Below are 57,671 nucleotides of genomic sequence, written 5' to 3' on the forward strand. Positions count from 1 at the left end.
CCCGATTGGAGGGGTTCACGCCTTCCGGCGCGGCTCCCACGTTAGCGGATTTCCCGTCCCGCTCATAATCGAGCTTCCGGTTCCGAATTCCGGCATGCCGAAATTCTCCCCGAAGGGATCAAGCTTCAGTGGATGCCGCCGAGCGGCGCGAGTGAAGCCACAGAACCGCACCGGCTCCGTGGCAACCCGGAGAACACTACGGATGGGGTTCACCCGTGTCAACCCCCTGTGTCCTGCGGGTGAACCGCGGGTCCATCACTCCAGGTCGGAGAGGCGTCCGTCGGCGTCGGGCTGGGCGTCCTCGACCCGTCGCAGGAGGCGGGTGAGCACGTCTCCGAGCTGTCCTCGCTCCTCGTCCGAGAGGTCCTGGAGGAGGTCCTCCTCGAACACCGAGGCCATCCGCATCGCTTCGAGCCACTTCTCGCGGCCCTCCGCCGTCAGCTCGACGATCACCCGGACGCGGTTGTTCTCGTCGCGCTCCCTCGTCACCAGCCCTTCACCCGCCATGCGGTCGACGCGGTGCGTCATCGCGGCCGGGGTGAGGCCGAGGCGCTTGGCGAGGTCGCCGGGGCCCAGGCGGTACGGGGCGCCGGAGAGGACGAGGGCCTTGAGCACCTCCCACTCGGCGTTGCTGATGCCGAGGGTCGCGGTCTGCCGGCCGTAGGCCACGTTCATCCGGCGGTTGAGGCGCTGGAGAGCCGAGACGATCTTCTCGACCTGGGGGTCGAGGTCGCGGAACTCGCGCTGGTAGGCGGCGATCTGGGCCTCGAGGCTCGGCTCCGTACCGGACTCCGCGTCCGCGGGGGTGTCAGCCATGAACGGGAGTATGGCACGCAACTCATTCGCGTTGAAGTCCTTTGGTGTGTACTCTTTAGCTTCGAACTTTAGAGTTGAAGTCTTCAGGCTTCGACTGTTCGTCCTTTGTCCGACTCCCGACCTAGGAGGTGAGCGTGAACACCGCGATGGGCACCGCGCTGCGCAGGATTCAGCTGGGGACCGCACTGGCAGCGTTCGGCAACGGCTTCACCGTCCCGTTCCTGTTCGTCTACGTGGCGCAGGTGCGTGATCTCGGCGCGAGTACCGCGGGCGTGGTGCTGGCGGCGTTCGCCGTGGCCGCGCTCGTCGTGCTGCCCCTCACCGGCCGGGTCATCGACCGCCGCGGGCCGCTACCCGTGGCCGTCGCGGGGTCGGTGGCCGCGGCGGCGGGTGCGATGGGCCTCGGGCTGGCGAGCAGCGAACCCCTGGTCATCGCCGCGGCGGGCACGCTCGGTGCGGGCATCGCGGTGATCCAGCCCGCGCTGGCGACGATGATCGTCTGGTGCTCGTCGACGGTCACGCGGTCGCGCGCCTTCGCCATGCAGTTCTTCCTCAGCAACCTTGGCCTGGGCGTCGGCGGTCTGCTCGGCGGCCTCATCGTCGACACCTCGCGGGCATCGAGCTTCGTCCTGCTCTTCTCCATCGAGGCCGTGATGTTCCTGGTCCTCGGCGCGACCGCGGCGACCGTACGGCTCCCCCGCGTCCCGCGCATGGAGGACGCGGTGCCGACGGACGAGCGGTCGACGGGCGGGTTCCGGGCACTGCTGGCCGACCGGTCGATGGTGCAGCTCTGCGTGCTGGGCTTCGTGATGTTCTTCGCCTGCTACGGGCAGTTCGAGTCGGGGCTCTCGGCCTTTGCCGTCGAGGTTGCCCACGTCTCGCCGGCGATGCTCGGCGCGGCCCTCGCGGCCAACACCGCGGTGATCGTGCTCGCGCAGTTCGTGGTGCTGAAGATGGTGGAGCGGCGACGGCGCAGCCGGGTCATCGCACTGGTCGGGCTGATCTGGACGGTGGCGTGGATCGCGGCCGGTGCGTCCGGTCTCGTGCACGGCAGCCAGGCGATGGCGACGGCGGCGATCATCTCGACGTACGCGCTCTTCGGTCTCGGCGAGGCGATGCTGTCGCCGACGATGGCTCCGCTGGTGGCCGATCTGGCGCCGACGGCGCGGGTGGGGCAGTACAACTCCGCCTTCGCGCTGGTGAAGCAGCTCGCGCTGGCCGTCGGCCCCGCGGTGGGCGGGCTGATGGCCGGTTCCGGGATGTACGTGGCCTACATCGCGATGCTCATCGGGTGCTCGCTGGGCATCACGGTGCTGGCGCTGCGCCTGGGTCGCCGTCTGACCCCGGTCCAGGACCGGCCGGGGCGCGCTCCGCACCGGGAGCCCGCCGCGGACACTGCGGTGACGGCTTCCGTACCGGCTCCGCGAGCGGAGTCGGATGCGCTCGGCGCGAGCGTCTGATCCACCTGTTCCGCCCGGCACGCCCGGACGGGACCGTTCCGCCTGATCCGTCGCGATGGCAGCCCGCCCCCATGGCGGGCTGCCCGCTACTCCTCGGGCAGGGCGAACTCGCACCAGACCGCTTTGCCGCCGCCCGGCGTGCGGCGGGATCCCCACGCCGAGGCGATGGTGGCGACGATCGAGATGCCGCGGCCGGCCTCGTCCACGGGCTCCGCACGGCGGCGGCGCGGAAGGTGGTCGTCTCCGTCGGTGACCTCGACGATGAGGCGGCGGTCCGTGCGGCGCAGCCGCAGCCTCATGGGCGGGGTGCCGTGCTGGAGGGAGTTGGCGACGAGCTCGCTGGCGGCCAGAACCCCCAGGTCGCGCAGCTCCATCGGGAAGCGCCAGCTCGCCAGGACGCCGGAGGCGAAGGCGCGGGCGCGCGGCGCGGCCTCGACTCCGCCGAGCAGCTCCAGTGCGGCGTTGTGGAACAGCTCGGCGTCATGGCCGGTACGGGCGGGGTGCTGGAGGACGAGGACGGCCACGTCGTCGTCGTGGTCCGCGGTGACGCCCAGGGCGCGGATCATGCGGTCGCAGACCACCTGGGGTGTGCCGGTGGCGCCGGCGAGCGCCTGCTCCAGCGCGGTCACACCCTCGTCGATGTCCTCACCACGACGCTCGACCAGGCCGTCGGTGTAGAGCACGGCGGTCGCGCCGGGGCCGAAGGGTACGGAGCCCGAGGTGTGCAGCCAGCCTCCCGTGCCCAGGGGCGGCCCCGTCGGTTCGGCGGCGCGGCGGACGGTGCCGTCCTCGTCGCGCAGGATGATCGGCAGGTGGCCCGCGGAAGCGTAGACGAGCCGCCCCTCGTTGGGGTCGTGGACGGCGTACGCGCAGGTGGCGATCTGGCTGGGGTCGATCTCCGAGGCGAGCCCGTCGAGGAGTTGGAGCACTTCGTGCGGGGGCAGGTCGAGGCGGGCGTACGCGCGGACGGCCGTACGGAGCTGGCCCATGACGGCGGCGGCTCGCACCCCGCGGCCCATCACGTCGCCGATCACCAGGGCCGTGCGGCCGGCGCCGAGGGTGATGACGTCGTACCAGTCGCCGCCGACGGCCGCCTCCGTGCCGCCCGGCTGGTACGTGGCGGCGATGCGCAGGTCGTCGGGCTCCTCCAACTCCTGGGGGAGCAGGCTGCGCTGGAGGGTGACGGCGGCCTGGCGCTGACGCCGCTCGCTGGTGCGCAGCCGCTCCGCGGCCTCGACCTGGTCGGTGACGTCGGTGGCGAAGACGAGCACTCCGCGGTGCGTGGCGGTGGCGGGTGCGCTCGAAGCAGGGGCTGCGGCGGCGCCGTTGGGAGCATTGGTGTGTGCCCCCGGCGCACACACGGAACGTGCGCCCTGCTCGAGGGGACCGCTCGGGGCCGCGAGATCGATCGGACTGCAGGTGAACGTGTAGTGGCCGGGGCGGGCGCGGCCGGTTCCCGTGGACTGCGGGAGGTCGGTGTCGCCGCTGGCGGGGGCGTCATCGAGGCCGTCCGCGAACGCATCTCCCCTGGCCGCCTCTCCCTTGGCCGTCTCACCTCTGGCCGCGGGCACACGACGGGACTTGACGGTGCGGGAGGTGCCGCTGCGCAGCACCTGGTCCATCAGCGGCAGCAGGCCGAGTTCGGCGAGTTCGGGGAGGGCTTCTCGGGCGGGGCGGCCGGGGGTGCCGGCGCCGAAGACCGCGGCGTACGCGTCGTTGACGTACGCGATGCGGTGCTCGGGGCCGTACACGACGGCGACCAGGCCCGGGACTTGCTCCAGGACGTCCTGAACGGACAGCCCGCCCACGGTGATGCGTGGGTCAGGCGATGCGGAGGCGACCGGAAGCGCGGGCAGCGCGGCGGCCCCGGGACGCTCGACGCGGGCGGCCGGCACGGGACTGCCGCTGCCCGCCGCCCCCGGGGGCTTCCGGGGGCGCGAGCCGCGGTCCGTCCGCGCGGCCGCGCGTCGCTGCGTTCCGGGGAGCCGGGCGCTCCAGCGGGTGAAGTTCACTGAGTTATGCCTCGTGATGTCGCTTCGGGTCAGCCAGGCCGGCCGGGAGTACAGCAGATGCCGTAGTTCGTTCCGCACAACACTCTTCGTAGGGATGAGCCCACCCATGGTCACACGTCCAGTGTGGCCGAGGGGACTGACATTCGTCAGACGCGGTGCGGCGCCGGGCAGTTCCGGGCGTAGCCCGAAAGCGTGATCCGGCGGCGTTCCGTCGTCGTGTTGCGTGCGCGCCTTACGTCGTCTCGTTATGGCGGCCGGTTCCGGCCGCGAGTTCGAACTCGGCGCGTGGGTTCTCCAGCGAACCGAGCGAAACGATTTCGCGCTTGAACAGCCCCGCCAGCGTCCACTCGGCGAGCACCCGGGCCTTGCGGTTCCAGGTGGGCACCCGGCTCAGATGGTAGGCGCGGTGCATGAACCAGGCGGGGTAGCCCTTGAGTTTGCGCCCGTAGACGTGGGCCACTCCCTTGTGGAGCCCCAGGGAGGCCACGGATCCCACGTACGCGTGCTCGTAGTCCTGGACGGGCTCGCCGCGCAGGGACGCGACGATGTTCTCGGCGAGCACCTTCGCCTGGCGGACCGCGTGCTGGGCGTTGGGCGCGCACTCCTGGCCCGGGCTCTTGTCCTTGCCCTTGGCCTTGCCCTTGTCCTGGTCCTCGGGGTGGCTCTTGCCTTTGGCGCCTTTGGCGCCCTTGCCGCCCGCGGTGACGTCCGGGACGGCGGCGGCGTCCCCGGCGGCCCATGCGTGTTCGGTGCCCTGGACGCGCAAGGACGGTGTGCAGATCAGGCGTCCGCGCTCGTTCAGGGGCAGGTCGGTCGCGGCGAGGATCGGGTGCGGCTTGACGCCGGCGGTCCAGACGAGTGTGCGCGTGGGGTAGCGGGAACCGTCGCTGAGCACCGCGACCCGTCCCTCGCAGCTCTCCAGGCGGGTGTCGAGCCGGACGTCGATGTTGCGCCTGCGCAGCTCGCTCACGGCGTACTTGCCCATGTCCTCGCCGACTTCGGGGAGGATCCGGCCCGTCGCCTCGACGAGGATCCACTTCATGTCGTCGGCGGAGACGTTGTGGTAGTAGCGGGAGGCGTAGCGCGCCATGTCCTCGAGCTCGGCCAGGGCCTCCACGCCCGCGTAGCCTCCGCCGACGAAGACGAAGGTCAGCGCCGCGTCGCGGACGTCGGGGTCGCGGGTGGAGGAGGCGATGTCGAGCTGCCCGAGGACGTGGTTGCGCAGGCCGATGGCCTCCTCGACGGTCTTGAAGCCGATGCCGTGCTCGGCCAGGCCCGGGACGGGGAGGGTGCGGGAGACCGAACCGGGGGCCAGAACCAGCTCGTCGTACTCGAGCTCGATGGAGCCGGTGCCCTCCTCCTCGGTCGCGAGGGTGGTGATCGTCGCCGTGCGTTTGGCGTGGTCGATCGCGGTGGCCTCGCCGATGACCACCTGGCACCCGTCGAGGACGCGGCGCAGCGGCACCACCACGTGGCGCGGCGAGATCGAGCCCGCGGCGGCCTCGGGCAGGAAGGGCTGGTACGTCATGTACGGCTCGGGGTCGACCACGACGATCCGGGCCTCGTCCCGTTTCAGCTTCCGCTGAAGGCGCAGGGCGGTGTACATCCCGACGTATCCGCCGCCGACAACGAGAATGCGCGCCGGTTCCTTCACAGAGGGTCTCCTCGCGACGTTGCTCACAGCACACTCCCATGACGCACCGGCCACGCGCGTTTGTCCACAGGCTCGGCGAAATGTGTGACCGGGTGGCGGAGAGCGGCGCTCCGTGCGGGTGCGCTCGTGATCGGTCCAACGGCGCAGGTCAGCCGGTGGCGCGGGGGTCCGGCGGGGGCTGGGCGGACAAGCGGAAGCCGCTCGTGGTCCGAACGGGGCGACGCGCGCAGAAAGGGGAGCCCCTTCTTTCTTGACCTGGGCTCAACTATCTTCGTACCTCGTCGGGGTGCCGGACCGCCCCCGGCAGTCAAGGCGGGGAGTCTCCGGGGGGAGACGTCATGACCGGGGGAAACGGGGATACACGTATGCATATTCAGGGCTCTTCGTCGCTGCGGGTGGATGCGCAGCGCAATCTTGAGCATGTGCTGCGCGCCGCGCGCGAGGTCTTCGGCGAGCTGGGCTACGGCGCGCCGATGGAGGACGTGGCGCGGCGGGCACGGGTCGGCGTCGGCACCGTGTACCGGCGCTTTCCGAGCAAGGACGTGCTCGTCCGTCGGATAGCCGAGGAGGAGACGGCCCGGCTGACCGAGCAGGCGCGCGCCGCTCTGGGGCAGGAGGAGGAGCCGTGGTCGGCGCTGTCGCGCTTCCTGCGGACCTCGGTGGCCTCGGGCGCGGGACGACTGCTGCCTCCGCAGGTGCTGCGGGTGGGCGTGGACGCGGACCAGGAGACGGCGCAGGGATCGGCCGGACCGGGCTCCGGTGCGGGCGTCGCCGGCGGTGCCGCTGCCGGTGCGGCGGCCTCTGCGGGCGCGCCGTCCGCGGTGGGTGCCCGGGTGCCGCACCAGAGGCACGCACAGGCCGGACTGCGACTGGTGGAACAGCCGCCGACGCAGACGGGCGAGACCGCACGGACCGCCGAGAGCGCCGGGGCGGCCGGCTCTCCCGGCGACGACGACACCGGTATAGGTGAGCTGCTCGACGTCGTCGGGCAGTTGGTCGACCGCGCGCGAGCGGCGGGCGAGCTGCGACGGGACGTGACGGTCGCGGACGTACTGCTGGTCATCGCCACCGCCGCGCCGTCCCTGCCGGATGCCGCGCAGCAACAGGCGGCTTCGGCACGGCTGCTGGACATCCTGCTGGAGGGACTGCGGTCACGGCCTGTGGCCTAGGGCGTCACCTAGGCGGCGGTTGACCGTCCGACGGGTTGAGGCGGGTGCGGTTCTCGGGATGACGCCCGGGTACTGGGGCCGTTCCTGGCTCCCGTGGGCAGGGGGCGTCGGGGGTTGTGCCCTGCGCTCGGGTGCGAGGACACGTGCTGCCTGAGGTATCGGCACTCGCGCCATCGGGTTGACCGGCGGTGGGTCGATTGCGCGGCATCGGGCTCGTGGGGTGTTGCCTCCTCGAGCGGCGCCCGGCGGCGCCCGGGTCTGCCGTGCGCTCGTGATGCGGCGGCGTACCGAAGGGTGCCGGCCGCTGCGGGGGCGACGGCGTTACCGGGGGCCGAGGGGCGGATCTCGACATGCGTGCGCCGTCGCGCGGGTGTCGTCGTGCCGGGTGTCGTCGTGCGCGAGTTCCCTGCACCGGTGTTCCGGACCTTCGGACTCCGGCCTTCTCCGGTATCGGCCGCGGGTGCCGCACGGCGGGCCCAATACCTGCGCGCTGTCGCGGTGAGTCGACCCGACCTCCAACTCGTGTGCGACATCCGGCCATCGCGGAAGTATGCCCCGATCGGGGGACGCATGAGGCTCAATCGTGTGAACACACCCCGGAGGGGTGGTTGGCCGCCATGACGGGTGGACGACGGGCGGCTGTGTGTCAGGCTGACACGGTGTTCCGGTGTAACTGTGGGTACGGGGGCCTGGGCTATGGACGCTGACGGGCGGGACGAGCCACGTCGCGGCGGCGAAGTGGCCGCCGGCCCCTTACCGAACGTGCCGTCGCAGCGCGAGGACGGAGCAGGGCAGGACGGTGCGCCCGCCGAAGTGGTCCGGTCGGACGCCGACTTGCTCGTCGTCATGCGCGACGACCTCGACGCCTTCGGTGAGTTGTACCGGCGTCATGCGGACGCGGTCCGGCGGTACACGCGGATGTGCTGTCGCGATGCCCGTGGTGCTGAGGACCTGACCGACGTGGTGTTCCTCCGTACGCTGCAAGCGGTTCGGGGCGGCACAGGGCCCGACGCGGCGGTCCGTACCCATCTGCTCACGACGTTGCGGCGCGTGGCAGCGGCCTGGGCCACGACCTCGAAGCGCGATCTGCTGATCGAGGACTATGCGGTGTTCGCCGGGGCCGCGGAGCGCACACGCGATTCCCATGAGGACGCGTTCATCCCGGACGCGGACGTGCGCGCCATGCGCGGGGCCGAACAGTCCCTGGCGGTACGGGCGTTCCGCAGTCTGCCCGAGCCCTGGCAGACGGTGCTGTGGCACACGACGGTCGAGAAGGAGTCGGCCGACGAGGTCGCTCCCCTCCTCGGCCTGGACTCCAAGGCGACAGGGCTGCTGGCGCAACGCGCGCGAGAGGGACTCAAGCAGGCCTATCTGCAGGCACATGTGAACTCCTCACTCCTGACGGGCGGCGACTGCGCGCGCTACGCCGACCGGCTGGGCGCGTTCGCCCGCGGCGGTCTGCGCGGAGAGGCCGCGCGGGGACTGCGGGAGCACGTGGCGATGTGCCCCAAGTGCCGTACGGCCGCCCTCGGGGCGCGGGATGTGAACGCTCGCCTGCGCGCGCTCCTGCCGGTCGCGGTCCTCGGCTGGTCCGCCACCGGGTACGCGACCGAGGCGACGGACATCGGCGCGGGGGCGGCCACCGCCTCCACCGGCGGCACCGCGCGGCCTGCGAGAACGGCGGTGCCCACGCCGCGGAAGGACGGCGCGGGCAAGACACCGGGCGGCCGAGGCAAGAGCGGGCGTACCCCGAGGACGCGCCCGGGCGAAACGGGCGCGGTGGGAGCCGAGCTGTCGCCGCCCACGGGCTCTCCCGCGCCGAGGGCGCGGCGTAGGGACACGAGCGAAAGTACGGGCGGGCAGGCGGACTCCCGCGCAGGCAGGGGTGCAGCCCGCGCGGGAGCCACGGTCGGGGCCGGAGACGGGGCCGAGGCCGGGGAGGTGGCCGGAGGCGGGGCATCGGACTCGGGCCTGGCCGATGCTGCGGGTACGACGGACCGTCGTCCCGATACGGGAGAGGCGGACGGGACCGCGGTCGGAGCGGACACGGCGGGCGCGAGCGCCGAACCGCACGCCTTCGTCTGGGAGTTCACCGGCGGCCCCGCATATGTTCCCGCAGGGATGGACGCCCGCGCTGACGTCGACGCAGGCTCGGGCGATGCCGGTCCGGAGAGCGCGGACCCCGCCGTTGAGAGCAGGAGTGAACCGCGCGACGACGCGAGTGCGTTGGGCAGCGACAGCGACAGCGACAGCGACAGCGACAGCGACAGCGACAGCGACGAACTTGCCGACCCGTCCGAAGGCGACATCGAGGCCGGGGCCGATGGCTCCGCACCTGCCGGTCGGCTCGGGCTCGCCGCAGGGGCGACGGCGTCCGTCACGGACGGCCCGCTCGCGGAGTCGACGGCCGGGTCCGTGCAACACACCGCCCTGGAAGCCGACTTCGGTACCGGCACCGACGGCGACACCGACGAAGCGGAAGCCGATGACGGCGCGCGTGCGGGCGCGAGGGACGATGCGAACGCCGATGAGGCGGCAACACTCGCCCTGCCCGCCGTCACACCGGACCCCGCCACCGCACCCCCACCCGCCGAAGCACCTCAAGCCGACGCGGGTGCCCTCAGCACGTCTGGGGCCCGGGGCAGCAAGGGCGCCCACGCGGGTCGGCACAAAGGGCTGAGCGTGCCCGCGAAGGTCGCCATAGGGGCGGTGGCGGCCGTCGTGGCGGCGGCCACCGTGCTGTCCGTGACCGTCGGGAGCGGTGAGCCCGAGGAGGAGAACCGGGCCGAGCCCTCGGCATCGGCCCCCGCCGAGCCGGGCGACTCCGGGGACAAGGCGGCCCCCGAACCGCCAGGACGCACGACCGAGCGGCCCGGCCAGGCGGGGCCTGAGCACGGGCAGGACGAGAAGCCGGGGCGCCGAAGCCCTACGCGGTCCGACGAGGGGCACCCTTCCGCCCAGTCCATAGGGCCCGCCCCGGACTCGGCGTCCGGCTCCGGCCCAGGCTCCGGGCAGTGGCCTGGGCCGTCCACGCGGCCTCCGTCCGGGACCGGAGTCCCGGTGCCCGTGCCGCCGGGGTCCGCCACTCCGTACCGGCTCAGTCAGCTCGCGTACGACGTGTCGGGCGACGGATCGCGGCCCGAGGTGCGGAGGGCGGGCAGTTCCTGGCTGTGGCAGCGCGAGGGGCAGCGGATAGACGGCACCCGGTACGCGCACGGGGCGAGCATGCACGCCAACTCGTCCGTGACGATCGATCTGAATCGTTCCTGCGTGGCGTACGACGCGCTCGTGGGTGTGGACGACGGCACGCTGCTCGGGCTCGGATCCGTGCGGTTCTCGGTGTACGCGGACGGGGCGCGCCTGTGGCGTTCCGACGCGATGCGCAGCGGCGACTCGGCCAGGACCGTCCATGTGCCGCTGTCGGGGCGGAAGACGCTACGCCTGGTGGTCGAAGGCCGGTCGCTGCTGGGCACGGTGGCACTCGCCGACTGGGCGCAGTCGAGCATCACCTGTCACTGACTCTCACCGTCACCGGGACCGCGACCCTGGGATGGCACAGTACAGGGTGGCACAGCCTTCGGATCCCGCGCGGCCCGGACCACGACGTCCCCTGACCACGACGTCCCCGGACCGCGGAGTCCTCGGACCACGCGCTCCTCGGACCACGCACCGCCCGCATCCCACCCCGTCCTCACAGCGCAGGGCGCGGGGCCACTCCTCCCGCCACCGCCCGCTGGCGCGGGGCCGCCGAGCCCGTCCAGCACGTGCCGCGCCGCGCGAGGAGGCGGCGGAGCCACAGCTCCGTCGACACCAGCTCCGCCAGCCCGTCCAGCGGAAGCAACTCCCCCTCGGCAGCCGCCCGTACGGCTTTGCGGATGACGCGGGCCTCGACCAGGCCCGCGTCGGCGAGCAGCGGTGCGTCGAAGAGCGCGACGAGGTCCTCGGCCGCGACGCGGAGCCCGGAGCGTACGGCCGCGGCCCCGGCGGCCTGCGAGGTGGCTCCCCACCCCGGGGGGAGGTCGCGGATCCCCGTGCCCGCGAGCACGGTGCGCAACACCATGGCCCGCGCACCGGGTTGGACGCGCAGGGCCTCGGGCAGGGCCCGGCAGGCGCGCACGACCTGGTTGTCGAGGAAGGGCGCGTGAAGTCGCTGGCTGCGGACCTCGGCGGCCTGTTCGAAGACGCGGTGGTCCATGGCGTAGCGGGCGAGGGCGGCGCGGGCGCGGCGTTCGCCGGGGCGTTCCAGGGTCCCCGGCCGGGTGGCGGCGTCCTGCAGGCGGACCGAGACGTCCGCGAGCGCCTCGCCCGTGAGCCAGCGCGCAGCGGGCCCCGACCGGCACCAGGCGAGGGCGGCGATCGAGGCGTCCACGGCTCCGGCCGGTCCGCTGCCGCTGCCGCTGCCGCCGGGTGACGCGGTGCTGCCGCTGTCCGCGCCGTCGTCGAAGCGCCGTTCCAGCAGGCGTGCCGCCGCTTCCCGTACACCGTCCCGGTACGAGGTCCGGGCCAGACGGCGCGCGGCGCGGTAGACGGTGATGGGCACGACCAGTGAATGGGCCGAGGCGCCTTCGGACTTGGCGAGGGCCGCGACGGGGCGGAGCAGGCGGCGGCGCTGACGGTCCATCAACAGGTCGGCCAGGCGGGCAGGGTGGGCGTCGAGCACCTGCCGGGCGCCGTGGCCCACGAGGTGGTCGGCGCTGCCGGCGGCGAGCCGTCTGCGGTGCCGCTCGGCGCTGACCAGGGCCGGACCCGGCTCGTCGGTGAGGAGCATGGTGTCGAGTCCGGCGTACGGCAGGGCGTCCTCGTCGCCGGTGACGACGATGTGGTGGAGGCGTGGGTTCGCGGCGATGCTGCGGGCGCGCTCGAGTTCGGCCTCCCTGACGGTGCGGGCGTGTCCGCCGGAGGCGCCGGAGACCAGGTCGTTGAAGGTGACGGCGAGCAGGCGTTCGCCCGCGCCGGTGCCGTGCCCGAGAGGTGTTCCGGGGACGCCGGGGAGGCCCGCGGCGAGCAGGGCGAGGGTGGAGGAGGCGCTGCCGCCGGAGAGGTCGGCGCCGATGCCGGGCGCGGGTGCGCCGCGTCTGGCGCGTCTGGCCGCGGGGCCCATGCCGGGGACGGGGCCTGGGTCGGGTTCGGGCATCTCGGGTGCGTGACGGGGTGCGGCGAGCCGGGCCCTGACGGCTTCGACGAGCGCGTCCCGTACCCCGTCCACGGCTGTGGCGGCCTCCAGTTGGGGCGCGGCGACGGCCAGCGAAGCGGTGGGTTCGTAGCCGGTGATCTCGCGGGATCCGTCGCGGAGGATGAGGGCGTGTCCGGGCGGTACGCGTCGCACGCCCGCGTAGGGCGTGCCGTCGCCGAGGGCCTCGGGGGCGTCCGGGCAGGCGAGGAGGGCGGCGAGGTGGCCGATGTCGAGCTGGGCCTCGATGAGGTCGGCGAGCGGGAGGGCCGCGGTCGCGTACGCGGTGCCGCCCTCCCAGGCGGTGTGGAAGACGGGCCGTGCTCCCGCCAGATCGCCCGCGATGGTGAGGCGGCGGCCGACCTGGGCCACGGCGGTGTAGCTGCCGGGCCAGGCGGTGAGGTGGCGCAGGGCTCCCCCGCGCGCGGTGAACAGGCCCGCCCGCAACTGCTCGTCGCTCGCGCCGCAGCAGCCGAGGACGGCGAGGCGGGTGTGGGGGCCGGCCTGGACGACGCGCACCTCGTCGGGGCGCCAGTCGCCGACGGCCCACAGCGGATCCGGTCCCTCCCACAGGAGTTGGGCACCGACGGGGTGCACCGTACGGGCCTCGTCGGAGACGGGCGCCGCGGCGGCACTGCTCCATCCCACCAACCACCGCATCGCCGCCTCCACACGCTGTGGGCAACCAGGAAGTAGCAGTCATCATGCACAGTCGGACGGCGGTTCCGGCGCCGAACCCGCCGAGTGGTGTCCCGGCCCGAACGACCGGTCCCCCAGGGAAGGGTGCTCCTGTGTCAGGGACCATGCTGCCACGACACAGGCGCGTGGGAGCGGCAGGGGAGCGCACGGGCAGACGGACGGCGCACGCTCATCTGGCGGACAGGCAGGTAGCATTCAGCACCGAAACAGTGGATTCACGCCCAATTGTCCCGCGCCCTCGGGCGGTTGGCGGGGCGGCCGGGAAACGACGTACTCGTGCGTAACCCGTGCGCGGCGGGGCGGTCGCCAAACCTCGGACCCGGAGGCGCCATTCGGCCAATCTGCCGCGGAGGCGCGAGCGGGGGCGTATCGGCGCCAAACGGCGCAGAGGGGAATCAGAACGCGCGCGATCCGGGAGGCGGCACCCGCCCCCCGGACCGGTCCGCCACCCGCGGGGAATGAGGTGGCGGTGTCCCCCAGCCCACTGGATCCAGTTCAGTGGGCCGACCCACGCACAGCCATGGAAGCGCTCGCCGCGGTGGCCAGGACAGAGCGCACGGCCGGGCGCACGGCCACATGCACCGGGAGCACACGCCCTCGCGTGAAGCGGGCGGCACCGGCCACAATCTCGCCATCCGGCACACCGCCCCTTAACGGTCGGGATGCGGCGAACTACGCTGGGTTTACGAATGCCCCGCGCCTATGCCGGGGCGGCCGTCGGTGTGTCGAGGGGTGGCGCATGTCCAGGGAGCAACGCGGGCCGAACGAGAAGCTCGGCACGGTTCTCGCCCTCGCGGGGATCAGCAATGCCGGGCTCGCACGCAGAGTCAACGATCTCGGAGCCCAGCGCGGGCTCACCCTCCGGTACGACAAGACCTCGGTGGCCCGCTGGGTGTCGAAGGGGATGGTGCCGCAGGGCGCCGCGCCCCACCTGATAGCCGCGGCCATCGCCGGCAAGCTCGGCCGGCCCGTGCCGCTGCACGAGATCGGGCTGGCGGACGCCGATCCGGCGCCGGAGGTCGGTCTGGCCTTCCCGCGCGACGTGGCCGCCGCCGTGCGGTCGGCGACCGAGCTGTACCGGCTCGACCTCGCGGGCCGCCGTGCGGGCGGCGGCGGCATCTGGCAGAGCCTGGCCGGTTCGTTCTCGGTGAGCGCGTACGCGACTCCGGCCTCCCGCTGGCTGATCACACCGGCCGACAGCGCCGCCGCCCGCGAACCCCAGGACGCGGAAGCCGGCGGCGGGGACGGCACACCGCTGCGCGTGGGCCACAGCGACGTTCGGAAGCTGCGCGAGGCGGCCGAGGACGCGCGCCGCTGGGACTCCAAGTACGGGGGCGGGGACTGGCGTTCGTCGATGGTCCCGGAGTGCTTACGGGTCGACGCCGCACCGCTGCTCCTGGGCACCTACAGCGACGACGTCGGCCGCTCGCTCTTCGGCGCGACCGCCGAACTCACCCGCCTCGCCGGGTGGATGGCCTTCGACACCGGCCAGCAGGAGGCCGCCCAGCGCTACTACATCCAGGCGCTGCGCCTCGCCCGCGCGGCCGCGGACGTCCCGCTCGGCGGCTACGTCCTCGCGTCGATGAGCCTCCAGGCCACCTACCGTGGCTTCGCCGACGAGGGTGTGGACCTCGCCCAGGCCGCGGCCGAGCGCAACCGGGGCCTCGCCACCTCCCGCACCATGAGCTTCTTCCGCCTCGTCGAGGCGCGCGCCCATGCCAAGGCGAGCGACTCGCAGGCGGCGGGCGCCGCGCTCAAGGCCGCCGAGGCGTGGCTGGAGCGGTCGCGGGACGGTGACGCCGACCCCTCCTGGCTCGGCTTCTACACCGAGGACCGGTTCGCCGCGGACGCCGCCGAGTGCTACCGCGACCTGAAGGCGCCGCGCCAGGTCCGCCGCTTCACGGAACAGGCGCTCTCCCACCCGACCGAGGAGTTCGTACGGTCCCACGGACTGCGGCTGGTGGTCTCCGCCGTCGCCGAACTGGAGTCGGGCAACCTCGACGCGGCCTGCGCCCAGGGCGCGCGGGCGGTGGAGGTCGCGGGGCGCATCTCGTCGGCGCGCACCACGGAGTACGTCCGCGACCTGCTGCACCGCCTCGAACCGTACGGGGACGAACCGCGCGTCGCCGAGCTGCGCGAGAGGGCCCGTCCGCTGCTGGTCTCCCCCGCGTGACAGCCTGGCGGGGTGGCCGGTGACGGGTGACCACGTGGCAGGTGACCACGGTGACCGGTGACCGCGTGGCAAGGCGGCCGCGTGGCAGGTGACCACGGTGTCCGGTGACCGCGTGGCAAGGCGGCCGCGTGGCAGGTGACCACGGTGTCCGGTGACCGCGTGGCAAGGCGGCCGCGTGGCAGGTGACCACGTGACGCCGGAACGGCGCCGTCGCGTGAGGCAGGACGAGGGGACGGCGGGACCGGGTACCGGCATGACGGCCGCGTGATGTCATCCGGGACATCGCCCCGGCGTCCGGTCGCAGCCCGTCGCCCTGCGGCGCGCCCGGCGGCGAGCCAGGGCATCATCGTGGCAGGAGGTGGCGGCGGTCGGCAGGGGCCAGCGAGCGGAGGTGAACCGGTGACGGTGGCGGACGACGGCGATGTGCTGGTGATCGGCGGCGGGATCGTCGGCCTCTCGGCCGCGTACGCGATCACGCGCGCCGCGCCCGGCACCCGCGTCACCGTCCTGGAGAAGGAGAACGGTCCCGCGCGCCACCAGACCGGCCGCAACAGCGGTGTGATCCACAGCGGGATCTACTACCGGCCGGGGTCCCTGAAGGCGCGCTTCGCGGCACGCGGCGCCGCGGAAATGGTGAAGTTCTGCGCAGAGCACGACATTCCGCATGAGGTGACGGGCAAGCTGATCGTCGCCACCGGCCGTTCCGAACTCCCCCGGCTGCATGCCCTGGTCCAGCGGGGGCGGGAGAACGGGATCCCGGTGCGCGAACTGGGCCCGTCGCAGATCGCCGAGTACGAGCCGCGGGTGCGCGGACTCGCCGCGATCCATGTGGGCACCACCGGCGTCTGCGACTTCGGCGCGGTCGCGGCCCGGCTCGCCTCGCTCGTGCAGGACGCGGGCGGACGGATCCGCTACGGGGCGCAAGTCCGCACCATCGGACGGCGCCCGGGGCGCGTGGCCGTGCGCACGGCGGACGGCGCGGTCCTGCGGGCGGGCGCGCTCGTCAACTGCGCCGGGCTGCACTGCGACGAGATCGCCCGGCTCGCGGGCGACGACCCCGGCATGCGGATCGTGCCCTTCCGCGGCGAGTACTACGAGCTGGTGCCCGAGCGGAACGACCTGGTCCGCGGGCTCGTCTACCCGGTTCCCGACCCGGCCTTCCCTTTCCTCGGCGTCCACCTGACCCGTGGCATCGAAGGAGCCGTCCACATCGGCCCGAACGCGGTGCCCGCGCTCGCCCGCGAGGGATACGGCCGGCTGACCGTACGGCCGCGCGAGCTGGCGGGCACGCTGGCCTACCCCGGGGCGTGGCGTATCGCCCGGCGCCACTGGCGCTACGGCGCGGGAGAGCTGCACCGCTCGCTCTCCAAGCACGCCTTCGCGCAGGCCGTGCGACGCCTCCTCCCGGACGTCGCGGACGAGGACCTGACGCCCGCACCCGCGGGTGTCAGGGCGCAGGCCGTGCTGCCGGACGGGACGCTGGTCGACGACTTCCTGATCACGCAGTCGCCCGGCATGATCCACGTGCTGAACGCCCCCTCACCGGCGGCGACGGCGTCGCTGCCGATCGGCCGCGAGATCGCGCGCCGGGCACTGGCGGTCCTGGCGGACGCGGGCGCGGTACGGGCGTAAGCGACACGAGCCCGGAACGGCACCGGCGTGGAACGGCACGAGCCCGGAACGGCACCGGCGTGGAGCAGCACGAGCCCGGAACGGCACCGGCGTGGAACGGCCAGACCCGGGCTCCGGCTGCCGGACAGCCGCTTGCGCGCGGCGCCTTGCCGGCGACCGGCGCCGGAGGACGCCGGTCGCCGGAGGGCCCGGTTCGGCCGTCGTGGGCCGACCGTAGAATCGGAGGCATTGTGCAGCCCCCTGAGAAGACCGAGATGTCCGAATCCACCGACGACGCGCCGCTCACCGACGCGTCCCCACCGCAGGCCGAGCGCCGCATCCTGTTCCCCGAAGGTCCCGCCGTCGATCCCGCCGGTTCCCACCACGAGCGCCGGATCCGCAGCTTCCGTCCGCGCCGCGGCCGGGTGACCTCCGGGCAGGGCGACGCGCTGCGCAGGCTCTGGCCGACGTGGGGCCTGGACATCGACGGGCGCTCACGGCTCGACCTGGACTCGCTCTTCGGCGGGCTCCCGGTCGTGCTGGAGATCGGCTTCGGCATGGGCGAGGCCACCGCCGCGATGGCGGCCGCCGACCGCGGCACCGGCATCCTCGCGGCGGACGTGCACACCCCTGGTCAGGGCAATCTGCTCGGTCTCGCCGAACGGAACGGGCTGACCAACGTCCGCGTCGCCAACGGCGACGCGATCATCCTGCTCCGCGAGATGATCGAACCCGCCGCACTCGCCGGGCTGCGCGTGTACTTCCCCGACCCCTGGCCGAAGAAGCGCCACCAGAAGCGGCGGCTGATCCAGCCCGAGTTCGTCGAACTGGCCGCCTCCCGCCTGCGGTCCGGAGCGCTGATCCACTGCGCGACCGACTGGGAGCCGTACGCCGAGCAGATGCTCGAGGTGCTGACCGCCTGTCCCGAGCTGGACAACACGCGGCCGGACGGGGGCTTCGCGCCCCGCCCCGACTTCCGGCCGCTCACGAAGTTCGAGAACGCGGGCCTCGGCAAGGGGCACGTGGTGCGCGACCTGCTGTTCGTACGGCGCTGAGAGATACTCGACGGCAGACGCCGCCGGGGCAGTACGAGACCGAACCTCGATACGCCGTCGCACCGCGCTCCGCCCCTCGTTAGGGTCGACTGGTGCATCCGTCCCCGTTCCCGCAGCAGCCGCAGCAGCCGCAGCACCCGCCCGTGCCGGTGTACGAACAGCAGCCGCAGTTCCACGCCGTACCGGACCGGGCCAACTGGCGTTACCGCCCTCGGCGGTCCTTCCGGCACAGCAAGGCGCTGCGCTTCGGCACGCTGATCACTCTGCTCGCGCTCTGCGGCCTGGTGATCCTCGCCCTCGTGCGCGAACAGACCGGCACCGAGGGCTTTCTGGCCGGTCTGGGGCTGGCCGTGCTGCCGGTGCCGCTGATGATCGCCGCGTTCCGCTGGATCGACCGGGTCGAGCCCGAACCGTGGCGGAACCTGGCCTTCGCGTTCGCCTGGGGCGCCTGCGCCGCGACCCTGATGGCCATCATCGCCAACGGTTTCGCGACCGAGTGGATAGCCACCCGCGTCGAACCGTCGTCCCCGACGGAGGCGCAGACCTGGGGCGCCACGGTCATAGCCCCGGTGGTGGAGGAGAGCGCGAAGGGCGCCGCGCTGCTGCTGCTCTTCGTCTTCCGCCGCCGCGACTTCGACGGCATCGTCGACGGTGTCGTGATCGCCGGGATCACCGCGACCGGCTTCGCCTTCACCGAGAACATCCTCTACCTGGGCAACGCCTTCGGGGAGGACCAGGCCCTCGGCTCGTCCGGGATCTCGGTGACCGCGGCGACGTTCTTCATCCGCATCGTCATGTCGCCGTTCGCGCATCCGCTGTTCACGGCGCTGACCGGCATCGGCTTCGGCATCGCCGCGCTCGCCACACCCCGGCAGCGGGCGCGGCGCGTTCTCGTGCCCCTCGCGGGCCTTCTCACGGCGATCGTGCTGCACGCGGTGTGGAACGGTTCGGCCACCGTCGGCGGTCTCGGATTCATCGCCGTCTACGGCATGTTCATGGTCCCGGTGTTCGGGCTGCTGATCTGGCTGGTGGTCTGGTCGCGCGGCAGCGAGCTGAAGACCGTACGGGCCCAGCTCCCCGCCTATGTGGCGGCCGGCTGGCTGATGCCGCCGGAGCCGCAGGCGCTGGCGTCCATGCGGGCGCGCTCGCTCGCGCGCAGCGTGGCGCGGCGCCACCACGGGAAGGACGCGGCGCGGGCCGTCGCCGAGTACGAGTCCTTCGCCACCACGCTCGCCTTCCTGCGGCAGCGGGCGCACCGGGGGACGGCCGGGGCGGACTTCGTCGCCCGGGAGCAGGAGCTGCTGCACCACCTCTGGCAGCGCAAGGAGGTGGCCCAACCCGCCCTGGCTCACGCCGCGTTGGTCACGTCGCCGCCCCGGGTCGCGCCGCAGTGGGGACACGGGCCAGGTCCGCAGGGCCGCTCGCCGTACGGCCCCGGCATGCCGCAGCCGTACGGCCAGGGACCGTACGGTCAGGGCAGGTACGGGCAGGGACCGTACGGGCAGGGGCACGGGGTCCCTCCGCAGCACGGTCCGGGCCCGTACGGCGGTGGCCAGGGACCGGCCGCGCCGACCGATCACCGTCCTCCGTACGGCCGTTGACGCACCGCGCGGAGGCCGCGCCGGGGACGACCGGCTGAGCACAGGGCGGCCGGACGTCGATCAGCACACCGGACGTCGGCCCGTGGGCCGTTGCCGTGGGCCGTGGACGTGGGCCGTGGACGTGGGCCGTGGACTGCATGCGGACAGACCGGCAGCCCCGGTGCCAGGGGGGAGGAAACACCGGGGCTGTCGGCGAACGCGGTGGGGGTGGCCGACCGGTGGACGGACGGCCTCAGGGTGAGCGCGCCGGGGCGGCGCGGGAGGGGAAGGGAGCGGGCTCCGGGTCAGGGAGTCTGGCCCTTGCCGCGCAGCCACGCGGCCGGGTCGATCGGGTCGCCGCCGCCCGGACGGACCTCCAGGTGGAGGTGGGCGCCGGTGACGTTGCCCGTGGCACCGACGCGGCCGATGGTCTCGCCCGTCGTCACCTTCCCGGACGTCTTGGTCATCGAGGACAGGTGGCAGTACCAGACCTCGGTGCCGTCGTCGAGGGTGAGGATGATCCGGTAGCCGTAGGAGCCCGCCCAGCCGGCCTCGGTGATCGTGCCGCCGTGCACCGCCTTGGCCGGGGTGCCGCTCGGGGCTGCGAAGTCGAGCCCGGTGTGGTCGCTGGACCACAGGGAGCCGGCCTGTCCGAAGCCGGCGGTGAGCGTGTACGAGGCGACGGGGAGGGTGAACTGCTTGGCCAGCTTGGCCAGTCGCTCCTCCTCGGCCTTGCGCGCCGCCTCCTCCTTGGCCTTGCGCACGGCGGCCGCCTTGGCCTCCGCGGCCTTCTCCTTGGCCTCGGCCGCCTCTTCGGCGGCCTTCTTCGCCGCGGCCTTCTGGGCCGCGTCGCGCTGCGCGCTCTCGGCCGCGGTCTGCTGCTGCTCGGCCTGGCGCATGATGCGGGCGCGCAACGCCTCGCCCGCGCCGGTGCCGTTGGCGGCCTCGGTGTCGGTGAGTCCCGCGGTGGAGAGCGGGGTCGCGGCTCCGGCGGGGGTGTCTTCGTCGGACACCAGGGAACCGATGCCCGGCAGGGACTTCGCGTCCGGGAGCTGGTCCGAGACGGAGCCGAGGTCGGGCATGGAGATGGAGACCGGGGGCTTGTCCTGCGCGCTGGCCATGCCGCCGGCGCCGACGGCCGCGAACATGCCGACACCGAGGACGGCGCCGCTGCGGGCCATGCCGCCACCGCGCTGCTTGATGACGCGGTGCCTGCCGCGTACCGGCGCAAGGGAGTCCTCGGTCGGGTTCCACTCGCCGTCACCGGCGGCCGGGGGTTCCTCGCCGAACTCGCCGAATCCGCCGGGGCCGTAAGGGGCGGAGGGTTCGTACAAGGGCTCCGGAGCAGGCCTGTTGGACGCCACGCGGGCGCTCTCCTTTCCTTCCTTCACGCCTACCGGGTTAGCTGACGGGTTCGGAGCAGGAAGGTCTCCTACGAGCGCCTTTGGGAAAGGTGCCCGATTCACCCCAAGAGTGTGGTTCCCCGGTTCCCTTGGTGCAGTTGGTGCCAGTGGTGCGGATCACTGCGGTGGTACTGGTGGTGCTGATGGTGCGGGATTCGGCGTAGGCGCACGGTGCCACCTCTTGTGGCGGCTGGGACGACCGCGCTGCGTTATCGAACGTTAATAGACCGCGGGACCTGTTTCCAAGCTGTTCCGTGTGATCGTTAACGAAATCCGTAGGGGCAAATCGGTACATGATCCAGGAAAAACGGGCGAGTTGACCTCTCGACCGGCAAGCGTCTCTAGCTGATGGTTCGTCAGTTGTTATGCGGAGGGGTGCGATCCGGTTACGGTCCGTGGCGCACCGGACGTGTCACCGCGAGCAGCGCCATGTCATCCGGTGCCTCACCCGCCGCGTGCCGCCGGACATCGTCCACGAGGGCGTCGAGGAGCGTGCCGGGATCGGGGAAGTGCATACCGCGCAGCCGCTCCCCCGGGTCGTAGAAGACACCGCGCGCGTTGCGCGCCTCGGTCACCCCGTCGGTGAAGAGCAGCAGCGTGGCGCCGCCGGGGAACGCGAACTCCTGGACCAGGTCCGGCCAGACGCCGAGGTCGTCCATGCCGAGAGGCAGCGCGGCCACCTTCGGATCGGCGGTGCTCAGACGGCCGTCCTCGTAGAGCAGCAGCGGCGACGGGTGGCCGCGGTTGAGCAGACGCAGCGAGCTCGCGTCGGCCGGACCGCCGGCCGGGTGCACCTCGGCCAGGACGACCGTGGTGAAGCCCTCGTACGGCTCCAGCTCCTCCTGCCGAGCGCTCTCGCGGCGCAGCGCCCCCTCCAGTCGCCGGGCGAGCCCGTCCAGCGTCGCCTCCTGCTCGGCCGCCTCCCGGAACGAGCCGATGAGGATCGCCACCGCTTCGACGGCGCCCAGCCCCTTGCCCCGTACGTCCCCGACGATCAGGCGCACCCCGTACGGGGTGTCCTGCACGGCGTAGAGGTCGCCGCCGATGCTGGCCTCGGCGTGGGCGGCCTCGTAGCGCGCGGCGACGTCGAAGCCGCCGATCCGCTCGGCGGGGTCGGGCAGGACGGCACGCTGGGCGGCCTCCGCGATGGTGCGCGCCGAGGCGAGGCGCCGGTCGCCCAGGCGCACGACACGGTTGATGAGCAGGGCGAGCACGGCGACCGTGAAGACCGTGACGAGCTCGGTGACCGACTCGATGTCGGTGAGCCGCGTGTCGTACAGGCGCAGGGCGAGCACGGTGAGCACGCTCGCCCCACCCGTGAGGGCCGTGACCCCGAGCGAGAAGAACGGGGCGGCCACGAGCGGGGCGGCCGAGAAGAAGGGGGAGCCCGTGAAGGGGGGCGGCGTCATGAGGTCGAAGACGGCGCCGCCGATGATCAGCAGAACCGGGACCCAGCGGATGACCCGGGCGCTGGGACGGCGGGCTCCACCGAGGCGGCGAGGTCCCTCGACATGCGTCCCCACCTGCTGACTCCTGCCCATCCGTGCCGGGCGCGGCGACCTGTCCGAGCGCGCGCCACTTCCACCCTCGCCGGGTGGGGCGCCGTACGCGAATCGGGCGGGTCGGCGGGGCGCGACACACCCCGGACCGGACGCGCGACGTGCCCAGGACCGGAGTGCACCGAAAGGCACCGGATGGGCTGGAAGCCCCATCATTGCGGCTTTGGAGTTAACTTCGTAGATATGAACACCGCAGCGAAGCCCTGGGCGGGTCGCATCCTGCTCGTGCCGGTGCTGGCGGTCGTCGCCGTCGCTCTCGTACTGGTGGCCGTCATGGCACCCGGGGCGCGAGCCGCGGACGGGCTCGACAGCGCCGCGAACGCCCTGAGCAAGGGCCCTGTGTACGTCGATCCGCGGGCGAGGGACCAGCTTCCGCCTCCGGCCGCGGACGCTCTGGCGGACAAGATCAAGAAGGCGGACAAGCCGGTGTTCGTCGCCGTGCTGCCGGCCGCCAAGGAATTCAACCCGCCGACCCTGCTCCAGGACCTGCGGAACAAGACCGGGATCACCGGTGTCTACGCGGTCGCGCTGGGCGACCGGTTCGACGCCGGGGCCGACTCCTCCGTGATGTCCCGCAACGCGGTCGACAACCTCAGCGGCTCCGTGGAGCGCTCGTCCCCCGGCGATGTACAGGCCATGGTCGAGTCCTTCGTCGACGACGCCCTGCCGCAGGCGAGCGGCCACGCCCCGGACACCTGGAGCGGCGGCTCCGCCACGGACACCGGGACGGACACCTCCCCCTCCACCCGGGTCGGCCCGCTCGGGCTCCTGGCCACGCTCGGCGTGCTGATCGCGGCCGTCGGCGGTGGCGCGCTGCTGGTCGGCAGCCGGAACCGGCGGCGCCGGGCCGAGCGGGAGCGTGCGCAGCTGGCGACGCTCCGCCCCGTCGTCGACGAGGACATCACCGCCTTCGGCGAGGAGGTCGAGCGGATCGACTTCGACCCTTCGGCCCCGGAGACCACGGACGCGATGCGCGAGGACTACGCCGCGGCACTGGACTCGTACGACAAGGCCAAGGCCGCGATGGACCGCGCGCGGCGCCCCGGTGACGTCCGCGGCGTGACCGAGGCCCTGGAGGACGGCCGGTTCTCGCTGGCCACGCTCGAGGCGCGGCGGGACGGCAGGCCGCTGCCCGACCGCCGGCCGCCGTGCTTCTTCGATCCACGGCACGGCCCGTCCGTCTCGGACGGGCGGTGGGCCCCGCCGGGCGGCGAGGAGCGGACCGTCCCGGTCTGCGCGGCGGACGCGGCGCGGCTGGAGGACGGCGAGGAGCCGATGGGGCGCGAGGTGCAGACGGCACAGGGCCCTAAGCCCTACTGGGACGCAGGACCGGCGTACGGGCCGTGGGCCTACGGCTACTACGGCGGCGGGATCCTGCCCGGCCTCCTGGTCGGCACGCTGCTGGGCAGCCTGATGACGAGTCCGGCGTACGCGTACGACGGCAGCGGGTACGGCGACGGCGGCGGGGACTACGGAGGCGGCGACTACTCCGGTTCCGACTTCGGCGGAGGTGACTTCGGCGGAGGATTCGGAGGCGGCGACTTCGGCGGCGGAGGGTTCTGAGGCCGGGGCGGCGCGGTTCCGACGTGGCGCGCGGCGCCGGGACGGCAGGGGTCAGGGTCCCGGCGCCGTGCCGCCTCAGGACCGTGGCTCCGTGACGCACGGGCGTCACAACGCGTCGACCGCGCTCACCTTCCACCCACCGTCCGCCTGCTGCAGCGTCATCCGCACCCGGTTGAGGTCCAGGCGCGGCCCGGAGACCTGGGTGGAGTTGGTGACCTGGTTCATGAACAGCAGCACCACGACCTTGTCCGGAGACGCGGACACCACCGACGCCGCCGGTGCGTCACCGGACGAGGGCGTCGCCACCGTGGCCTTGACCACCCCGTGGTAGCGCTTCGCGGTGGGCGCGACCACGGACTTCGTGGTCTTGCCGTACTTCTCGCGGAAGGGCCCGGTGAGATGGGACTTCGCCGCGGCGAAGTCCCGCTCGAGGTGCCGGTAGTCGTACGACAGGATCTCGGGCGCCGCCTTGCGCGCGGCGGCCAGCGCCTCCGTACGGGCGCTGTCGGTGCGCCCGGCGTCCCGGTACTCCCAGCCGAGGACGGCCGTGGCGATCAGCGCCGCGACGGCGAACAGGGCCAGGCCGCCGCTCAGCAGGGCGGAACGGCGTTCGCGTCGCGGCCGGGCCGCGACGCCGTCGTCGTCCGGGGCGGACGGGACGGACAGGGCGGAGTCCTCGGTCTCCGCCTCGTGCCCCTCGGCCGCGGGCTCGTCGGCCGCGGGCTCGTCGCCGGTCACGGTGCCGGCGCCGCGCGGCGGCACGGCCCCGGGCTCCCGCTCCGCGGGCCGCTGCGCCTTCTCGGCCCGCCGGGCCGCGGCGCGGGCGGCCGCGGCGACGGTACGCGAACGCTGGGTGCCGCTTCCGGCACCTCGTACGGACAGCTTCGTCACGGTGTCTCCTCCCGGGCCGTCTCTTTCGGGCCGCACGTCACAGGTCACGGATTTCGGGTCACGGTCACGGGTCAGCCGACGAACTCGACGTCGGAGGTCAGCCAGCGCCCGCCCTCGCGCACGAGGTCGAGCTGCAGCCGGTAGTTGCGGGCCTGCCCCTTGGGCGCGGCGGTGTTGCTGACCTTGCTGTCGCCCACGACCAGGACGCGCGCGGAGCTCTCGTCGGCCGTGATGATCCCGGCCTCCAGCACCTGCCCCTGGGACACCGACTTGTTGGCCGCGACCAGCTTGGTCAGCTGCTTGTTCTGCTGGGCGAACTGCTTCTTGAACTCGCCGGTCGCGCCCTGAAGGACATGGCGGCTGTCGCGGGCGTAGTGCCGGTAGTCGAGCGAGGTGAAATTGAGCACCGACTGGCGTGCGGCGGCGAGGACCTGCTGACGGCGCAGCTCGTTCTGGTGGTGCTGGTACTTCTCCACACCGAAGTAGCCGGCGAGGGCGGCCAGCAGGATGCCGGCCGCGGCCAGTGCCGCCGGCAGCGCCCTGCTCCGTCCAGCCGTACGGGCGACCCGGGCCGCCAGGCGGAGCGGTGGCCCGCCGGCGCGGGCCAGAAGCCGGGGCGTCATGTCATCGGTCCCATCGGTCCCACGAGCAGCCATTGCCACGAGTCCCTTCCGAACACGGTCTGTTCTCCGCCGGTCGAGCCGATCGCGACGGTCTGTCCCTGCGGCCCGGTGGCCAGGCCGGATGCGGGGTCGTAGGGCGCCACGTACGACGCCCGGTCCGCCCCGCTCCCCCCGCCCGAACCGGCCTTGGGGGCGTTCTGCGCACCGCGGACGGTGGTCCCGCTGCCGCGCGGGGCGGTGCAGCGGGCCGAGGTGTTGGCCGGCTGCTCGCGGGTGTCCGAGGGGGCGCGGTGGCGGGTGTTGTAGCCCTGCCGGCACGACGGCGGGTCGTCGGCGTTGAGGACCATGCCGAAGTGCGAGGTGCCGTCCCCCGGGAGCACGGTGAAGCTGCCCGCGACGGCGACCGGGAAGGTCACCAGCGTCTGCTCCAGACCGGGGAGGCGGGCGGCGGTGACCTGGCCGCCGCTGATCAGGTTGCCGAGCAGCACCGGCAGGGTCCTGCGGTTGGCCTTCAGCAGCGAGTCCAGCTCGTGCGGGGCGGAGGCACCGCCGTCCACCAGGCCGCGCAGATCGCCGTCGCTGTCCTTCAACTGCCCGCTCAGATCGGCCAGATCGCGGGAGAAGGACTTGATGGCCGAGCCCTTGTCGACCTGCGTCTTGAGGACCTGCTGGGAGTCCTCGATCAGGGAGATCGTCTGCGGGAGCGAGTCGCTCGCCTCCTCGACCAGGGCGTTGCCCGAGTCGACCAGACGGCTCAGATGGGGTCCCGTGCCGGCGAAGGCGTCGCCCAGTTCGTCGACGGTGACGCGCAGTTCCTTCTTGTCGACCGACTCCACCAGCCGGTCGAGACCGAGGATGAGCTCGGTCGTCGGCAGTGGCGTCCGGGTGTCCCGGCGCGCGATGGTGCTGCCGTCCTCCAGGTAGCGGCCGGTCCCGGCGCGCGGCTGGAGGTCGACGTACTGCTCGCCCACTGCGGAGCGGTTCGCCACCACGGCCAGGGTGTCGGAGGGGATGCGGGGGCCGTCCTTGATGCGCAGTTCCACCGAGACGCCGTCCCGCCCGTCCAGGTTCAGGTCGCCGACCCGGCCCACCGGCACGCCGCGGTAGGTAACTTCGGCACCGGAGTAGATGCCGCCGGAGTCGGCGAAGTCGGCGTTCACGGTGTAGTCGCGGTCGAAGAGGCGGTCGGAGAGACCGGCGTACTCCGCGCCGACGTAGGAGACGCCCACGGCGGTGACGGCGGCGAAGGCCAGGAGCTGGGCCTTGACCGTACGGGTGATCACGACAGCATCCCCTTCGTCAGCAGCTCGGCGAGAGCCATGTCGAGACCGCCGGGGTACGCAGGGGCCCCGGCGCCGTAGGAGCGGTACGCGGCCTGGGTGCCGGTGCAGACCGGCGGGCACAGCACGTCGCCGCCGGACGGTTCCGGGGCCGGGTCCTTCTCCCCGCCGCCGTCCTGTTTCCCCGCGCAGCCGGCAGTGGGCAGGCAGGGCAGGGAGGACGGCTCGGCCAGACCGGGAAGGCCGGGCAGGTCGGGCAGTTCCGGTACCTCGGGCGTACCGGGCTTGTTCCTGCCTCCGTCCCCGCCGCCCGGGGCGCCGGGCTTCTTCGGCTCGTCGGTGAGGTTGCCGTAGAGGCTGTTCAGGTCGAGGTCGGCGGTGATGTGGAGGTTGGTGTAGTCGCCCTTGATCGCGTCGGCGGCGTTCCGCGGGAACGGGTACGTCGTCAGCATCTCCAGCGCGTTGGGCAGGTCGTTGCCCGCGGCGTTGAGCCTGCCGAGGACCGGTTGCAGATTCCGCAGGTCGGCGACCACGTCGTCCCGTGACGTGTTGACCACGTGCGTGCCGACCTTCCTGAGCTTCGACAGGCTCCGCAGCATCTTCGTGAGGTTGCGGCGCTGGTCGGCCAGGACCTTCAGGGCGGGCGGCAGGGTGTCGACGGCCTTCCCGATCGTGGCCTTCTCGGTGCGCAGCCGCTTGGCCAGCCGGTCGACGCCCTTGATCGCGCGGACGATCTCCGAGCGCTGGGTGTCCAGGCCGCCGAGGAAGGTGTCCAGCTCGGTGAGCAGGTTCTTCACCCGGTCCTCGCGGCCCTTCAGCGTGTGGTTCAACTCCTTGGTGATGGTGTGGAGTTGGGCTACGCCGCCGCCGTTGAGCAGGGCGGAGAGGGCCGAGAGCACTTCCTCGATCTCGGGCGTCCGGTCGCTGCGGGAGACGGGGATCCGGTCGCCGTCCGCGAGCGTGCCCACGGACCGGACGCCGGTGGGGCGGGACAGCGCGACGTACTTCTCTCCGAGGACGCTGGTCTGGCGCAGTTCGGCCACCGCGTTCTCCGGCAGCTTCACATGGTCGGCGACCCGCAGGCGCACCCGGGCGTGCCAGCCCGTCAGTTCCACCTTCTCGACCGAGCCGACGGTGACGTTGTTGACCTTCACGGCCGACTGCGGCACCAGGTCCAGGACGTCCTTGAACTCGACGGTGACGCGGTACGCGTCGTCGCCCGAGGCCGCGCCGCCCGGGAGGGAGACGTCGTAGAGGCCCTTGAACTCACAGCCGGAGAGCAGCACCGCGCCGAGCGCCGCCCACAGGGCCGCGGTGCGCCGGGCGCCTGCCGCGAGGCGGGCCGTCCGCCGGGCGGGTCCGCGCGTCGCCGCGCGCCGGGCGGTCATGCGCGCGCTCCCAGGATGCCGCCGAGCGTCCTGTCCACCGAGGCGGTCCTGGCGGCCCCGGTCAGGGGGTCGGCGGCCGGCAGCTCCGGCAGGGAGTCGAAGAGCTCCCGCAGTTCCCCGCAGTCCGACTTCTGCCCGGTGGACTTGAGCAGGGCGCAGACCAGACTGCCGGTGTCCTGCGGCTGGTCGGCGTTGTTCCGGGTGTCGAGCGTGCCGGACGCGGGGTTGTAGGCGTTCGCCAGATTGCCGATGCCCGCCGGTGCGACGTCCATCAGCTCCTCCAGCGCACCGCGCTGCTCGACCAGTACGCGCGTCACCTCGCTGAGACCCTTCACGTTCGAGGTCAGGGACTTGTTGTTGCCGCGGACGAAGGCGGCCACGTCCTTGAGGGCGACGGCCAGGTGCTTGAGGGCGGCCGCCAGGTCCTTGCGTTCGCCGGAGAGCTGTTCGGCGACGCCCGCCAGGTTGTCGTTGAACGTCCGCACGCTCCGGTCGTCGGATGCGAGCGCCGCGGTGAAGACCTGGAGGTTCCGCACCGTTCCGAACAGGTCCTTGCGGCCGTCGGACAGGGTGGAGACGGCGAGCGAGAGGTCCTTGACGGTCCGGTGCAGCTTTCCGCCCTGCCCCTCGAGGTTGTCGGCGCTGACGCCCAGGAGCCGGGACAGCGAGCCGTCCTTGTTGGCCCCGCGCGGGCCGAGCGCGTCGGCGGTGGTGTTGAGGCTGTCGAAGACGCGGTCCAGTTCGACAGGGACGGCGGTCCTCCGCAGGGGGATGACGCCGCCGCTCCGCATCTGGGGACCGCTGCGGTAGACGGGCAGGAGCTGGACGTAACGGTCGCTGACCACCGAGGAGTTGACGATCGCGGCCTGCGCGTCGGCGGGCACCTTGCGGCCGGACTCGTACTCCAGCTCCACCCGGACGCGCTCACCCTGCGGGGTGATCTTCTTGACCTCGCCGATCCGGATGCCCAGGACCCGGACGTCGGAGCCGGGGTAGATGCCGACGGTGCGCGGGAAGTACGCGGTCACGCGGACCGGGTCCGGCTTCGGCCAGAGCACCACGACGAGCGAGGCGATCAGGGCCAGGGCCAGGACCAGCGCGAGGCGGCGCACGGTGCTCCGGCGCTTCGCCGCGATCCTCATGGAGGCCCTCATCGTGATCCTCCCAGGGGTGACTGCACGGAGCCGCCGCCGCGGGGCGAGGCGGGGACCGCGACGAGGTTCTGGATGTAGCTGTCGAACCAGCGGCCGTTGCCGAGGGTGTTGGTGAAGACGCGGGCGTAAGGGGCCAGCATCTTGACGCTGCGGTTCAGGCTCTTCTCGTTGCGCCGCAACATCTCGACCACGGTGTTGAGCCGGGTCAGCGCCGGCCCGATCTGCTTCCGGTTGTCCTCGACCAGGCCGGAGAGCTGGACGCCGAGGGTCGTGGCGTTGACCAGCAGGGTGTGAATGACCTTGCGCCGCTTGCTGATCTCCTCGAAGAGCGCGCCACCGTCCTTGATGAGCTTGGTCAGTTCGTCGGAGCGGTTCGAGAGGACTCCGGTGACGCCGTTGGCGCGCTTGAGCAAGTCGCCCAGCTTCTTGTCGCGCGAGGCGACGGTCCGGGACAGCCGGGAGAGTCCGTCGATCGACGCCTTGACCTCGGCGGGCGAGTCCTTGAACGTCTTCGAGACGGTGTCGAGCGCGGTCGCGAGCCGCTTGGTGTCGATCTTCTCGGTCGTGGTGGTGAGGTCGCTGAACGCCTCCACGACGTCGTACGCCGAGACCGTACGGTTCAGCGGGATGCGGCCGCCGGGCTCGAGCTGTCCCGGGCCCTTCGGTTCCAGGGCGAGGTACTTGGCGCCGAGGATCGTCTTGATGCGGATGGCGGCGCCGGTCCTGGTGCCGAACTCCGGGTCGCCCTTGACCCGGAAGCTGACCTTCACGTGGTCGCCTTCCAGCTCGACGTCGTCGACCTTGCCGACCTTCACCCCGGCGATGCGGACCTCGTCGCCGGACTTCAGGCCGCCCGCCTCGGAGAACGCGGCGCTGTAGCTCTCGCCGTCGCCGATCAGCGGAAGGCTGTCGACGTTGAACGCCGCGGTGACCAGCAGGCCGAGCGTGACGAGGCCGGCGGCGCCGATCGTCACGGGGTTGCGTTCGCGGAAGGGGATCACCGGCCGCACCTCGCCTGGTCGACGTGGAGCCGGGGTGTGATCACCTTCGCGGTGTCCGGCAGGACCACCCGTCCGTCGAAGTCGCACAGGTAGAAGTTGAACCAGGAGCCGTAACTGCCGGTGGCGGTCAGCTTGTTGAGCTTGCGCGGCAGCCGTTGCAGGACGCCCTCCACGGTCTTCTCGTTCTTGTTGAGCGTTCCGGTGAGCCGGGACAGCTCGGCGATGTCCGACTTCAGCGCCGGGCGTCCCTCCTCCAGCAGCCCGGACGTCGCGCCGGACAGGTCGCTGATGCCGACGAGGGAGGAGCCGATCGCCTTGCGGTCGGCGGACAGTCCGGAGATGACCCGCTGGAGCTGCTTCAGGAGCCCTGAGAAGCGGGTGCTGCGCTTGTCCAGCGTTCCCAGGACCTCGTTGAGGTTGCCGACGACCGAGCCGATGAGCTTGTCGCGGTCGGCGAGGGTGGTCGTGAGCGACGCGGTGTGCGCGAGCAGGCTGTTGATGGTGCCGCCCTCGCCCTGGAGGGTCTTGATGATCTCCAGCGCGAGCTGGTTGACGTCCTTCGGGCTCAGGGCGGCGAACAGCGGCTTGAAGCCGTTCAGCAGGGCGTTGAGGTCTAGCGCGGGCTGCGTCCTGGACTGCGGGATCGTGGCGCCGGGCTTCATCGTGTCCTTGCCCCCGGCGCCCTCGGTCAGCGCGACGTACCGCTGTCCCACGAGATTGCGGTAGCGGATGACGGCGCCGGTGGAGTCGAGCAGCGACCGTTCCCGGGAGACGCTGAAGGTGACTTCGGCCCGGGTGCGGTCCTTGATGGCGATGGACTCGACCTCGCCGACCCTGACGCCGGCGACGCGGACGTCGTCGCCGTCCTCCAGGCCGGTGACGTCGCTGAACACCGCCTTGTACGTGTCGGACGAGGTGAACTGGATGTTGACGATGGTCGCCGCGAGCAGGGCCGTCGCCACGAGCGTGACCACGGCGAAGAGCGAGAACTTGATGAGCGGCGCGGCCGTCTCCCGTGCCTTCATGCGACGCTCACCGCCGTCCCGCGGGCCATCGGGCCGAAGAGCAGGGTCGCCACGGCGGGGACCCGGTCGGCGGGGACGCCCATGACGGGGGCGACGAGCGAGCCGACGAGCCGCTGCTCGGCCTCCGTGGCGGTCACCCGGACCGGCGGGGCGGGCGTGGACGCCGAACCGGAGCCCTTCGTACCGTCGTTGAGCTTGATCCCGGGGGCGGGCACATGCGGGTTCGGCAGGCCGCGGCAGTTCGGTCCCGAGCGTTCGGCGTAGCGCGGTTCCTCACCGGGGCGGTAGGCGGACCGGGGCAGGGCGACCTCCAGGGTGATGTGCATCTTTCCGCCCTCGAAGACCTGCTCGGCCAGCGGCTCGGACTTGACCAGACCGCGCAGCAGGCACGGGTACTCGGGCGAGTAGCGGGCGAGCAGCGCGAGGGTGGGACGGGAGACACGGGCCAGGCCGATGAGCCGGTCGGCGTTCTCGTCGAGCACGTCCTCGGCGGTGCCGGCGAAGGTGGTGGTGCCGGTGAGGGCCGAGGCCAGGGCGTCCTTCTTCTCGACGACCGTCCGGCTCGTGGTGATCGTGTTCCGGAGGGTCCTCATCAGGTCGGGCGCGGCGTCGGCGTAGATCTCGGCGGTGTCGGCGAAGCGGGAGATGTCCTTCTTGATGGCGGGCATGTGCGGGTTGAGGCGGTGGAGATAGCGCTCCACGCGGACGAGGTTGCGGCCGATCTCGTCACCGCGCCCGTCGAGCGCGGTGGCGAACGCCGACAGCGTGGCGTTGAGCTTGCCGGGCTGGACCGAGCGGAGCAGCGGCAGCAGATCGTCCATCAGCTTCTGCAGTTCGATGCCGGCGCGGGTCCGGTCCTGGGTGATGACGTCCCCGGCCCGGATGGGCCGATCGGAACTGCCCTCGGGGACGACGAGATCGACGAACTTCTCGCCGAACAGCGTCTTGGGCAGCAGCCGGGCGTGGACGTCCGCGGGGATGCGGTCCGCGTGCTCGGGCTTGAGGTCGATGTCGAGCGTCGCCTTCTCGCCGTCGGCCGTGACCTCCCGGACCTCGCCGACGATCAGGCCGCGCAGCTTCACATCGGCCGCGGGCTCCAGCTGGTTGCCGATCGTGCCGGCGCGGAGGGTGATGGGCACTGCGGCGGTGAACGCCTTCTCGTAGACGGCGACGGACAGGGCGAGGAGCAGCCCGATGACGGTGAGGAAGACGAGGCCGTAGAGGCGCAGGCGGGGCGCGGCCGGAACGATGCGCACCGGCGCGGGGGCGGCCTGCGCCGGGGCCTTCGGGGCGGGCTTGCGTGTCAGCGTCGGCATCGGCTACCCCGCGATCCGTACGGTGGTGGTCGCTCCCCAGATCGCCAGGCTGAGGAAGAAGTCGAGGATGTTGATGGCGACGATGGAGGTGCGCACGGCCCGGCCGACGGCGACACCGACGCCCGCGGGACCGCCCTTGGCGTAGTAGCCGTAGTAGCAGTGGACGAGGATGATCACGACGGCGAAGACGATCACCTTGCCGAAGGACCACAGCACGTCGACGGGCGGCAGGTACTGCTGGAAGTAGTGGTCGTAGGTGCCGGCCGACTGTCCGTAGTAGCCGGTCGTGATGGTGCGGGCGGCGAAGTAGGAGGAGAGCAGCCCGATCACGTACAGCGGGATGACGGCGACGAAGCCGGCGATCATCCGCGTGGTGACCAGGAAGGGCAGCGAGGGGACGCCCATCACCTCCAGCGCGTCGACCTCCTCGCTGATCCGCATCGCGCCGAGCTGGGCGGTGAATCCGGCTCCGACCGTGGCGGAGAGGGCCAGGCCGGAGACGAGCGGTGCGATCTCACGGGTGTTGAAGTAGGCGGACAGGAACGCCACGAAGTTGGACGTCCCGAGCTGGTTGAGCGCCGCGTATCCCTGGAGGCCGACTTCTGTGCCGGTGAAGAAGGACAGGAACGCGATGACGCCGACGGTGCCGCCGATGACCGCCAGTGCACCGCGGCCGAAGCTCACTTCGGCCAGCAGGCGCAGGACCTCCTTCTTGTAGCGGCGGAGCGTGCGGCCGGTCCAGGCGAGGGAGCGGCCGTAGAAGGTGAGCTGACCGCCCAGCTCCTCGAGGGAGCGGAGCGGAGGCCCGAGGAAACGTTCCGACAAAGACATCCGCTAACCCCTCTGCGGAACGACTTGGAAGTAGACCGCCGTCAGCACGAAGTTGGCGACGAACAGCAACATGAAGGTGATGACCACCGACTGGTTCACGGCGTCGCCGACCCCTTTGGGCCCTCCCTTGGCGTTGAGGCCCTTGTACGAGGCGACGACGGCGGCGATCGCCCCGAACACCAGCGCTTTCAGCTCCGCCCAGTAGAGATCGGGGAGTTGGGCGAGGGTGGTGAAGGAGGCCAGATAGGCGCCAGGGGTCCCGTTCTGCAGAATGACGTTGAAGAAGTAGCCGCCGGCGACGCCGACCACCGAGACCAGCCCGTTGAGCAGGACGGCGACGCCCATCGAGGCGACCACACGGGGCACGACCAGCCGGTGGATCGGATCGATGCCGAGCACTTCCATGGCGTCGATCTCCTCACGGATCTTCCGCGCCCCGAGGTCCGCGCAGATCGCGGAGCCTCCGGCGCCCGCGATGAGCAGCGCCGTCACGATCGGCGAGGCCTCCCGCAGCACGGCGAGGACCGAAGCAGCGCCGGAGAACGACTGCGCTCCCAACTGCCGTGTCAGGCTGCCGATCTGGAGGGCGATGACCGCGCCGAAGGGGATGGAGACCAACGCCGTCGGCAGGATGGTGACGCTGGCGATGAACCAGGACTGCTGGATGCACTCGCGGATCTCGAACGGCCGGCGCGGCAGGGTGCGCAGCACGTCCAGGGCGAGCGAGAACAAACTCCCGGTGTGCCGGAGGGCGTTCGTGGGCGACAGGCTCATATGCGGTGCACCCCCGAAATGTGCACGGTTTCCTCCTGGCGCAGCTTCCGGATCCGGTCCACCTGCCCTTCGTCCTCGGCGATCTCGTTCCAGCGGGGCGAGCGGACGATGCCCGGGCTGGGCAGCAGGCGGGGGACGGAGCCCGTGCCGGTGGCGCCCTTGCCGCCCTGCGGGCCGCGGTGGGTGCCCGCGTCCAGCTCGGCCAGCTCCTGCTCGACCTGGGCGGCGTCCTTCTCCTCGGCCATTCCGATCGGGCCCTGCATCCGGCCGCCCAAGAACTGCCGGACCACCGGCTCGTCGCTGACGAGCAGGTCCTCCCGGGGGCCGAACATCACCAGCTCGCGGCGGAAGAGCAGCCCGATGTTGTCCGGGACCTGCCGGGCGGAGGCGATGTCGTGCGTGACGATCAGGAACGTCGCGTCGATCTGCGCGTTGAGGTCGACGATGAGCTGGTTGAGGTAGGCGACGCGTACGGGGTCGAGTCCGGAGTCGGGCTCGTCGAAGAGGATGATCTCCGGGTCGAGCACCAGGGCCCGCGCGAGGCCGGCCCGCTTGCGCATACCGCCGGAGATCTCCCCGGGCAGCTTGCCCTCGGCCCCCAGCAGGCCGACCATCTCCATCTTCTCGAGCACGATCTTCTTGATCTGGCTCTCGGACTTGCGGGTGTGCTCGCGCAGCGGGAAGGCGATGTTGTCGTAGAGGTCCATCGAGCCGAAGAGCGCGCCGTCCTGGAAGAGGACGCCGAACAGCTTGCGGACCTCGTAGAGGTCGTGCTCACGCAGCCGCGTGATGTCCTTTCCCGCGATGTGGATCGAGCCGCGGTCCGGTTTGAGCAGGCCGACCAGTGTTTTGAGGAACACGGATTTGCCCGTGCCGGACGGACCCAGCAGGACGGAGATCTCCCCCGCGGGGAGAGTCAGTGACACGTCCTGCCAAATGACCTGGTGACCGAAGGATTTGGTCAACCCTTCCACACAGATCTCGACGCCCATCCGGTCCGCCCTTCCGCCCAGGGAGCAGCACTGTCATCTGCTCTACGGCGGCGGGCGCCGCGTCCGTCGCGCGGATTCCGGATTTTTTTACCGGCGCGTCAAGCGGCTGTGATCAGGGCCTGACGAGCGTGTGCATCAGGGCTGGACGGCGGTGGGCAGCGCGTCGTCGGGGAGCGTGCCGGAGGGCGCCTCGGAGGCGGCGTCGCCGAGCCCGGCCGAAGGCTCGGCCGAAATGCCGGTGGACGGCAGGGCCGCCTCGCCGAGTTCGGACAGGTCCGTGAGGTCGGACGAGCCGGACGGCACCGCCGGGACCGATGGGGCCTCGACGCCGCCGGAACCCGCCGGGACGCGGGGCACCTCGGGCAGCCCCGGCAGGGACGCGGAGGGAGCCGACGGCACGGCCCGGATCACGGACGGGATGCCGAGGTCCGACGGCACGCCGGGCACGGACGGCACGGCCAGCCCCGGCAGCGTCACCGCCTGCGGCAGCATTCCCCGCACGTCCGCGGTCAGCCCGCCGAGCCCCACACCGCCGTTCCTCGACGGAACGGCCGAGGCACCGGAGGAGACGGCGGAGACGTCCTGCCCGCCGTCGCCCGGCCGGTCGGGGCTGCCGGTGGACGGCCGCGAGGGCCCGGACCCGTCCTCCATGAACGGCCGCTCGATCACCGCGAAGCCGAGCACGGCCAGGGTCGCGGCGGTGGACACCACGGTCGCCGCCTGTGCGGTGGAACCGGCCCGCGGCCGCCCCCGCCCCAACAGCCACAGCACGAGCCCGAGCGTCCCGGCGAGGGAGTTGCGCATCGTCCTGCGGGCCCGGGCGAGCAGCGACTCGACGGTGCGATAGCTCAGGCCCATCGTGCGGGCGACCTGGTCGACGTCGAGATCCTCCGACTTCAGCCACAGCGCCTCGGCCTGCCGGGCAGGCAGGTCACCGCTCCGGCCGGCCAGCCAGATCGCCTCCGCGCGGTCGCAGACCACGTCCTCGACGGGCGCGGGCGGCGGGGCGGCGAGCGTCGAGCGACTGCCCACCTGCGCTTCCCGGTTGATCTGCCGGTACCGGTCGACGCAGAGGCGCATCGTCACGGTCGTCAGCCAGGCGCCGAGCCGGTCGTCGTCGATGTGGGGGTTCTCCATCGCACGCAGCATGGCCTCGTGCACCGCGTCCTCGGCGTCCTCGACGCTCATGGACCGGCGGCGCGCCACCTTCAGCAGCTCCTCGCGATGGCTCCACATCCGCGCCCAGCGCTCGTCCGAGCTGCCCTGGGAGCTACCGGTGTGTGCGGCGTGAGTGTTCGCCTTCATCGGGATCCCTCACACGTCTCAGATGGACCGCGGCCCCCGGAAGCGCCGCCTCCGCTCAGGAGGGCGCCGAGATTACCCCCGGGTACCCCCTGGTGGGAATGGCCCCGACGTCCCGGGCGGTACTCATCCGCATCCCGGAGCGATGCCCGTTGCCGTCCCGGAGCGATGCTCGTTGGCGTCCCGGAGCGATGCCCGTTGCCGTCCCGGAGCAGTGCTCGTACGGGTACGGGAGCAGTGCTCGTACGGGTCCCGGAACGCTGCCCGTACGGGCGGGGTCCGGGGCCGGGCCCGGTCCCCGGACCACGGCGGCGGGGCCGCAGCCTGAAGGCTTGCGGCCCCGCCTTCTCACACGCTGCGCAGTGCCGTCGCCGTCACTTGCTGCTGGCGGTGGAGCTGCTGCTCAGCGACCCCGCGGGGCACGAGAGGCAGGAGATGGTGCTCGCACTGCCGAGGGTCGCCCCGGCGGAGTGCGCTTCGGGCAGCACCTCGAGCTCCGGGAGCTCCTGTTCCAGCATCAGGTCCAGTTCCTGCATGGTCGTTCTCCTTTGCCTGAGTTGAGAGTGATACGTCTGCCCGTGCCGTCCCGGGTCGGGGACGGGACGTCCGGCGGGATCACGGGCCGAGGCCCGTCGCCCCCGGGAGATCAGCCCCCGGAGCTGACCGTCGACGCCGTGCCGTACGTCATCACCGGGCACGACGCCGAGCCGATGCACGACGCGCTGGCCAGGGTCGAGCCCGGGGCATGGGCGTCGGGGAGCACCTCCAGTTCGGGGGCCTCCTGCTCCAGGTGGAGGTCCAGCTCGGTCATGCGGTGTGTCCTTCCGTGGAGGAGGTCCGGCCCCTCACCGGGCCGGACGCGAACGCGGCGGCCGCCGCGCCGTGTCGGCGCACCGCCCAGGGCGGATGCGCGGCGGCCCCGGTCAGGCCGTGCTGGCGGTGCCGGCCGTTCCGAAGCACCCTGCGGGGCAGGAGAACGAACCAGCCGTGCTGATCGAGGCCGCGCAGTTCGCGGCGGAGGCGGTGTCCGGGAGCACCTCGAGCTCGGGTGCTTCGTGCTCCAGGTGGAGGTCCAGCTCGGTCATGGGGTGATTCCTTTCGTGGGGGTGCTCCGGCCCCTCACAGGGCCGGAGTCGGCGCGGCGGATCCGCGCCTGGTCGGAGATCCGCCCCGGGTAGGGGGCGGATGTGCCGCGGGTCAGCCGTTCGAGCTGACGCACGCGGCGCACGCGAAGCACCCCGCGGGCGTGGAGATGGTGCTGCCCGTGGAGACGGACGCGGCGGTGGAGATGCCCGCGGAGGTCGTGTCGGGCAGGACCTCGAGCTCGGGCGGCTCCAGTTCGAGGTGCAGGTCGAGGTCGGTCATCGGCAGATTCCTTCCGTGAGGGACGTCCGTACCGCGAGGGGTCCGGAGGCGGTGCGGAGGGACCGCACCGGGTCGTGGGGGCCGCCGCGCGGCGGTGGTGGGGTCGGTGCCTGCGCGGCGGCCCTTCCGAGCACGGCCTCCTCCAGGGGAAGGAAGCCGAGCCGGTTCAGGGTCATGTGGACCTGCATCAGCAGCAGGCGGGAGGCGACGGCACCGGGGTCGGCGCGCATCGCGCGGCTGACGCCTTCGGCGAGGGTCCGGCCGAGCGCGATCGCCGCGGCGGAGAGGGCGGATGCCCCGGGGGCCGCCGCGGCGGGGCCGGCGTCCTCGCTCAGCCTGCGCCGCCAGCGGGCCGCCGTCTTCTCGGCCTGCACCATCAGGGCGGGGGCGCCGGCGAGTGGTCCCGTCCAGTGCTGCCAGTGCAGCCGCCAGAAGCGCTCGCGCTGCGCGGTGCCCAGGTCGCCGAGGCAGCCGCGCATCACGTCGACGGCGACGCGGGCCCGCGCCGCGCGGTCGCCGCCCGTACGCATGACGGCCTCCAGGGACAGCTCGCTGCTCTGCTGGAACAGCTCCTCGGCGATGTCGACCGCGGCCGGGGACCCGTAGTAGTCGTGCTCGCGCCCGTACAGGCCGAAGCTCAGGCGGCGTTGGCCGGTCCCGGGCAGGACCGACTCGGCCATCGGGTGCAGCCGTTCGACCGCCTCCTGGGCCGGTGGCCTGCGGGCGTGCTCGACCCAGAGCCTGCGGCCCGCGGCGTAGCAGTCGTCGAGTGCGCCGGGTGCGCCGCGGAAGCGCAGCCGCAGGTGCGGGCCGCTCAGGTCGGCGTAGCGGACGAAGAACCAGCGCCGGATGCCGAGGCGCCCGGCCTCGTGGAGCCAGCTCGGCACCAGCGTCGTCAGCAGCAGTTCGCCGTCGGCGTGGTTCCTGTGGTGGATCCGGGCGTAGAGCCATTCCTGGGCGGGCACTTACGAGCCTCCTCGGTCTTCGGTGATGCGGGCGAAGTGCAGGACGTGCTCGGTGGCGCGGGCCCCGCCGCCACCGGTTCCGCCGTCCCCCGTCCCGCAGGTCCCGGTCCCGTCTCCGCCGGCGTGCCCGGTGCGCGCGGGCAGGCACTCGGAGAAGACCAGGCGGTGCGTTCCGGCGCTCATCGCCAGGTGGGCCAGGGCCTCCAGGCCGATCGGGGAGGCGAGCGCCAGCCACAGCGGCTTGCGGGTCCGGTCGTCCCGCTGCGGCACGTCCGTCTCGGCTCGTACGTACGCCTCGGTCGGCAGCCCGCGCTCCCGCCGCCACCGGTCCATCCGTTCCAGGAAGTCGGCCAGGCCCTCACCGGAGTCGCGGCGCGGCACCTTCGCCGCGTGCACCCGCCAGCGTGCGCGGCGGACGACGACACCGGCCACGGTGCGGCGCGGGAGATGCCCCGCTCTGCCTGCCGCCGCGAGCGCGCCCGGCACGGCGGCGTCCGCCAGGTCGACAGGCACCTGCCAGGGATCGGCCAGCACGGTGAGCGCCCGCATCGGCCCGGCGATCAGATGCTGGGGCACGGTCCCCAGATAGACCGGGGCCACCACCGCCCCGTCGGCGGCGCGGAGTTCGAGCGCGCCCCGTACGGGGTCGTGGACGAGTGCCAGCTCCTCGACCGCCGTGCCGGGTCCCCACTGCCGGGTGGCGGTGGGCCAGTGCAGCGCGGGCAGGAGTCCGGTGCTGTCGGCCTGCAGGGGGTTCGCGTCCCGCGCCGGGACGAACTCCAGCAGCCGCGCCTCGGGGTAGAGCGTCCGCAGCCAGGTGCGCAGCCGGTCGCCCAGCCCGGCGCACCGCTCTTCGTCCGTCCGCTGGCCGCCCTCGGTCCCGTCGGCCGGCCCGTCGTCCCCGGGGCCGTCGTCGCCGTCGGCCGGGCCGTGCCACCGGGCCGCGTCCGCACCGCCGTCCCCGTCGAAGAGGCGGTGGAACCGCGCGAGCAGACCGCCCGTACCGGTGCTCAACTGGTTGGCCACCAGGACCGGTTCGCCGCCGGGGCCGCCGTCCTCCGCGATCTGGCAGAGCACGGACACGGACGGACGGCAGCTCGACCGGCCGGGACGGACGACGCGTGCACCTCTGACGGTCCGGTCCAGCCTCAGCGCGTACGGCCACCCGGACCGCTCCAACTCCGCACAGAATCCGTACACATCGGGGCAGACGCCGCCCGCGCCGTACCGCTCGACGAACGTCTCCACCATCGACCGGTAGACGGGCGACAGCTCCAGGCCGCCGCAGGCGAGGTCCGCGAACCGCCGCAGCGCCTCGCGCTGCGCGGGTCCCGGACGGGGCGCGTCGGCCGTGGAGGTGCGGTCCTCGTAGACGGCGGTCACGGCGGTGACGGGCCAGCCGTCGGCGGCGCCGAGTTCGCCCAGGGCCGACCGCAGCCCGGTGTCCACCTCGGCCAGGGCGTCCGACCGGTGCTCGGCGTCCGCCTCCGGCAGCGCCTCCAGCGCGGCGCCCACGCGGGCCAGTGACCGGCCCGCTCCCCGGGCGCGCTGGTCGGTCGAGCGGGCCAGCCGGGCGGTGAGCCAGTCGAGCAACTCGCCTTGCGGGCACGGGTCGTCGATGCCGACGGCACCGCTCTCCAGAAGGCGGGCCAGCCGCCGTCCGCTCAGCCGGTCCGGCTCCATGACAGGAGCCACGGGACCGGCGCCGTCCCGGATGTCGACGGTCTCGCCGTCCGACCACCCGAACCCGTCCCCGGCGTGCAGCCGGGGCTCGGCGATCCGGGCGAGCGCCGCGTCCGCGTCGTCCTCGCGCAAGGAGCCGTTGACGCGCCAGTCCAGATGTTCGCGGACGCCCTTGCGGTGACCGGCCGAGCGCAGCAGCACCTGGAGGATCAGCGGATGCAGGCCGACCCTCACCCGGCCGCGGTCCGCAGCGCGTTCGGCGGCGAGTTCGGTGAAGGAGGAGAGCGGGCTGGTCTTCAGCGCGGCCCGCACCACGTACCGGTACGCGGTGAGCCGTTCGCCGCGGCTCAGGCGCCCGGCCGCCGCGCCCCGGGAACTGCGGTGGAACACCGGTGAGACCAGCGCCAGGCCGTTCGCCAGCGCCGGGACACCGAGCAGCTCCCGCAGACGGGTCCGCTCACGGCTCTCCGTCGCCTCGGCCGCGGCGCGCAGGTCCGCGCGCAGCGACCGCAGTTCGGCCGCGCGGCGCGTCCACCGGTCCAGCGGGGCGGTGTCCGTACCGGGCAGCCGGTCGCGGACCGCGGCGAGCAGCTCCGGTCCGACGTCCAGCGGCCGTGCCGCATGGGCGGCGCGGCGCCAGGCGAGGACCGCGCGCCGGGCTCCGGGGGACGGCATGTGCGGTACGGCATCGTGCAGCAGATCGGTCACATCGGTGGCCAGCGCGGTCAGTTCGGCCGTCGCGTCCGTGATGCCGTCGAGGAGACCGGCGACGACGGGTGCGGTGAACGGGTCGACGGCGGCGGCGGGGAGCCCGGCGACCCGCGTCATCGACGGGCCCTCGACCAGGGCGTGGTGGGGGGTGGGGGTCATCGCGTTCACCCGGCCACGGCGGTGAGGACGGCGCGCAGCAACAGAGCGGCGACGAGGGCGGCGTAGGCGAGGCAGACCAGTCCGAACGCCACGTAGCGCAGGCGGGCGGCGCGGCCGCGGGTGGCCAGCCAGCTCGGCGCGGGCTGCCGCAGGACCAGGCATCGCAGGACGGTGAACGACCGGGCCCGCAGGTTGACGGCGCCCAGTCCCGCCTCCAGTGCCTGGTAACCGTCCGTCGGCAGCAGCGGGTTGAGGTTGGCGAGGAGGAACGTGACCTGCAGCAGCACCAGGACTCCCAGGGCAGCTCCGGCCTGCCCGCCGGTCTCCCGCGCGAGCAGGGCGCAGCAGCCGAGCCACAGCACGTCGGAGGCGACACCGGCCAGAGCGATGGCGACCCGGGACCCGCGGCCGGGCAGGCGGTAGGCGTCGGTGCGGTCCACATAGGCGGCCGGCACCACGTAGAAGAGCAGGCCGATGCCGATCTCGCGGACCGGTATGCCGTGGTAGCGGCAGATGACGGCGTGCCAGAGCTCGTGAACGACCGTCTGGGTCAGGAGGATTGCGGCCACCAGCGCCCAGCCCCAGGTCAGCCCGGCGGGGGCGAACCGTTCGACGGCGTGCGGCGCGGAGAGCACCGACCAGCCGGCGGCCAGGGAGAGCAGCGCGGCGGTCCCCCACAGCACGGCGAGGACCTTCGGTGCCCGGCGCAGCGCGTGCGCCACCGGGTCGAGCAGGACCGACACCCGCCCCGTGATCAGCGCCTTGCGCGGCATGTGGCTGCGGCGGGCGAAGCGCACGGCGGCCGAACGGCGGCCGGGGGTGGGCGGGACGGTGAGCAGTCCCGCCGCGCGCAGCTCGTCGAGGAAGTCGGTCAGGATCCGCCCGGAGGCCGTGTCGCCGCCGCCCTCCCCCAGCGCTCGTACGGTGAACTCGCGGCCGGTCATCGTGCCGTCGAGGGCGCGGAGGATCGCCGCGCCGCTGCGGGACAGCCGGGTGTAGTGGCCGGTCTCGGCGTCGAACGCGACCAGTTCGTGGTTGATCCCCTCGACGATCTCCACACCCGGGCGGATCGCCGGGGACTCGGTGTCCAGCCAGGACCGGTCCGGCTCGCCGGTCGCACGGTGCCGCCCGCGCTGGGCGGTTCCGCCGGTCACCGGGCCGCTCCCGTTCCGGTCGCGGGCAGCACGGCATCGGTCGCGGGCCGCGCGGCATCGGTCGCGGCGGGGCGCACGGCGTCCACCGGTCGCCCTCCGGACACGGGCGGCGCGGCGTCCACCGGGTCGCCCAGGGCGAGTCCGAGCAACTGGGCACGGCGGAAGCCGTCGATGCCCAGTTCCGTCCGGCCCGCCGAGCTGAGAACCCCCGCGAAGACCGTGCCCGCCGCGCCTTCGGACAGCCCCGCGAGCCATACGGCGTGGGCGAAGGCGGCGCCGCGGGCGAGCAGCAGCCGGTGGCCGTGGGTGCCGTACCGGTCCACCGCCGCGGCCAGGTCCCCGAGCACCACGATCACCACGGGGGCCTCGGCGAACTCCAGTTGCAGCACCAGGTCGCGCACGGGCGGCGGATCGTACGGCTGCGGGGCCAGTTCGCCGGTGGCCGGGGCGTAGTGGTGGTAGCCCGCCGCGACTCCGTCGACGCGCTGGGCCAGCACCGCCGCCACGGGCGACGGCAGCTCGGGGAAGGCGGGCCCCCACCACTGCCGGTCCTGCTCGGACGCGTGGCGCAGAGCCCGCAGCAGCCGCGCTCCGTCGAAGGCGCCGCTCGCCCACTGGCGTACGGCGGCGCGCGCCCGCAGCGCGCCGACCGCGTCGCCCGGGAGGGCGGGCGGAACCACGGACGGTGCGGTGCGGCCGGTGCCGGGGCGGCTGCTCCGCCGCTGTGGGGAGGAGAGGAGCAGGTCCTCCGTGAGCCGGTTCAGATCGATCAGCGGCATGATCCGCTCCTCGGGTCGCAGGTGAGGTGGACGGCCGCGGTGATCAGCGGAGGCCCGCCCGTGCCGAGCAGCCGCTCGCGGTACGCGTGCCAGGGGCCGGGGTCCAGCAGGCGGCAGGCCAGCCCGGTCCGGTCGGCGACGACGGCGAGCTGGGCCAGGGCGCAGCCGGTGTCGAGGGTGCCGACGCGGTAGGAGAACGCCCCGTACTTGCGGGCGACCCGCCCGGTCTCGGCCGCGTAGAGGAGGTGGACGCGGGGCCCCTCCCCCGCGGCGCCCGCGTGCGCGACCGCGTCCGTCAGGTGCTCGGTGTGGGGGTGCATCGCGGTGAGCGCGTGGTCGGCGGCGTCGTAGAAGTAGACACCGTCGGGGATCCCGGGGCAGTCCTGGATCAGCGGAAAGGCGTGCGGCGAACCGAGGTTGCCGCCGGTCGGCGCCCAGCGGGCCACGCGGCCCGGCTCGGCGGACTCCGGGCGGTCCTGCCCGGTGCGGAGTCCGGCGGTGAACCGCAGGACGGCGGCGAGGAGTTCGGGCCAGCCACGTCCGTCGTCACCCGGCCCGTCGTCCCGCAGCGCGTCGAGGGGCACGTCGGGCAGCGGGATCCGCGGGTTGCCCGGGTACCGCAGCCGCTCGTACTGCAGGCCGACGTTCTCCGGGCGGAAGTGGTGTTGGTGCGCCTTGGGGTTGACCAGGTGGCGGGGCGGGAAGCCGACGGCGTACTCGTAGTGCAGCGGCCCCGCGTCGGGGAGCTGCTCCGGCTCGGCGGCGGCCGAGGGATAGCAGGTGGTGCAGTCCGGCTCGGGCGTCAGCTTGTACGTGGCCGTGGTGAACGCGTCGAGATCGACGTCGAGTTGGCCTCCGAGCGAGACGGCCGGCTCGTTGCGCAGCAGCAGCGCGCGCAGCTCCTCCGCCACGAGCCCGGCAGCGACGACCGAGCGCGGGGTGCGCCCCGACCCGGCGACCCAGTCCAGCGGGTCGGGCACCGGCCGGACGGCGGCGACCGCGCACGCGAGGCAGGCGGTCGCGGACGGATCCACGAACGGTCCCACCCGGACGCGCCCGGCGTGCTCGTCCGCGAGCAACACCCGTACGCCGCCGTCCGCGTACGCCTCCAGGACCGCGTCGGCCACCATCTCCGGGGCGGAGAGGTCGAGGACCACGACCGCCCCGTCCGGCGCGTCCGCGGCATCCGCTCCGTCGAAGACGGCGACATCGGTGAGGCCCAGATCGGCGAGCGCGTCCCGCAGGGGCTCGCGCCATCCGGTGCGCACGGCGAGGCGTACGACGGCCTGGGCGGCGGCCCGCCGCACGTGGCTGGAGTGCGGGAAGACCCGGCTGCAGTCCAGCGTCCGGGACATCCAGACGGCCGCAGGACCGGAAGGGCCGGGCCCGGGGGCGGGCTCGACGGCGGTGTCGGCGTCCTCCAGCAGACCGGCGAAGTACAGGGCAGCCACGGCCTTGCGGACGACGGCCGGACTCCATCCCGTCTCGCGCGCCAGCGCGTCCAGGTCCCGGCTGCCGTCGAGCAGCGGGAACAGATCGCCGCGCAGCGCCCCGGCCGAACCGCCGCGCAGATACTGCCGTTCGGCCGCGCCGTCGATGATCACGCCGTCCGCGGTCTCGACGACGTGAAGGCCGCGGCAGAGCTGCGGACGCACGGGCATCCGGAACTGGGGGTCGCCGAGGACGGCACGGCTCACCGCGGCGGCCGGCAGTCCGCGCCGGGCCGGTGCGGCGGGCTGCTCCTGCGGGACGGCATCCGGCCGAGCGGCTGAAGTCCCGTGTCGCTCCGGGGCGTTGAGCGCGTCGACGGCGTTCATCGGTGGCCTCCCCCGGCCGCGGCGGACAGCAGGTCCGCCGCCAGGTGCTCCCACCCGTCGTCGGGATGGGGCGGAGTGCCGCAGTCGGCGCAGCCGTGGACGCGTACGACGGTGTCCGCGACGAGGGACCGGGACAGCACGTCGTAGAAGAGGACGAGTCCCGCCCGGTGTCCGGAGGCCGGGTCCTCCTGGTCGACGACGTCAAGGGCGAGGCCCGCGGCGATCCTGGCCTGGGCGTCGGTGAAGCCCGAGACGCCGTGGTCCGCAGCGGACGCGAGGGACGCGCGCAGGGCGGCAGCACCGGTGGAGGCGCGGTCGTGCTGGGCGCGGCGCCTGATGTAGCAGTCGTGGCAGGGGCCTTGGCCGGGCACGATCAGCGGGCCGACCCGGATGACCGGGTACTCGTGGACGACCGGCAGCCACGGCGTACGGCATGCCTGGTGCAGGCGTGCCACCTCGTGCAGCAGGGTCGCCTCCAGACGCCAGGTGGCGACCAGGCGCAGCGGCGTGTGCGGCCAGGCGGCGGGCTGGAGCCCGGCGAGGTCGGCGCGCTGGGACGGACTGCCGGTCATGTGCTCGACATGGCGGGCGACCCGCTCCCCGAACTCCCCGGTCCACAGCACATGCATCGGTGCGGTCGTGATGGGCATGGTGGCGGTGTCTCCTAGGCGAAGGGCTGGGGGTCCGGGTTGAGTTCCGGCTCCGGGTGGCTGACCAGACCCATCGCGGTGGGCGCCGCGTAAAGGCGGGGGTGGTCCAGGTAGCGGTTGCGGTGCACGAAGGAGAGGGGCATCAGCTGCGGGACGATCACCCGGACCGAGCGGAAACCGACGTCGTGCGCCTCCTCGGTGGTCAGCTCGACGGCGATGGTCTCGGCGCCGATCGCCGCCAACCGCTGGACCAGCCAGTCGAGCCGGCGGGCCGGAGTGCCGTGCGGAGCGACGGGCAGGTCCGAGAGGCGCCGGGTCGGGCGGGGGCGGCGCAGCAGGAAGTCGAAAGCGTCGCGCTTCTCGGGACGGCCCATGTGCAGCGCACCGTGCAGCACGCTGGTGAAGTCCCGCGGGTCGTCCGGTACGTCGTGCCGGCTCTGCAGCGCGATCCGCGACGAGGCCGCCTCCCGGTAGATCTTGCGCACCACGTCGACCGGGTCGGGGCCGCTCGCACACATCACGAGCTGGCCGAGAGCCGGGTTGTGATCGCTGAGCACGACCGCGTAGACCGTGGGGACGCCGATGTCCGATGTGGCGTCGAAGAAGCGGTACTCGACGAACCCGTCCCGCAGCCGGCTCTGCTCATCGCGCAGCGCGGGCTCCCCGCGGACGTCGATCTCCGGCAACTCCAGGCGCTGGAGCCAGGTCAGCGCGATGGCGTCGCGTTCGACGGCCTCGCAGATGCCGCCCGCCAGGGCGAGGTGGAGGTCGGAGTGGATGGCGCAGCCGGTGGAGATGGGGTTGGCGATGCGCTCGCCGATGGCCTGGTGATGGGTGAACAGCCAGACGTAGGAGACCGGGACCCACACGGGGCGGCTGCGGGTGAGCGACCAGCCGCGCACCCACCGCTGGGGCAGTGAGGTGTCGGGGCGGATCAGCCAGGCGTCGCCGTCGTCGAGTTCGGCGGGAGAGCAGCGGGGCAGGGCGTGCAGGTCGACGGCCTCGTCGTCGAGTTCGTCGGCGGTGGCCCAGCGCACCAGCTCCGGCTGGTAGAAGGAGTTGGTGTAGCGCTCCAGGGCTTCGGCGAGGCTGATCAGCCGGGCGCGCTCGGGGTCCGTCCCGCCGCCCGCTCCGTCGAGTCCGTCGGGCTGGGCGGGGCGGGCGCCCCACAGCAGGGTCGGGTCGCCGATGGCGGAGACGTAGACGGCGTACTCGGGCTCGCCGGGGAGCGGGGACAGGCGGTGCACGCCCTTGACGGGGCGAACGGCCGGGCCCACCAGACGTTCCAGCCGGCGCAGCGCACCGAGGCCGTCCTCCGCGGGGGACGACGACGCCTCCTTGCGCCCGCCTATGACCGGAGTTGTTCCGGTCGCACCTGTTTCCACCATTGGCCTGCTCCTGACCGGGCTGCTGCGATGTGCGTCACAGAGAACGGGATGGGAAGCGGGCCGTCATCACACGTCACGGGTGAACTTGAGCCGAACGGACAGGGGTGCCACGGGTGATGGGCGACGGGAAAAGGTGATACCCGCCGGTTCGGGGGAGCGAGGACCGGGAGCGAGGACCGGGGCGGGACCGCGGCGGACGGATCGCGCCCTCGGACGGACACAGGTCACGCCCCCATGGATACGGGGGTGTTGAGCGGTAGTGGGACGGCGGATGCCGGAGGGTACCCGGCTCGGCGCGGCTGCCCCTCAGACGAGGCCCATGCGGCGGGCCGCCTCCACGGCGTCCCGGCGCCGGCAGACACGCAGCTTGCGGTAGATACCCTTCACCTGCGTCTTCACGGTGTTGGGGGAGACACGGCGCTGCGCCGCGATCTCGTCCAGGGTCAGCTGGCCGGTCAGCAGCCGCAGGACCGCGTACTCGCTGGCCGTGAGCTGCTGCCCGTACTCGGCCCCCACCGCCGCGGCCTGCGGGGCCGGTTGAGGGCCGGCGCCCGGAACGTCGCCGTACGGGACGGTGCGGACACCCGTGGCCGGAGCACCGCCGTACGGGGTGGCATCACCCGCTCTGTCCTCTCCCGCGGCGTTCTCACCCGTTCCGTCGTCACCCGTTCCGTTGTTCCCCGTTCCGTCCTCGGTCGCAGCGCCGGTGACGTCCCCCGGCACACCGTCCGGCGCGAGCACCGGTCGGGAAGGCGACGGCAGCGCTTCGACGACCGGCCGCGACGGCCGGACGTCGACGGCCGACCTCGGAGGACGGGCACCAGCCGTGGACGGACCGGCCGTGGACGGACCGGCCGGACCGGTCGTGGACAGACCTGCCGCCGAGGCCAGCCGGTCGGCCTGGTCGGCCATGTCGTGCGCGACGTACCACTCCCAGGCCGCTCGCTGCACCGCGGCCACTTCGGCGGCACCGTGCCGTTCCATCAACTCGCGGAAGAGGACCTGCCGGATGAGCGGATGGTGCCGGTAGGTCCACTCGTCCTGCCGGATCAGCAGATCGTGCTGGGCGGACAGCGAGCGCAGGACGCGGCTGGCGTCCGCCCGTCCCGTGATGGCCCGCACCAGGGACGAGTGCAGCCGGTGCACCACGCTCGTCCGGAGCAGCAACTCCTGGTCCTCCGGCGGCATCGGCTCGACCAGCTCCCGCAGCAGGAAGTCCGAGCAGAGCCGGATCACCTTCGACCAGCCCTCGAGGCAGGTCTGGTAGTCCCCGTCCTGGGTACGGGTGACGGCGGCGAGCTTCAGCGCCAGCGCCCACCCTCCCGACGTCCGCAGGAGTTTGGCCGTCTTCTCCGGGCTCAGGCGCGCGCCCGCGCGGGCGAACAGCGCGTCGACCTCCTCGTGCGTGAAGGCGAGGTCGGATCCGCGAACCTCGGCCATCTCGCCGGCCGCCCGCAACTTGTGGAGGGGCAGGTCGGGTTCGCGGCGGGAGGCCAGCAACACCCGCAGACCGTCGGGCGCGTGGCGGATCAGCTGCAGGACGGCGACACGCGCCGGCCCCGGTCGCAGCTCGTGGAAGTCGTCGAGGACCAGCACGATCGGGGTGCTCAGCGATGCGCTGATGGCGTTGACCAGGGCGGGGACGGTGCGTTCGCGGGCGAAGACCATGGCGGGGTCGTCGGCGCCCCAGTAGTCGAGAACCGCGGTGCCCGCCTGCCAGAGCGCTCCCACGAGGTGGGTGAACAGCCGGTCCGGGTCGTTGTCCTCCTCGTCGAGGGCCAGCCACGCCAGCGGTCCCGGGAGCCGGTCGGAGGAGTGGACCCAGGAGGCCAGCAGCGCGCTCTTACCGGTGCCGGGCGGGCCCACGATCATCGTGAGGCGCCGCCGCACGCCCTCGTCGAGCAGCTCGAACAGCCGGGTCCGCTGGACCAGCGGGCCCGTCCGGGGAGGTACCAGCCGGGTGGATATCACCAAGTCGGCGGTCTCCTCGTACGCGTCGCCCTCCATCAAGTGACCCGCGGCCATCCATTGCTTCCCTTCGGCTCCTGCGGAACGCCTCGTGTGCACGGCAGTTCCACCCCCACCGCTGCGCCCTCCTCGATGCGGCCGGGTCGCCGGCCGAGGGAGAGTGACGACGACCCGTACGGGCAGGGCCCTGCCCGTACGACTCGTCACCCGTGGAAGGTGACGCGTGCGCCCCCGAGACGACCGCCACTATGCCTACGGGAGAGCGCCCGCGGACGGCAAATCGCCAGGGTTGCAGAGCGCTCTCACACGCTTACGGAGCGAGGCCCCCCGCCAACACGGCGGAGGACCCACGGAATTGCGTCTTCCCTGATCAGAGACCCGGGCAGGGCGCAAGAACGGATTCGGCCACGATCGTTCCCGACCGGGATCCGACGCCCGCGCCACGGGCCATGTCTAGATGTCTCATACCCGGCGGACCGCACCGGCGGACCGGCTCACCGACCGCCGATACGGACGCACCGCACCGGGTGACGGAACCGTCTCACCCCTCTGACGGGGTGAGGACGACGAAGTCCGCGCCGCTGGGGTCGACACAGACGGCGAGCCGTCCGACACCCTCCGCGTCCTCCGGTCCCATCTGCAGACTGCCGCCGTGCTCGGCGACCTTGGTGACCGTCGCGTCGCAGTCCGCGACCTCGAAGACCGGGTGCCAGTACGGGCGCCCGCCGTTGAGCCGCAGGGCGTCCTCGGGCATCTCGATCATGCCGCCCTGCATCCGCTCCTCGCCGCCCTCGGAGGGGCTGATGAGCGAGTACGTGTCGGTGCCGCCGGGCAGCGGGATGTCCTGGTTGTGCCAGCCGAAGAGGTCGGCGTAGAACCGCTTCGCGGCCGGCATGTCGGTGGTGTAGAGCTCGGTCCACGACAGGCTGCCCGGCTCGTTCACCACGTCCAGGCCCTGACTCTTCCGCGGCTCCCACACGGCGAACTGCCCGCCCTGCGGGTCGCTGAACTGAGCCATCCGCCCTTCTTCCTCGGCATCCATCGGGGCGACCCGGACGGTGCCACCCGCGCGCTCCACGGCCTGGGTCGCGGCATCGGCGTCGGGGGTGTTGAAGTAGATCATCCACGCGGAACGGGCCCCTTGCTCGGTCAGCGGCCCCACGGCGCCCGCGATCCTGTCGCCCACCTTGAAGACGCCGTAGCCCGGCTCGTCCCCCATGGGCTGGAAGTCCCAGTCGAACACCGAGTGGTAGAAGTCGGCCGCGGCACCGGGGTCGGGGGCGCCGAGATCCAGCCAGCAGGGAGATCCGACGACGTAGTCAGTGCTGATCATGGCGATTCCCTTCGCAGATCCCTGATGACTTCAGCGTGACACCGGGCAGGGGCGGGCGCGCGTCGGCAGCGGGACGGAGGGCCCGCGGCGGTCGCGCTGCCCGTAGTGATCGCCGCCCCGATGCGGGGCCGACGCGGGGGCCGACGCGGTCGCCGCTCCCATGCGCTGGGGGCGCGGTCCGATGCGGCCGCCGCCCCGATGCGCCGAGGGGGCGCGGTCCGGCCGGGCACACCACTCCGCCGCGCCGTCGCGCCCCCGGCCGCGACGACGGTCGCGGTGCGAGGGTGATGAGCCATGCGCGCTGCCTACGTCGAAACCCTCGGCCCGCCCGAGGCGATCCGGTACGGGGAACTCCCCGTGCCGCGCCCGGGCCCCACGGACGTCCTGGTCGACGTCCTGGCCACGCCCGTCAACCCCGTGGACACCCTGATCCGTTCCGGGGCGTTCGCGACCCCGATCCCCTTCCCCTTCGTCGTGGGCCGCGACGCCGTGGGGACGGTCGCGGCGGCCGGTGAGGGGGCACCTGGCTTCTCGGCCGGGGACCGGGTGTGGTGCAACAGCCTGGGCCACGAGGGCCGCCAGGGCGCGGCGGCCGAGCAGGTCGTGGTGGCGGCCGACCGCCTCTACCGCCTGCCCGGCGGGGTGGAACCGGAGACCGCCGCCGCGATGGCGCACCCGGGCGTCACCGCGTATCTGGCCCTGTTCACCCACGGACGGCTCGGCCCCGGTGAGACGGTGCTCATCGGCGGGGCGGCGGGAAACGTCGGCAGTGCCGCGGTGGTCCTGGCCGCCCGTGCGGGCGCACGGGTCGTCGCCACGGCGCGGCGGGAGGACGCGGACCACTGCAGGTCGCTGGGCGCGGTCGCGGTCCTCGACTACCGCGACCCCGAACTGCCGCACCGGATCGGCGAATTCACGCCGGAGGGCGTGGACGTCCTCCTGGACACCTCCGGCATGAACGACCTGCCCACGGCGGTCGGCCTGCTCGCCGGCCGTGGCCGGATCGTGCTCATGTCCGGCTTCGGTTCGCGCCCCGTCCTGCCGGCGGGACCGCTCTACTCGGCTGACCGGTCGGTGGTCGGCTTCGCGATCTCGAACGCGACGACGGCCGAACTCGCCGATGCCGCCGCGGTGATGAACGGCCTCCTCGCCTCGGGCGACCTCCGTCCGCGGGCCGTCGAGACGGCCCCGCTGAGGGACACGGCAGAGGCGCACCGGCGGATGGAGGAGGGCCTGCTGCGGGGGAAGCGACTGGTCCTGCTGCCGTAGAAGCCCGCTGCGGCGCCGGCGCCGTCGAGGGACCTGCGGACCGGGGACCGGGGACCGGGGACCGGGGACGAGCCCGCCCGAATCACCCTGTGAGCGCGGCCACAGACACCGCTCCGACCAGCACGTCCGCACCGCGTGGCCGGTGAGAGCGGACGAGGCCGCCTCGCCGGACCGTCCCGCCGCGGCACGACGGGACGATGGAGAACGTGAGCGGAGTGGTCCCCGCTCCCAGCGCCCCCACCGTCGTGGGCCCGCATCGCAGCGATGCACACGCAGAGCTTGCGCGCACGCACACGCAAGCTCATTGCGTGCATGCACACATACCACCCGGAGAGGCGCACACCATGTCGTCCCAGGACGCATCCAGGACGCTCGCCATGACCGGCGCACGGCCCGGCTGACACCGGCCCTGTACCGCCCGAACCCCACCCGCACCTATCGCACTCCGTACCGCCCCGCCGACACAGCGCCGTGCGGCAGAACCTCTCAGCCCAGATCACCATGATCGGAAAGGTCCCGCCATGCCATCCCGTCACTCCGTCCTCATCACCGGCGCGAGCAGCGGTTTCGGCCATCTGACCGCGCTCGCCCTGGCGGAGCGCGGACACCGCGTGTACGCCTCCATGCGCGAGCTGACCGGACGCAACGCCGGCGCCTCCGCCCAGCTGCTGGAGCAGGCCTCCCAGAAGGGCTGGGACCTGCACACCGTCGAACTCGACGTCACCGACGACGCGTCGATCGCCGCCGCCGTCGAACGCGTCCTGGACCTCGGCGACTTGGACGTCGTCATCAACAACGCGGGCGCCACCAGCTCCGGCCTGCTGGAGTCCTTCACGGCCGAGCAGGTCGAGTCCGTCCTCCGCCTCAACGCCCTCGGGGCGATCCGCGTCAACCGCGCCGTCCTCCCCCACATGCGCAGCCGGGGCGATGGCCTCCTCGTCCATGTGACCAGCGGCTCGGGCCGCCTGATCCTGCCCTACTTCGGCCCGTACACGGCCGCCAAGTTCGCACTCGAGGCCATCGCCGAGACCTACCGCTACGAACTGCGGCCGCTCGGCATCGACTCGGTCATCGTCGAACCGGCGGCCTACGCCACCGAACTGGGCAACAACGCCCTGCGGGCCGACGACGACGCGCACGTCGACGCGTACGGGGAGACCGGCACGAGGCTGCGGTCCGTCCTCACCGCGCTGAGCGGCACCCCGGAATCGGTCGGCGGCCCCGGGCCCCAGGAGGTCGTGGACGCGATCGTCACCCTGGTGGAGACGGAGCAGGGCCGACGCCCGCTGCGCACCGCGGTCGGCGCCACGGTGGAACCGCTGCTGAACCGCATCAACCAGGCCGCGGCGGACACGCAGCGCGACGCCCTGACACTGATGGGCCTCGCCGACCTGACGGCCTGAGTCCCGCCGCGAGCCTTCGCCGCGGACGCGAGCGGCACCGCACCCGAAGGTCGGGTGCGGTGCCGCTCGGTCAATCCGTCAGGCCGTCAGGCGTTCAGCCGAGAACCGTTCCGAAGTGGGCCTTCTTGTACGGCGCGGAGATGTCCTGGGCGCCGAAGGCGAAGGACGACGTGGCGGTGAGGCCCGTCTTCGTGCCGCGCAGCAGCCAGGCAGCGCCGTTCTCGCCGTTCTCCGCGGGGGAGCCTGCGGCAAGGTCGGGGTGGCCGTTGCCGTCGACGTCGAGGAGCGCGGTGCTCTGGCCGAAACGGTCCTCCTTCTCGGCGACTCCGGGGATCCCCGCGGTGTTCTGGTGGAAGACCTGGGCGCCGGTGCCCGTCAGGCCGGAGGCGCTGCCATGCAGGAGCGCGACCGAACCGGCGTCGGCGATGCCGCCCACATCCTCGCCCGGGATGCCGAGGGCGACGTCGGCGAACCCGTCACCCGTGACGTCCTCGACGGAGATCGCGGCACCGAGCTGGTCGCCTTCCTCCTCGGCGCCGGGGAAGCCGGGCATGTTCTGGTCGAAGGTCTGCTCGTTGTCGTCGGACAGGCCGGAGGACGAACCCCAGGCGACCCGTGCCTTGCCGTTCCAGTCGTCGCCGCCGACCACGACGTCGTCGAACCCGTCACCGTTCACGTCACCGACACCGGTGCCCGCCGCGCCGCCCGCGGTGTCGCCGGGTGCCCGCTCCTCGGTGAAGCCCGAACCGCCGCCGTAGAGCAGGCGGTTGCCCCAGGTGCCGTCGCCCGTGTAGTGCCACTGGACGATGTCGTCCTTGCCGTCACCGTTGATGTCGCCGACGTGACCTGCCTCGACCGGGCCGGTGATCGATTCGGGTCCGTCCTCGCAGCCGCCGTGGGTGACGCAGGAGGCGTCGTCCGCCTCGTAGCCCCACCACTCGGACTTGTCCATGATGTTGAGCACCTTCGCCGGCTTCCCGGCGCGGGATATGGGGCCCTTCCACAGGGTGGCGGGGGCACCCATGGGGTCGTCGCCGCCGATGGCCTGGTCGGAGAAGAGCGCGAGGTCCGGGGTGTCGTCGCCGTCGAAGTCGCCGATCTGCGGCGCTCCCCCGTACTTGGCGAGGTTCGTGCCGCCGGTCAGGCCCGAGGCGGAGCCCCACAGGATGACCGAGCCCTCCTTGCCGCCCGCGATCACGAGGTCGCTGTAGCCGTCCTTGTCCAGATCACCCTTGGTGAACGTGGACCCGAACTGCTGGTTGGCGGTCGCGGAGCCGGGGACTCCGCTGGTGGAGCGGCTGACGATCTTCTTGTGCGCGGTGGAGAGCCCGTCGGCCGAGCCGTACATGACGGCCACATGGCCCGCGCCGGTCTTGTTCGAGACCGTGGCGTCCGGGGCGCCTACGACCAGGTCCGCGAAACCGTCCCCGTTGAAGTCGTCCCGGGCCTCCGCCGACCCGTTGGCGGCCTGCGCCGTGGCCCCCGTGAGGGCCCAGACACCAGCTCCGCCGGCGAGCAGCGCCGCCGTGGCCAGGGACACGGTCAACCGCGCGGAACGAGTTCTCCGTCGTGCTCGGGACATACAGACAGGCCCTTCGAATCGGTCCGGTACGGCGCGGAGTGCGCCGCGTTCACCGAGTGCGACTCGAAACAGGCGTTACCAGTTGTACGTCCGGATGTGAGGGATTGGTAACCATCGATGCCGGTGGCGCCCTCACGACGGGAGGGACCCTCGTACGGCGGCACGATCGGGCCGCTACTTCCCCGTGAACGCTTCGACCTCGCACTTGTCGAGCCACTCGTACGTGTCCTGGGGAGGCAATCCGTCCTCCAGCGCGAGCATGCCGTCGTCATCGGCCGTCGCCTTGATGCCGTGGGAGTTCAGGCACTTCAGCCACGTGTCCGCCTTCTCCCGGTAATCCGGATCGATCCTGGCGGACCGCCACGACAGCATCTCGGGTTCCTTCTGCCCGCACTTCTTCTGACCTTCCGGGAACTTCGGGTCCTTGTCGGCGTCTTCGATGCCGCTGTAGTCACCGTCCCTGTTCTTCCCCACCTTGACTCCCTCCTTCGCCAGGCACTCGTAGTACACGTCCCAGAGCCTGCTGTGCTCCTCATCGGAGGCGTCTCCCCTCAGGAGGGGCCGCTCTTCCTTTTCCGTCGCTGCCGGCTTCTTCTTGCCCTCGGCACCCTTCTTGGGACTCGTCACGCTCGCGACGCCCTTCGACTCTTCGTCCTTGGCGGAATCGGACCCCTCTCCGCACGCCCCGAGAAGGAGCGTTGCCGTGAGCGCGGTGGCGGTCGCGAGCAGGCGCGTTGCGCGGGGCGAACGGGATGTGTCAGCAGTGCGCATGGTGTGAACCTCTCTTGTGGTGTGGAGTCCGGTCGGGTGCCGGTATCGGTGAAATCGGGTGGGCATACGGGGCGGGCCGTCCGGTCGGGCCGTGTCAGGCCGAGGCCAGCGCCGCGGTCGGGGACAGCCGGGAGGCACGGATCGCCGGGTACACGCCGGCGACGACACCCACGAGCACCGCGCCGCAGAGCCCACTGCTCACCGCGGTGACCGGAATGACCGGCGGCCAGCCCTTGTACGCCGCGTAACCCACGGTGCCGAGGATGCCGAGGGTGATCCCGGCGAGGCCGCCGAGGCCGGACAGTGCGATCGATTCGGTGAGGAACTGGCCCCGGATCTGCCCCCGGTTGGCGCCCAGCGCGCGGCGCAGACCGATCTCACGGCGGCGTTCCAGTACGGATATGACCATGGTGTTGGCGACGCCGATGCCGCCGACCAGCAGCGCGACTCCGGCCAGGCCGATGAACAGCCCCGAGAACGTGGCCTCGGTGGAGCGCTTCGCGGCCAGGGCGTCCGACGGCCGGGTGACCCGCACCTCGCTCGGGGACTGCGGGCTGATCGTGGCGGGCAGCACCGCGTGCACGTCCTCCATCGCCGGCTCCTCCGCCCGGAGGAACATCTGCGTCGGCCGGCGGTCGAAGCCGAGGTCACTCTGCGCCGCCTTCCAGCCGACCAGAACGGAGCGGTCGATGTCCGGTGCCAGGGGAACGGCTCGCAGGATCCCGATGACGCTGAACCACCTGTCGTTGATCAGCACAAGCGGCGGCGGATCGCCGGGGCGCAGATCGCGGAAGCCCAGACGGGCCGCGGCGACCGAGCCGAGGACGGTGGTGGGTAACCGCCCGGTGGCCTTGGAGAGATAACGGCCGGAGCGGACCTGCGCGTTGATCACCTCCGGCAGGTTCTGCTGAGCCGCGAGCACCGTCAGCCCGGCGGTGTCGAGGCGGCTGTTCCGGTCGGTACGCCGCACCTCCGCATGGGTGTTGGCCACCGCGGTCACCGCGGTGACGGGTCCGATGCGTTTCACCATCGCGACCGATTCGCGCGGGAACGAGACCGGTTCGGCGCCCGGAAGGCTGGAATCCGCGATCGCCTGCAAACGGTCGGTGCCAAGAGCCGTCAGCTCCGCGTTCAGAGCCTTCTGACTGGAAGCCGGGATCCCGGTGACCACGATCATGGTGGCGATGCCGATGGAGATGCCGAGGGCCGACAGCGCCGCCCGCATCCGCCGGGTGCGGATGCCGGTCAGGCCGATGCGCAGCAGATCGGCGGGCGAGAGGCGAACGGGCCGGTGCAGTGGGGTCGTTGTGGACCGGCGCCGGCCGCGTGCCGACGGACGCAGGCCGCGTACGGACCGGAGCCACCCGCGTACCGACCGGAGCCGGCCGGGTGCCCGCCGGCGCACTCGCGTGCCGCGACGCCACGGGACCCCCGTCACGGCGCGACCCCGACGGCGCCGCTCCTGTCGCGGACGGAGTCCCCGCGGGCGGTGGTATCGGTGACGATGCGGCCGTCCTGGATCTCCACCCTCCGTGGCAGTCGCGCGGCGATGTCCCGGTCGTGGGTGATGATCGCGATCGTGGTCCCCTCCTCGTTGAGCTGGGTGAGCAGTTCCAGCACGGCCCGTCCGTTGGCGGTGTCCAGCGCGCCCGTCGGCTCGTCCGCGAGGACGAGCGTGGGTGCATGGACGAGAGCCCGTGCGATGGCCACCCGCTGCCGTTCGCCACCGGAGAGTTCGTGCGGCCGGTGACCGGCCCGGTGGGCGAGGCCGACCCGCTCCAGCGCGGCGAGCGCCAGCGACCGGCGCTGCCTCCTCGGCACCCCGGCGTAGAGCAGGCCGGTGGCCACGTTCTCGGTGGCGGTCAGCCCGTCGGAGAGGTGGAACTGCTGGAAGACGAAGCCGAGCCAGCGTCCCCGCAGCGCGGAGAGCTGACGGTCGGGCAGGGTGGTGACGTCCTGACCGGCGATCACGACGGTGCCGCCGGTCGGCCGGTCCAGGGTGCCCATGATGTTCAGCAGGGTGGACTTGCCCGAGCCGGACGGCCCGACGATGCCCAGGAGTTCGCCGTTCCGTATCTCCAGGGAGACCCCGTCCAGAGCCTTGACCCCGCCGGGGTACTCGACCACGGCGTCACGGACCGACAGGACCGGGGTGTGCACGGCCGTCACGACG

At 72.7% G+C, this 57,671-nt stretch carries 46 protein-coding genes, 1 pseudogene and 1 riboswitch (1 of these 48 running past the window's edge); of the genes and pseudogenes, 11 read left to right on the plus strand and 36 right to left on the minus strand.

From position 1 onward, the window contains the following. Positions 1-255 precede the first annotated feature (255 nt). Complete coding sequence (locus ABZ822_RS27310) at positions 256-816, minus strand: MarR family transcriptional regulator (RefSeq protein ID WP_360859743.1); 561 nt, start codon at positions 814-816, stop codon at positions 256-258. A gap of 134 nt (positions 817-950) precedes the next feature. Here ABZ822_RS27310 and ABZ822_RS27315 point away from each other — a divergent pair, with 134 nt between their 5' ends. Next, a complete protein-coding gene (locus ABZ822_RS27315; protein ID WP_360859746.1) occupies positions 951-2,276 on the plus strand; it encodes an MFS transporter in 1,326 nt (441 codons plus the stop codon). 86 nt (positions 2,277-2,362) lie between these two features. On the opposite strand, the gene ABZ822_RS27320 is transcribed toward ABZ822_RS27315, so the two are convergent. Together ABZ822_RS27320 and ABZ822_RS27325 are read right to left on the minus strand one after the other, a co-directional pair. Further along, a complete protein-coding gene (locus ABZ822_RS27320; RefSeq protein WP_360859749.1) occupies positions 2,363-4,288 on the minus strand; it encodes an ATP-binding SpoIIE family protein phosphatase in 1,926 nt (641 codons plus the stop codon). A gap of 232 nt (positions 4,289-4,520) precedes the next feature. Next, entirely contained in the window at positions 4,521-5,942 is a 1,422-nt protein-coding gene (locus ABZ822_RS27325; RefSeq protein WP_360859751.1) for an NAD(P)/FAD-dependent oxidoreductase, read from the minus strand. A gap of 365 nt (positions 5,943-6,307) precedes the next feature. Between ABZ822_RS27325 and ABZ822_RS27330 the strand changes: the two genes are divergently transcribed. The 3 genes and pseudogenes from ABZ822_RS27330 to ABZ822_RS27340 all read left to right on the plus strand — a co-directional run bounded on the left by ABZ822_RS27330 (position 6,308) and on the right by ABZ822_RS27340 (position 10,630). Next, positions 6,308-7,111, plus strand: coding sequence for a helix-turn-helix domain-containing protein (locus ABZ822_RS27330; protein ID WP_360859754.1), 804 nt, complete (start codon positions 6,308-6,310; stop codon positions 7,109-7,111). A 696-nt stretch (positions 7,112-7,807) separates the two neighbouring features. Then, positions 7,808-8,728 (plus strand): annotated as a pseudogene (locus tag ABZ822_RS27335) (sigma-70 family RNA polymerase sigma factor); the annotation flags it as partial. Between the two features lie 66 nt (positions 8,729-8,794). Further along, complete coding sequence (locus ABZ822_RS27340; protein WP_360859970.1) at positions 8,795-10,630, plus strand: NPCBM/NEW2 domain-containing protein; 1,836 nt, start codon at positions 8,795-8,797, stop codon at positions 10,628-10,630. 172 nt (positions 10,631-10,802) lie between these two features. On the opposite strand, the gene ABZ822_RS27345 is transcribed toward ABZ822_RS27340, so the two are convergent. Beyond that, positions 10,803-12,941: an asparagine synthase-related protein gene (locus tag ABZ822_RS27345; protein WP_360859757.1), complete on the minus strand. Its 2,139-nt coding sequence runs from the start codon at positions 12,939-12,941 to the stop codon at positions 10,803-10,805. A gap of 778 nt (positions 12,942-13,719) precedes the next feature. Between ABZ822_RS27345 and ABZ822_RS27350 the strand changes: the two genes are divergently transcribed. The 4 genes from ABZ822_RS27350 to ABZ822_RS27365 all read left to right on the plus strand — a co-directional run bounded on the left by ABZ822_RS27350 (position 13,720) and on the right by ABZ822_RS27365 (position 19,420). Beyond that, positions 13,720-15,153 (plus strand): MFS transporter, encoded by a 1,434-nt coding sequence (locus tag ABZ822_RS27350; protein ID WP_360859759.1) that lies wholly within the window; start codon positions 13,720-13,722, stop codon positions 15,151-15,153. Positions 15,154-15,552: 399 nt separating this feature from the next. After that, entirely contained in the window at positions 15,553-16,785 is a 1,233-nt protein-coding gene (lhgO, locus tag ABZ822_RS27355; RefSeq protein ID WP_360859762.1) for an L-2-hydroxyglutarate oxidase, read from the plus strand. A 254-nt stretch (positions 16,786-17,039) separates the two neighbouring features. Then, on the plus strand, positions 17,040-17,819 hold the full coding sequence (gene trmB, locus ABZ822_RS27360) for a tRNA (guanosine(46)-N7)-methyltransferase TrmB (protein WP_360859765.1): 780 nt from the start codon (positions 17,040-17,042) through the stop codon (positions 17,817-17,819). Between the two features lie 143 nt (positions 17,820-17,962). Next, positions 17,963-19,420: a PrsW family intramembrane metalloprotease gene (locus ABZ822_RS27365; RefSeq protein WP_360859973.1), complete on the plus strand. Its 1,458-nt coding sequence runs from the start codon at positions 17,963-17,965 to the stop codon at positions 19,418-19,420. A gap of 284 nt (positions 19,421-19,704) precedes the next feature. On the opposite strand, the gene ABZ822_RS27370 is transcribed toward ABZ822_RS27365, so the two are convergent. Together ABZ822_RS27370 and ABZ822_RS27375 are read right to left on the minus strand one after the other, a co-directional pair. Beyond that, complete coding sequence (locus ABZ822_RS27370) at positions 19,705-20,763, minus strand: M23 family metallopeptidase (protein ID WP_360859768.1); 1,059 nt, start codon at positions 20,761-20,763, stop codon at positions 19,705-19,707. Positions 20,764-20,774: 11 nt separating this feature from the next. Further along, positions 20,775-20,916: riboswitch (cyclic di-AMP (ydaO/yuaA leader) on the minus strand. A 272-nt stretch (positions 20,917-21,188) separates the two neighbouring features. Next, positions 21,189-22,325: a PP2C family protein-serine/threonine phosphatase gene (locus ABZ822_RS27375; RefSeq protein ID WP_360859771.1), complete on the minus strand. Its 1,137-nt coding sequence runs from the start codon at positions 22,323-22,325 to the stop codon at positions 21,189-21,191. A gap of 219 nt (positions 22,326-22,544) precedes the next feature. Here ABZ822_RS27375 and ABZ822_RS27380 point away from each other — a divergent pair, with 219 nt between their 5' ends. Continuing rightward, positions 22,545-23,924 (plus strand): hypothetical protein, encoded by a 1,380-nt coding sequence (locus ABZ822_RS27380; RefSeq protein ID WP_360859774.1) that lies wholly within the window; start codon positions 22,545-22,547, stop codon positions 23,922-23,924. Positions 23,925-24,029: 105 nt separating this feature from the next. Here the strand turns inward: ABZ822_RS27380 and ABZ822_RS27385 are convergent, their stop codons facing one another. The 25 genes from ABZ822_RS27385 to ABZ822_RS27505 all read right to left on the minus strand — a co-directional run bounded on the left by ABZ822_RS27385 (position 24,030) and on the right by ABZ822_RS27505 (position 50,473). Further along, on the minus strand, positions 24,030-24,815 hold the full coding sequence (locus tag ABZ822_RS27385; protein WP_360859777.1) for a hypothetical protein: 786 nt from the start codon (positions 24,813-24,815) through the stop codon (positions 24,030-24,032). 71 nt (positions 24,816-24,886) lie between these two features. After that, positions 24,887-25,438 (minus strand): hypothetical protein, encoded by a 552-nt coding sequence (locus ABZ822_RS27390; RefSeq protein WP_360859780.1) that lies wholly within the window; start codon positions 25,436-25,438, stop codon positions 24,887-24,889. After that, complete coding sequence (locus ABZ822_RS27395) at positions 25,435-26,721, minus strand: MlaD family protein (protein ID WP_360859783.1); 1,287 nt, start codon at positions 26,719-26,721, stop codon at positions 25,435-25,437. The genes ABZ822_RS27390 and ABZ822_RS27395 overlap by 4 nt, the downstream gene beginning before the upstream one ends. Continuing rightward, positions 26,718-28,106 (minus strand): MCE family protein, encoded by a 1,389-nt coding sequence (locus tag ABZ822_RS27400; RefSeq protein WP_360859786.1) that lies wholly within the window; start codon positions 28,104-28,106, stop codon positions 26,718-26,720. Before ABZ822_RS27400 ends, ABZ822_RS27395 begins: the two co-directional genes overlap by 4 nt. Further along, a complete protein-coding gene (locus ABZ822_RS27405; RefSeq protein WP_360859789.1) occupies positions 28,103-29,248 on the minus strand; it encodes an MCE family protein in 1,146 nt (381 codons plus the stop codon). The genes ABZ822_RS27400 and ABZ822_RS27405 overlap by 4 nt, the downstream gene beginning before the upstream one ends. Before the next feature lie 8 nt (positions 29,249-29,256). Further along, complete coding sequence (locus ABZ822_RS27410) at positions 29,257-30,261, minus strand: MCE family protein (protein ID WP_360859792.1); 1,005 nt, start codon at positions 30,259-30,261, stop codon at positions 29,257-29,259. Further along, a complete protein-coding gene (locus ABZ822_RS27415) occupies positions 30,258-31,286 on the minus strand; it encodes an MlaD family protein (protein WP_360859795.1) in 1,029 nt (342 codons plus the stop codon). Before ABZ822_RS27415 ends, ABZ822_RS27410 begins: the two co-directional genes overlap by 4 nt. After that, positions 31,283-32,602, minus strand: a complete 1,320-nt coding sequence (locus ABZ822_RS27420; RefSeq protein ID WP_360859797.1) for an MCE family protein — start codon at positions 32,600-32,602, stop codon at positions 31,283-31,285. The genes ABZ822_RS27415 and ABZ822_RS27420 overlap by 4 nt, the downstream gene beginning before the upstream one ends. Before the next feature lie 3 nt (positions 32,603-32,605). Further along, complete coding sequence (locus ABZ822_RS27425) at positions 32,606-33,433, minus strand: ABC transporter permease (protein WP_360859800.1); 828 nt, start codon at positions 33,431-33,433, stop codon at positions 32,606-32,608. 3 nt (positions 33,434-33,436) lie between these two features. Continuing rightward, on the minus strand, positions 33,437-34,207 hold the full coding sequence (locus ABZ822_RS27430; protein ID WP_360859803.1) for an ABC transporter permease: 771 nt from the start codon (positions 34,205-34,207) through the stop codon (positions 33,437-33,439). Next, complete coding sequence (locus tag ABZ822_RS27435; RefSeq protein WP_360859806.1) at positions 34,204-35,199, minus strand: ABC transporter ATP-binding protein; 996 nt, start codon at positions 35,197-35,199, stop codon at positions 34,204-34,206. Before ABZ822_RS27435 ends, ABZ822_RS27430 begins: the two co-directional genes overlap by 4 nt. Positions 35,200-35,334: 135 nt before the next feature. After that, the gene (locus ABZ822_RS27440) at positions 35,335-36,504 is read right to left on the minus strand and encodes a sigma-70 family RNA polymerase sigma factor (protein WP_360859809.1); all 1,170 of its coding nucleotides are present in this window, start codon (positions 36,502-36,504) and stop codon (positions 35,335-35,337) included. Positions 36,505-36,875: 371 nt separating this feature from the next. Continuing rightward, positions 36,876-37,037: a thiocillin family RiPP gene (locus tag ABZ822_RS27445; protein WP_360859812.1), complete on the minus strand. Its 162-nt coding sequence runs from the start codon at positions 37,035-37,037 to the stop codon at positions 36,876-36,878. A 110-nt stretch (positions 37,038-37,147) separates the two neighbouring features. Then, positions 37,148-37,312 carry a thiocillin family RiPP gene (locus ABZ822_RS27450; RefSeq protein ID WP_360859815.1) on the minus strand — a complete coding sequence of 55 codons (165 nt, stop codon included), beginning with the start codon at positions 37,310-37,312 and terminating at the stop codon, positions 37,148-37,150. 112 nt (positions 37,313-37,424) lie between these two features. Beyond that, positions 37,425-37,586 carry a thiocillin family RiPP gene (locus tag ABZ822_RS27455; protein WP_360859818.1) on the minus strand — a complete coding sequence of 54 codons (162 nt, stop codon included), beginning with the start codon at positions 37,584-37,586 and terminating at the stop codon, positions 37,425-37,427. Positions 37,587-37,698: 112 nt separating this feature from the next. Continuing rightward, the gene (locus ABZ822_RS27460; RefSeq protein WP_360859821.1) at positions 37,699-37,866 is read right to left on the minus strand and encodes a thiocillin family RiPP; all 168 of its coding nucleotides are present in this window, start codon (positions 37,864-37,866) and stop codon (positions 37,699-37,701) included. Then, complete coding sequence (locus ABZ822_RS27465; protein ID WP_360859824.1) at positions 37,863-38,831, minus strand: thiopeptide-type bacteriocin biosynthesis protein; 969 nt, start codon at positions 38,829-38,831, stop codon at positions 37,863-37,865. The genes ABZ822_RS27460 and ABZ822_RS27465 overlap by 4 nt, the downstream gene beginning before the upstream one ends. Continuing rightward, the gene (locus tag ABZ822_RS27470) at positions 38,832-41,384 is read right to left on the minus strand and encodes a hypothetical protein (RefSeq protein WP_360859827.1); all 2,553 of its coding nucleotides are present in this window, start codon (positions 41,382-41,384) and stop codon (positions 38,832-38,834) included. It lies immediately after the preceding gene. A 5-nt stretch (positions 41,385-41,389) separates the two neighbouring features. After that, a complete protein-coding gene (locus ABZ822_RS27475; RefSeq protein WP_360859830.1) occupies positions 41,390-42,538 on the minus strand; it encodes a hypothetical protein in 1,149 nt (382 codons plus the stop codon). Continuing rightward, positions 42,535-43,317, minus strand: coding sequence for a nitroreductase family protein (locus ABZ822_RS27480; RefSeq protein WP_360859833.1), 783 nt, complete (start codon positions 43,315-43,317; stop codon positions 42,535-42,537). The genes ABZ822_RS27475 and ABZ822_RS27480 overlap by 4 nt, the downstream gene beginning before the upstream one ends. Next, positions 43,308-45,134 (minus strand): hypothetical protein, encoded by a 1,827-nt coding sequence (locus tag ABZ822_RS27485; protein ID WP_360859835.1) that lies wholly within the window; start codon positions 45,132-45,134, stop codon positions 43,308-43,310. The genes ABZ822_RS27480 and ABZ822_RS27485 overlap by 10 nt, the downstream gene beginning before the upstream one ends. Further along, on the minus strand, positions 45,131-45,784 hold the full coding sequence (locus tag ABZ822_RS27490) for a TOMM precursor leader peptide-binding protein (RefSeq protein ID WP_360859838.1): 654 nt from the start codon (positions 45,782-45,784) through the stop codon (positions 45,131-45,133). Before ABZ822_RS27490 ends, ABZ822_RS27485 begins: the two co-directional genes overlap by 4 nt. 14 nt (positions 45,785-45,798) lie before the next feature. Beyond that, positions 45,799-47,172, minus strand: a complete 1,374-nt coding sequence (locus ABZ822_RS27495) for a YcaO-like family protein (RefSeq protein WP_360859841.1) — start codon at positions 47,170-47,172, stop codon at positions 45,799-45,801. 306 nt (positions 47,173-47,478) lie between these two features. Further along, the gene (locus tag ABZ822_RS27500) at positions 47,479-49,197 is read right to left on the minus strand and encodes an AAA family ATPase (protein ID WP_360859843.1); all 1,719 of its coding nucleotides are present in this window, start codon (positions 49,195-49,197) and stop codon (positions 47,479-47,481) included. A 484-nt stretch (positions 49,198-49,681) separates the two neighbouring features. Then, complete coding sequence (locus tag ABZ822_RS27505; protein WP_360859846.1) at positions 49,682-50,473, minus strand: VOC family protein; 792 nt, start codon at positions 50,471-50,473, stop codon at positions 49,682-49,684. A gap of 294 nt (positions 50,474-50,767) precedes the next feature. Between ABZ822_RS27505 and ABZ822_RS27510 the strand changes: the two genes are divergently transcribed. Together ABZ822_RS27510 and ABZ822_RS27515 are read left to right on the plus strand one after the other, a co-directional pair. Beyond that, entirely contained in the window at positions 50,768-51,742 is a 975-nt protein-coding gene (locus tag ABZ822_RS27510; RefSeq protein WP_360859849.1) for an NADPH:quinone reductase, read from the plus strand. 521 nt (positions 51,743-52,263) lie between these two features. Beyond that, positions 52,264-53,145 (plus strand): SDR family oxidoreductase, encoded by an 882-nt coding sequence (locus ABZ822_RS27515; protein ID WP_360859852.1) that lies wholly within the window; start codon positions 52,264-52,266, stop codon positions 53,143-53,145. A gap of 94 nt (positions 53,146-53,239) precedes the next feature. Here the strand turns inward: ABZ822_RS27515 and ABZ822_RS27520 are convergent, their stop codons facing one another. The 5 genes from ABZ822_RS27520 to ABZ822_RS27540 form a co-directional block, all read right to left on the minus strand. Beyond that, positions 53,240-54,727 carry an FG-GAP-like repeat-containing protein gene (locus ABZ822_RS27520; protein ID WP_360859856.1) on the minus strand — a complete coding sequence of 496 codons (1,488 nt, stop codon included), beginning with the start codon at positions 54,725-54,727 and terminating at the stop codon, positions 53,240-53,242. A 174-nt stretch (positions 54,728-54,901) separates the two neighbouring features. After that, entirely contained in the window at positions 54,902-55,498 is a 597-nt protein-coding gene (locus ABZ822_RS27525; RefSeq protein ID WP_360859859.1) for a hypothetical protein, read from the minus strand. 94 nt (positions 55,499-55,592) lie between these two features. Next, positions 55,593-56,723 carry an ABC transporter permease gene (locus ABZ822_RS27530; protein WP_360859862.1) on the minus strand — a complete coding sequence of 377 codons (1,131 nt, stop codon included), beginning with the start codon at positions 56,721-56,723 and terminating at the stop codon, positions 55,593-55,595. 209 nt (positions 56,724-56,932) lie between these two features. Further along, positions 56,933-57,658 (minus strand): ABC transporter ATP-binding protein, encoded by a 726-nt coding sequence (locus tag ABZ822_RS27535; protein ID WP_360859976.1) that lies wholly within the window; start codon positions 57,656-57,658, stop codon positions 56,933-56,935. 5 nt (positions 57,659-57,663) lie between these two features. Beyond that, positions 57,664-57,671 carry the end of a peptidoglycan-binding protein gene (locus ABZ822_RS27540; RefSeq protein ID WP_360859865.1) on the minus strand. 1,489 nt of this gene lie beyond the right edge of the window, so the window shows 8 of its 1,497 coding nt (coding positions 1,490-1,497); the start codon falls outside the window, past its right edge; its stop codon occupies positions 57,664-57,666.

It is taken from the genome of Streptomyces sp. NPDC047108 (genome assembly GCF_040643575.1).
GTDB lineage: Bacteria > Actinomycetota > Actinomycetes > Streptomycetales > Streptomycetaceae > Streptomyces.

Bases quoted from the DNA above. Each gene is read 5' to 3' on its own strand.
- ABZ822_RS27425 (WP_360859800.1), bottom strand. From the start codon at position 33,433: ATGTCTTTGTCGGAACGTTTCCTCGGGCCTCCGCTCCGCTCCCTCGAG.
- ABZ822_RS27520 (WP_360859856.1), bottom strand. From the start codon at position 54,727: ATGTCCCGAGCACGACGGAGAACTCGTTCCGCGCGGTTGACCGTGTCC.
- ABZ822_RS27405 (WP_360859789.1), bottom strand. From the start codon at position 29,248: ATGAGGATCGCGGCGAAGCGCCGGAGCACCGTGCGCCGCCTCGCGCTG.
- ABZ822_RS27415 (WP_360859795.1), bottom strand. From the start codon at position 31,286: ATGAAGGCACGGGAGACGGCCGCGCCGCTCATCAAGTTCTCGCTCTTC.
- ABZ822_RS27525 (WP_360859859.1), bottom strand. From the start codon at position 55,498: ATGCGCACTGCTGACACATCCCGTTCGCCCCGCGCAACGCGCCTGCTC.
- ABZ822_RS27505 (WP_360859846.1), bottom strand. From the start codon at position 50,473: ATGATCAGCACTGACTACGTCGTCGGATCTCCCTGCTGGCTGGATCTC.
- ABZ822_RS27430 (WP_360859803.1), bottom strand. From the start codon at position 34,207: ATGAGCCTGTCGCCCACGAACGCCCTCCGGCACACCGGGAGTTTGTTC.
- ABZ822_RS27310 (WP_360859743.1), bottom strand. From the start codon at position 816: ATGGCTGACACCCCCGCGGACGCGGAGTCCGGTACGGAGCCGAGCCTC.
- ABZ822_RS27460 (WP_360859821.1), bottom strand. From the start codon at position 37,866: ATGACCGACCTCGACCTGCACCTCGAACTGGAGCCGCCCGAGCTCGAG.
- ABZ822_RS27390 (WP_360859780.1), bottom strand. From the start codon at position 25,438: ATGACGCCCCGGCTTCTGGCCCGCGCCGGCGGGCCACCGCTCCGCCTG.
- ABZ822_RS27380 (WP_360859774.1), top strand. From the start codon at position 22,545: ATGAACACCGCAGCGAAGCCCTGGGCGGGTCGCATCCTGCTCGTGCCG.
- ABZ822_RS27330 (WP_360859754.1), top strand. From the start codon at position 6,308: ATGCATATTCAGGGCTCTTCGTCGCTGCGGGTGGATGCGCAGCGCAAT.
- ABZ822_RS27440 (WP_360859809.1), bottom strand. From the start codon at position 36,504: ATGAAGGCGAACACTCACGCCGCACACACCGGTAGCTCCCAGGGCAGC.
- ABZ822_RS27490 (WP_360859838.1), bottom strand. From the start codon at position 45,784: ATGCCCATCACGACCGCACCGATGCATGTGCTGTGGACCGGGGAGTTC.
- ABZ822_RS27450 (WP_360859815.1), bottom strand. From the start codon at position 37,312: ATGACCGAGCTGGACCTCCACCTGGAGCAGGAGGCCCCCGAACTGGAG.
- ABZ822_RS27350 (WP_360859759.1), top strand. From the start codon at position 13,720: ATGTCCAGGGAGCAACGCGGGCCGAACGAGAAGCTCGGCACGGTTCTC.
- ABZ822_RS27515 (WP_360859852.1), top strand. From the start codon at position 52,264: ATGCCATCCCGTCACTCCGTCCTCATCACCGGCGCGAGCAGCGGTTTC.
- ABZ822_RS27500 (WP_360859843.1), bottom strand. From the start codon at position 49,197: ATGGCCGCGGGTCACTTGATGGAGGGCGACGCGTACGAGGAGACCGCC.
- ABZ822_RS27470 (WP_360859827.1), bottom strand. From the start codon at position 41,384: ATGACCCCCACCCCCCACCACGCCCTGGTCGAGGGCCCGTCGATGACG.
- ABZ822_RS27495 (WP_360859841.1), bottom strand. From the start codon at position 47,172: ATGGTGGAAACAGGTGCGACCGGAACAACTCCGGTCATAGGCGGGCGC.
- ABZ822_RS27400 (WP_360859786.1), bottom strand. From the start codon at position 28,106: ATGACCGCCCGGCGCGCGGCGACGCGCGGACCCGCCCGGCGGACGGCC.
- ABZ822_RS27530 (WP_360859862.1), bottom strand. From the start codon at position 56,723: ATGCGGGCGGCGCTGTCGGCCCTCGGCATCTCCATCGGCATCGCCACC.
- ABZ822_RS27510 (WP_360859849.1), top strand. From the start codon at position 50,768: ATGCGCGCTGCCTACGTCGAAACCCTCGGCCCGCCCGAGGCGATCCGG.
- ABZ822_RS27455 (WP_360859818.1), bottom strand. From the start codon at position 37,586: ATGACCGAGCTGGACCTCCACCTGGAGCACGAAGCACCCGAGCTCGAG.
- trmB (WP_360859765.1), top strand. From the start codon at position 17,040: ATGTCCGAATCCACCGACGACGCGCCGCTCACCGACGCGTCCCCACCG.
- ABZ822_RS27480 (WP_360859833.1), bottom strand. From the start codon at position 43,317: ATGCCGCTGATCGATCTGAACCGGCTCACGGAGGACCTGCTCCTCTCC.
- ABZ822_RS27420 (WP_360859797.1), bottom strand. From the start codon at position 32,602: ATGCCGACGCTGACACGCAAGCCCGCCCCGAAGGCCCCGGCGCAGGCC.
- ABZ822_RS27435 (WP_360859806.1), bottom strand. From the start codon at position 35,199: ATGGGCGTCGAGATCTGTGTGGAAGGGTTGACCAAATCCTTCGGTCAC.
- ABZ822_RS27485 (WP_360859835.1), bottom strand. From the start codon at position 45,134: ATGAACGCCGTCGACGCGCTCAACGCCCCGGAGCGACACGGGACTTCA.
- ABZ822_RS27445 (WP_360859812.1), bottom strand. From the start codon at position 37,037: ATGCAGGAACTGGACCTGATGCTGGAACAGGAGCTCCCGGAGCTCGAG.
- ABZ822_RS27345 (WP_360859757.1), bottom strand. From the start codon at position 12,941: ATGCGGTGGTTGGTGGGATGGAGCAGTGCCGCCGCGGCGCCCGTCTCC.